Origin of the sequence: Psychrobacter sp. MES7-P7E, assembly GCF_002863645.1 — a bacterium.
GTDB lineage: Bacteria > Pseudomonadota > Gammaproteobacteria > Pseudomonadales > Moraxellaceae > Psychrobacter.
Window position 1 is genome coordinate 1 of the sequence record NZ_PJBU01000097.1, and the last position, 55,575, is coordinate 55,575.

Genomic DNA, 55,575 nt, shown 5'->3' on the forward strand with positions numbered 1-55,575 from the left:
ATTTACCAAATAGGTTAATAGATAAGTTTCATGATTTAAACTATTTTTCTACGGCGTGTCCTCATTTTAAAAATGGTGATAAAAATGAGATAAATGGCAGTCAAACAAGGAAAATAGCGCAGATAATATCGAGATATTAGTCAGCTATTTGACGCCATTTGGCAAGATTTAGCCATTTTTAACCCATTTAGATAACTATCGATTGAATTGAGGACACGCCCTAGAACCTTTTAGTCATTCACACTGGCAGGTTTGGCTTTAGCCATATTTTTAATACTGAAGCGTTCATTCATCTTTTGATAAAAACGAGCTAGGTTTTCGCCTTGCTCATTAGGATTAATCTTCAATACTTTACCAAAATCCAAGCTTAGATATAGCACGATATCCGCAAAACTTAATTGTTCACCTACTAGGTATTCACGGCTTTCTAGTATCGTCTCAAAATATGCCATGGCTTTAACAGCACGAGCAATTGATGGTGCGACGAACTCTGGCACTTGCTCAACACGTTGTGCTTTAGATGGATGACTGTGCTGAAACGCGAGCATCAAGTTATACATCACCTCAAACTCTGCAACACGGCGCATAGAGCAAACTTGCGCACGCTGTACCACATCATTACCCATGATTGAACGCTCACCGTAAACGCGATCCAGATACTCACAAACTGCCTGAGAATCATTCAGTACTGTACCATCATCTAAGGTCAAAACAGGTACGGTCTGCATTGGATTCATTTGCGTAAAGGATTCTGACATTTGCTCATTTGCCGCAAAATCAATATCGATCACATCGACATCATCCATGTCATCAACATCGATACCTTTTGAAGCCAATAAGATAAGCGCTTTACGTGGATTGGGCGCTGTACGGGTAATATATAGTTTTTTCATAGTAAACTCCTTGTAAGTTGGACTCAAAGCGACTTAGCGCTGATAGGCTTTATTATGGTTATTGCACTATAGCGTATGGTTCAGAATATCAACACGCTATATAACAGTTATAGCCTACTCTGCTCATCATAGCAAAACCTTATTGAGCTCGCTGTTCTGATGAGAGTTTGAATAACAAAAAGCCCCATAACATTCCGTTATAGGGCTTTTAATTTTTGAGCAATTCTTAATCAGTTATCAATACCACATGCATTTAACTTATTTGTTAGGCGCAGGCGTGGTACGTAAATAAGGCTTAATTTCGGTATGACCTTTAGGATAATTAGCAGCGATATCTTCGTTTTTCACGCTTGGAGGAATGATAACGTCGTCGCCATCTTTCCAATCAACAGGCGTTGCTACGTTATATTCATCAGACAATTGCATCGCATCAATCACACGGATAATCTCATCAAAGTTACGGCCACAACTGGCTGGATAAGTCAGTGTTAAGCGTACTTTTTTCTTAGGATCAATAATAAACACACTTCTGACCGTCGCTGTATTGTCAGCATTTGGATGAATCATGTCATAAAGATCTGCAACCTTGCGCTCAGGGTCTGCAATGATAGGGAAATTGACAGCAGTACCTTGGGTTTCTTCAATGTCACTTACCCAACCTTTATGATCTTCTAAACCATCAACCGATAGCGCAATTGGTTTAACATTGCGCTTCTGGAACTCACCGCCTAGTGCTGCGGTACGACCAAGCTCAGTGGTACATACTGGGGTAAAGTCTGATGGATGTGAGAAAAAAACCACCCAATGATCGCCTGCCCACTCGTGGAAATTAATATCGCCTTCTGTGGTCGCAGCGTCAAAGTTTGGTGCGGTATCACCTAAACGTAAATGTGCCATGCTTGATTCCTTAGCTATGTGAATGAACGCTTATATCGACACGTCGGCCTCGCGTTCTATTATTGTCATCGACGTGCTCAGCTATCAAATATAACATAAAGCACATCCGTAAAAACTGACTTTATCTTAACAAACTGGTTATGAATGTCTTGTGACGGATTGTAATGCGGTTATTCCATTTACCTCTAAGCTGATGGACAAATCTTTTAATGAATTTTATGGACAAGTAGCTTTGATAAATAATTAAACCACCATACCTGCATCCCATAAGCAAAATTCGCACCATAATCATACTTAACTTTATAACTGCGCACAAAAAAGCCCATTCCTAGCGTACTAGAAATAGGCTAACTTGCAAACTACTATTGTTCAGTATTATTTCAAAATATCTATTTGGATAAGGATACTTTTAAATACTAAGCCAGCATAAATTAAGCTGGCTTATAGCTATCACGTAAGCTAACGATTTGGTTAAATACTGGCTTATCCGTGCTGTGATCTTCGCTATCAGAGATGAAGTAACCTTCACGCTCGAACTGGAAACGCGTGCCAGCATCTGCATTGACCAAAGATGGTTCAACCACTGCATTTAGCTCAGTGAGCGAGTTCGGGTTTAACGCTTGATGAACATCAGCGACGCCACTTGGGTCCTCAGCACTGAATAGCTGCTCGTACATGCGTACTGTCGCTGGCACACCTTGACTGGCTGATACCCAATGAATCACGCCTTTGACCTTACGCCCTTCAGGGTTATTGCCCAAAGTAGCAGGGTCAATCGTCGCTTTTAGTTCAACGACATTGCCACTTTCATCAGTGATATGCTCAGTGACGGCTAGCACATAAGTATTACGTAGACGAATCTCTGGCTTTTCTGGAGAGAGACGCTTGTAGCCTGCTGGCGGTTCAATCTCGTAATCACCTTGATCGATGTATAGCGTCTCGGTAAATGGAATCTCACGCTCACCCATATCGACGTTAGGATGGTTCGGCTGAGTCAACCAAAGCGTCTGAGTCGCATCGTCAAAACGTGCATTAACGCTATCGGCTTTTTGCGACTCCCAGCTGCTGACCGCTTCGCTAAAGTTAGTGATGGTCACTTTTAATGGCTTTAGTACCGCCATACCGCGACCAGTAGTCGTCTCTAACGATTGACGAACGCTAAACTCTAGCAAACGGAAATCAACCACACTATCCGCTTTGGTCACACCCACACGCTCACAAAAATCACGCAAGCCTTCTGGCGTATAACCACGGCGACGCATACCAGCGACGGTCGGCATACGAGGATCGTCCCAACCGCTTACGATACCTTCATCTACTAGTTGCTTTAGCTTACGCTTACTGGTCAATGTATGATCAACGTTTAAGCGGCTAAACTCGTACTGATGCGGCGGTACGTCAAAGCCGATTTTTTCGATGACCCAATCATAGAATGGACGATGATCTTCAAACTCAAGCGTACATAACGAATGGGTAATCCCTTCTAACGCATCGGAGAGTGGATGAGCAAAGTCATACATCGGATAGATGCACCATTTATCACCAGTCTGATGATGCTCTTGATGCATCACGCGATAGATAACAGGATCACGTAGGTTCATATTTGGGCTGGCCATATCAATCTTCGCACGCAAAATAGCCTTCCCTTCAGCGTATTTACCGTCTTTCATATCATTGAACAGCGCTAGGTTTTCTTCAACACTGGCATCACGATATGGTGAAGGCGTTCCCGCTTCATTGAATGAACCACGGTTTTCTTTGATTTGTTCAGGGGTTTGCAAATCAACATAAGCGTCGCCTTGCTCAATCAACTGAATTGCCCATGCATGTAGCTGATCGAAATAACCTGAGGCATGATGCGCCTCGCCTGCCCACTCAAAACCTAACCACTGCACATCGTTTTTAATATTGTCGATGTAATCTTGCTTTTCAGCAGTTGGGTTGGTGTCATCAAAACGCAGGTTGCACACACCGCCGAACTCTTTGGCCACACCAAAGTTTAAGCAGATAGATTTTACGTGGCCTAAATGCAAGTAGCCATTTGGCTCAGGCGGAAAGCGCGTTACAATTTGCTGGTATTTTTGCGCATTGACATCGTCACGAATGATATTACGAATAAAATCGTTTTTTGCTTCTACTTTTTGTGCATTGTTGCTTGAGTGTTCACTCATCGGGCATTGCTCCTAACGCAAATTGTCAGTTCATGGTGCGTGCCATCACGCATCACAAAACGTTTAAACTAAAGTGTCAAAATAAAGCGAGGATATGAAAACTTAAATAGTGCGACCGCATTATCAAAGTTTGTCAAAAATGGGTAAAGTTGCGTTATTCTATCAGGTTTCGCAAACGCATTAACAGCCTGATACATGACACGGGATAAAAAAGCCGTTAGACTACCCGTAACTTTTTAACCACCACTCACAATAGTGCTATTTAAGGCGCTGCAATCAAAAAGGAATATCCCATGGTAGACATGCCACCAGTAGTAGAACTTGAAACTAATATGGGTGCGATCGTTATCGAACTCAACGAAGAAAAAGCACCAAAAACCGTAGAAAACTTTTTAAACTACGTAAAATCTGGTCAGTATGACGGTACAATTTTCCATCGCATCATTGATGGTTTCATGATTCAAGGCGGTGGAATGGACGCTGAGATGAATGAAAAACCAACCAATGCGCCTATCGAAAACGAAGCGGACAACGGCCTGAAAAATGACAAAGGTACTATCGCAATGGCGCGTACCCAAGATCCGCATTCAGCGACTAGCCAGTTCTTCATCAACGTAAAAGACAACGACTTCCTAAACCACTCTGGCAAAAACATGCAAGGTTGGGGTTACACCGTATTTGGTAAAGTAACAAGCGGTATGGACGTTATCGAAAAAATGCGCAGCGTACCAACGGGTCGTTTCGGCATGCATGCTGATGTGCCAAAAGAGCCAGTTGTTATCAACTCAGCAACCATCATTACTCAGTAATAGTCATTCAATAGCAGCTAGTCAGTAATAGTTACTTAGCGATAGCTGTGAATGAGCGAGCATTTTTTAATAGAGTTTATTAAATCATGCTCGTTATACGATAAGTCACGAGGACCAAGATAAATGCAAAGTTTTGATCACTTAATCACGACCCGCCCTCATCAAGTGCGGCAAGTATTGATTAGCGATTTGCATTTATCGCCTCAGGAGCCTGCCTTAGTGCAGGCTTTTTTGGCGCTATTAGATGACTGTCTCGCCCTGCCTGCGCTCAAACGCCTTTTTATATTGGGTGATTGGTTTGAGGTGTGGCTAGGTGATGATACGTATTTATCGTTGTCAGAAGACGAGAAGATAGCGCAATGGTTGACTCCACTTATCACCAAACTCAAGCAGTTACGTATCAATGGCTGTGAGATATTGGTCATGCATGGCAATCGTGACTTCTTGTTGGGTCAGCCGTTTTGTAATTTGTTCGGTGGTGAGCTTATCAACGAGCCATATACTTTGCCTGTTGGTCAGCAGAATTACCGCTTAGAACACGGTGACGCACTCTGTACTGATGATAAAAAATATCAGTTCTTTCGCAAAATTATGCGTAACCGTTTAACTCAGTGGTATCTGCTCAATAAGTCATTAGAAAAACGCTTGGCAATTGCAGACAACATGCGTAAAAGAAGCCAACAGAATAATGCGAACAAAGCTGCGCATATCATGGACGTGAATGATAAAGCCGTACGTCAAGCCATTACTACTAGCGATGCATTGTTGCACGGACATACTCATCGACCAGACATTCATCAGGCGACGGCTGATAAAAAGCGCTACGTGCTTGGCGACTGGCGATTTTTAGATAAAGACACCCGCCAGCCGAAAGTTAGCGCCGTGATTGGCGCAGTGACAGATGACCAGCATTCAAATGACGGTTTTAGTAGTAACGATTTAAGCAATAATGATGCTGGGTTTGAATTGTTTGAGTTTACAATGCTTGTTTGACTTGATCGTTGAACCTATCTAAAAAACAAAAGGGTCTGTTAAAATATCAACAGACCCTTTTTATTTTTTACTACAATTCTTTTACTACACTTTTAAATAGCTTATCGCTTGCCAGTTTTTTAAGGTATTAGCTTAAAGAAATGCTGACGGTAATGCTTTAGCTCACGGATAGAGTCACGAATATCGTCTAGGGCTAAATGACTGCCACCTTTTTCGAAGTTCTTTAAGATATCAGGACGCCAACGGAAACACAGCTCTTTGATCGACGACACATCAAGATTGCGATAATGGAAGAAACGCTCAAGCTCTGGCATTTGGCGCGCCATAAATCGACGATCTTGGCAGATAGAATTACCGCACATTGGCGACTTGCCACTATCAACCCATTTATTCAAAAACTTGATGGTCTCAGCTTCGGCTTCTGCCAATGTCACCGTACTACGACGCACACGATCGACCAATCCTGACTGACCATGCTGCTTAGTATTCCAGTCATCCATCTTATTCAAGACTTGATCTGATACCTTGATAGCAAACACAGGTCCTTCAGCAAGTACATTCAAATCTTCGTCAGTAACGACAGTAGCAATCTCGATAATCTCATCGTTTAAGGTATCAAGTCCGGTCATTTCTAAATCAATCCACACCAGCCCTTTTTTGCCTTGATTTTTGATTTTAATCTTGTTGGGATGGTCACCGGTAGTCATACAATATCCTATGGTCATTAAATTTTGGGACAGTTTTAAACATAATTTAAAAAACGTATTGCGGTTGAATACTCATATTCAGGCAGGTTTGTCATGCACTGATTGATTCAAAAAATCTAGCAATCAGCCAAAATATTACAAAACCACTGTCTGCCGCAGACGCTTTAGGCTGTATGTTAGCAAATTTTCACGCTACACTTAGCAATATTTTTATAATAGGTCAAAAACCCATGGCATTAATCCGGCAACGCAAACTGACTAAACAACAGATTCGTCGCATCGACAAGCAGCAACTGTCCAATCAAGATAGTATTGATGACAGTTTGATGGATGGCGTGGTCATGGCGCATTACGGTAAGCAACTAGAAGTACAAGTCACTAGCCTGCCAGCTGTCATACCTGAGCAGCCAGAGATTGCACCTGATGATCCTGAGCCGTTTTGGCAAACGCTTGAATTGAATGATATTTGGCGCTGTCATGTGCGTACCAATCTACCGATGCTAGCTGCTGGCGATCAAGTGCGCTGGAATGCCGACTCTAATACTGGCTTTGGTCGTATCGAAGCGGTCAAACCGCGTACATCGCTGGTTTCTCGTCCTGACCGCTATCATAAGCTCAAACCTGTTGCCGCCAACGTCGATATTTTGGCGATTGTTTTTGCGCCACTGCCTGCCGCCGCACCAACGTTGATCGATCGCTATCTCGTGGTATGCCATCATGCAGGTGTCAAACCACTATTGGTACTCAACAAAGCCGATTTATTGGCAGCAGAAAACGGTGTGGATACCAATGAGTTATTGGCACAATATGCCGCGCTCGGTTATGAAAGTGTTCTGACTTCGGTCGATTGCCCTGAAAACATCGCTGAGAGCGATGAGCAAGAAGGCCTTGATGAACTAAAACGCTATATAGATAAAAAGCTGGTCATCTTCGCGGGTCAATCTGGTGTCGGCAAAAGCAGCTTAATCAATGCCCTTCTGCCTGACTCTGGACAGAGCGTCAATATCATTTCGCAAAACTCTAAGCTCGGTCAGCACACCACGACGACCAGTCGACTGCTGCCATTCAACCCCGAAGACCTCACTCAAGGCGGTATCGTTGATACACCAGGGATTCGTGAATATGGTATTTGGCATCTTACTCCTGACGATATTATTTCAGGCTTCGTTGAGCTAGCACCATTGGCCGGCGGTTGCCAATTCCGTGACTGTCGCCATACTCACAACAGCAAAGGCTGCGCACTATGGCAAGCCGTAGCTGATGGTGAAGTATTGCAGCGCCGTGTTGAAAACCTCGTCACGCTACGAGAAGAGGCAGATACTAAGCCTTATTAATATTTGGCTTGTTAGTGTCCGTCTTAATTAAACACGGTCTTGTGAGTAGATATTTTTATTAGGCTAAGAAGATCCATAGATAAGTACAATAACCGCCCAATTATTGCCCATGTCATCGCCCGTTTACTATAGATGGCCTTATCGGTATAATAGCGCCTTGTTCAATATCATTGGGCTGTCTTCTCAGCTTAATAGAACACTTATTTTTTTGGAGGTATGGTTTGGATCGTGCGCTGGAATTTGTGGGCAACCACCCGTTTTTATTTGGTATATTAGCCGTACTTGCTATACTGTTTTTTACGATTGAAAACAAACGTAGCGGTAGAAAAATATCGCCTAACACGCTTGGCATGATGGTCAATTCTCAGAACGCGCAACTTATCGATATTCGCGCTAAGAAGAAGTTTGAATCAGGATATATTCAAGGCAGCCGCAACATACCGTTCACTGACCTCAAAGACCGCTTAGAAGAGATTCGCGCGATTGAGCAGCCGGTGATTATCATCTGCGACATGGGCGTCCAAGCAGGCGCTGCGATTCAGATGATTGGTAAAGATAGTGTCTATCGCTTAGAGGGCGGTATTGGCGGCTGGCAAGGCGCTGGCATGCCATTGGTTGGTGTAAAAGACGCCAAAGCAAAGGCTAAAGGTAAAACAAAACCAAGTCTAAGCAAGTAATAGACCTGTATAGGCGCTTAAGTGAAGCGTTTATACACATCGCTTAGCTGATGTTTATGCGACCTGATTAACGTTATCAGCGCTACCAACGCTATAAAGAAGACACCTTTTTATTGGGTGTCTTTTTTTGTGGTTTATTTTTTATATTCTATTTACCACGTTTTATAGCACTAAAATACGTTTTGAGCCAAAACGGCTTGAATTTGTCATGCCCATCCCCACTTTAGTAATGAGCATCACCGAATGCATTTTTACTTTACTCGTTGATAACAGACTATACCAACGCTTAGACTATGATAATTTATCATGCTCTTTATAATACGTTTGTTATCTCATAAATTTATAAATAAGGATTTATCATGACTGTATCTGTGAAAGTTTACACTACCCCTATCTGCCCATACTGCTCAAACGCCAAACAACTACTAAAAACCAAAGGCGTTGATTATGAAGAAATCGGCATGCATGATATGAGCAGCGAAGAGCGCCAAGCGTTAATGAAAAAAACCAATAATTACCGCACTGTGCCGCAAATCTTCGTTGGTGAAACCTTTGTCGGTGGTTTTGATGAGCTCAACCAAATGAACCAGCAAGGCAAACTTGACGAGCTATTGGCAGGTTAATCTGCTACCTTTCTTTACTGTCTGTCTTTACTTATGTAAAGATAGGCAGTGGCAGGTTTTAATAGAGCAGTAAGAAGTAATGATAAAAAATATCGAGACAATACCAAAAAATAGTCTCGATTTATATTACAATGAACTTTTATTAAAATGACGATTTGCCCAATCATTTGATTTAATTTTAGAGGATTTACCATGGCTGAAGAACAAGCACAACCACAATTGGCACTAGAACGCATCTACGTAAAAGACATGTCACTTGAAGTCCCAGGCGCTAGCGTATTCACCAAAGAGTGGAACCCAGAGCTTGATATTAACTTGTCTAGCAACGCTGAAAAACTAGATGACGATCATTATCAAATCATCCTAACTGTGAGCGTTACTGCCAAAAATGCGGAAGAAGCAGCATTTATCGCTGAAGTGCATCAAGCAGGTATCTTCTTACTAAAAGACATTCCAGAAGATCAAATCGGTCAAATCTTGGGTGCATACTGCCCTAACGTGTTGTTCCCATATGCTCGTGAAGTCATCAGTGACATCGTGACGCGTGGTAGCTTCCCGCAATTGCTACTAGCACCTGTAAACTTTGATCAAGCATATGCACAGAGCCAGCAGCAAGCACAAGTTGATGCTCAAGGTAACGCATAAGCATTAATTAAAATATATGAGCTTTATCAGTCACATGTTTTGATAAAAAGGCCGTTTACTTATAATGAGTAAGCGGTTTTTTTGTGGGTATGTTTTATGAGGCATAAAATCATCAGCCATAAAAAAACCCTGTTATTAAACAGGGTCTTCAACAACTACATCGACTGCTAAATCAATTAGCTAACATCGATAATTAGCCTTTTAGTGCAGATAGGATTTGCTGCTTAACGTCATCGATACCTTGCGTACCATCAAACTTGTCATAGTTAGGCGCATCATCGCCTTCTTTAGCTTTGTCTTGGTAAAAACCAACCAATGCTGATGTTTGCTCATGATAAGTAGATAGACGGTCACGAATAGTCGCTTCTTGGTCATCTTCACGCTGGATGAGCGCTTCACCAGTGACGTCATCGATGCCTTCAACCTTTGGTGGATTGTGATCGACATGATAAACACGACCTGAACCTGGATGCTGACGACGGCCAGACAAACGGCTCACGATTTCGTCATCAGGTACGCTGATTTCGATAACATGGTCGATAGCAACATCAGCGTCTGCAAGTGCTTGCGCTTGAGGAATAGTGCGCGGGAAACCATCTAGGATACAACCATTCACGCAATCAGGCTTAGCGATACGCTCTTTCACTAGGTTGATAATGAGGTCATCAGAAACCAAACCACCAGCATTCATGATATCTTTGGCTTTTTTGCCAAGCTCGCTACCTTCTTTAATTGCTGCACGTAGCATGTCGCCAGTTGAGATCTGTGGAATATCATATTCTTTAGAAATAAACTGGGCTTGGGTACCTTTACCGGCGCCTGGTGGTCCTAGTAAAATAATACGCATCATTACACGACTCTCCTTAATAGATAGGATTTTGGGATTAATAAAACTCTGGGATTAGTTGTTTGCAAAGCTACCTTACCTTGTGGCCCTGCAAAGCTCAAGTATTTTCATTATTGATGTGACAAGTTGGCATGACTTATCTGTTCATACATGGTCAATTCAAGATAAAAAGCAGCAGTATTGACTGCGTTTGGAGTGCCCATTTATATATCTGGGTTACCTTTATATCTCTTTTAATCAAGTCAATCATAACACTGCTGCTCGCGTCCATACTGAGCAACAGCGTCTATATAATAAATACCATTAGCGTCCAGTATTTATATTACTACTATGGCTATGGAACTTGCTGATTTATTTCCACGTTGACCTGATTTTGTTCTGCGCTGATAACCACTGGATTACCCGAGAGGTCGCCTGACTCTGCGGTAGCATTGCCACTATGACTGATACGAGCGATGACCGCTAGCTGTACTTTATCAGAACGAGCCGACCCTAGGGTACGCTCTGGCATCATAGCATCAAGATCACTTAGGCTAATAACCGCTTCGCCTTGTTTGATATTGCTAATCGGTAGACGCTTAGCCGCAAATGGTGGACCACCTTTCACGTCACGTATCGCTACAAACAGCGTATCGTCAGCTTTTACCAATGGTAACAGACTAGCATTTATTTTGACTGTCACTTCGACGCCTTCAGAGGCTTGCTGTTGCTGCATCACCACATTAGCGCTAAGCTCATCTAGACTTGATAGCGCTTGCGTATGATCACCTGGTTTGGCCGCGATACTGTCACGCAGACGTTTAATCCAGCCTTGCGCTTGATCGAAGTTACTAGCACGGGCTTCACCCATCGCCATAAGCATTTGTGCGCCCTCATGCTCTGGGTTTTTGGCCAGTATGTTTTCTAACACTCGGCGGCTATTGGCATCTAACTGACCCTTATTAGCAAAGAAACTAATCTGCGCATAAGTGGTCGCAATCTCTTCGTTATCAGGTGATAGACGATAAGCGCGCGACAAAGCCTCTAATGCCGAATCAGTCGCCTCTAATGACAAGAACAGCTCCGATAGGCGCATCCAGCGATTGTAGTCGCTAGCATGACGATAGACGTTAGTCTGCATGGCACTAATCAGCTGATTACCATCTTCAATTGCCCAAGCCGGTGGCTGATCGATTCTACCTGTTAATAGATCGTCTGCCACTTGACCGACTTTGTCCTCAGCAGCCCATAGCTCAAATACAGGTGTGCGATCACCGACCATCAGATATGCCATGGCCGTTAATACAGGCACCCAAACCATAATAATCAATCGGCTTTTGATACCTGGCGTAACCATCGGTGACACTTCACGCTGAGCATCCAAAAGCTGACGTTCAAGCTCAAGCTTCTGGTTTTGATAGTGATGGTCATCAATGATACCACTGTCTTTGTCTGTTTTCAGCTCTGCTAGTCGCTCACGAAACACAGCAACGTTGATATCCAGCAGTTGATTGTCCACAGGCATGCTATGCGAACGCGGTGCTCTTAACCACGGCTTAATGGTGATAACACCCAATAAAAGAGCGACAAGTAAACTTAGCGCAATAAATAAGCCAACAGTAGAAAATATGGTCATTTTTTGCCCCCAAGGCTTGTAGTGTCGTCTTTGTCATCGTTATTGGCTCGTGACAATAAGCGATCAAGTTCTGCTTTTTCAGCGGCAGACAACGCTTTGACATGGTTGTCTACTGCTACACCACTCTCGCCGCTGGCGACAAGCTGACGGCGTTTACTTTGCCAAAACCAACCGGCCAATAAAACGATCAATAATAATGGTGGGAAAAACCATAAAATCCATGTTGAAGGACGTACTGGCGGCTTATAACTTATAAAATCACCATAACGCTCTTGCATATAGGCTCGAATTTCGCCATCACTACGACCATCTTTTATCAAGTCATAGGTTTTTTGCTTTAAGTCTTGGGCAATGGGTGCATCAGACCCTGCCAAGTTTTGGTTTTGACATTTCGGGCAGCGCAGCTCTTCGATAAGACCGCGGTACTGGGCTTCTTGTTGCACAGAATCAAAATCGTAGACATCAATGGCAGCAAAGCTTGCCATGCTGAATAGACAAGCGATAAACAAGCTTACTAACTTTATGGTCGCGTTTCTTATTTGGTAGGCTATCATTTGCACGCCTCCGCAATTTGGCTCGGATCTGGACTGACACCATTATTACTAGCGTCATTGAGTACCATTAAGCAAGGCGTAATACGACTTTGCCAATTGCTCTCATTGATCTCACCGATGATATGCTGACGAATAATCCCATCACCATCGACGATGAAAGTCTCAGGTGCACCAGTCAGACCCAAATCTAGAGCAAACTGCCCTGACAAGTCTTGAATAGACATAGAGAACGGGTCGCCACCGCGATTCAGATACCCTAACGCATCACCAATATCATCTTTGTAGTTTACGCCCACTAAGTTAACACCGCGCTCTTCTAGCTTCATTAGAAAAGGATGCTCAATGATACAAGTTGGACACCAAGAGCCCCAGATATTCATGAGGAATGGCTTATCTGGCAAGTTGTCATTGGTCATGATACGACTCGTATCTGATAATAACGGCAACTCAAAGGCAGGTACTGGACGCTCAAGCGCTGTATTGGTCACGATATCAGTCGGTTTGCCCAAACGCATATAGAGCATAGCGACCAAACCAATAAAGATAACCAGCGGAATCAAAAACCCAATTTTAAGTTTTTTCTTAGTTTTTACTTTATTGCTGCTTGGTGTTTTGATCTCGTTGACAGATTCTTGCTGAGCTTTTTTATCAGATTCATTGTTTGAGGTAGTCATATTAACGCTCCCCTATCTTTGTAGCTGACGTATCCAAATCCGCAACCGTCGCAAAGCCTGATTTTTTGGCCGCGATTTGCGCAGGTGTTTTGGTTTTTTTAATACGGTAACGATTGTCTAGCATACTGAGCAATGCACCGAACGCCATGATAAGCGCACCCAACCATATCCAGCGGATAAGCGGTTTGACATAGATACGGAAAGCCCATTCATTGCTATCTTCAGCAATTGGCTCACCAAGTGCTACGTACACATCGCGCATCAGATTGGCATCAATCGCAGCCTCCGTCATCGGCATCATACTGATGATATAGTTACGCTTTTCAGGATATAACGTGGTCACTTCTTGACCGTCTTTACTGACTGTTACTTCTGCTTGCGTAGCGTCAAAGTTACTGCCTTTTACTTCACTAAAGCCTTTCACCGTAAAGTCATAGCCTTGCACATTGACATTATCGTTAGGCCCTAGTGCCACATCGCGCTCAATACTCAACGTACTGGTAAATGCCACGCCGATAACTGCAATGATAACGCCAATATGAGCGGTCTGTTGACCCCAATAACTTAGACGCAACTGACGTAAGCCGTTTAAGCGACTTGGTGCATTTTTGGTCTTGTCTTTGAAATCGACAACCATCCATAACAACACCCAAAAGCTCACAGCCAATGTGACACCGATATTTAACATCGCTGATGGACTGGTGAAATAGGTGATAATAGCGGCTAATACCAAACTGCTCACCGCGATAACCATACCAGCACCCAATAACGGGCGGCTGTCTTGTTTCCAGCGGATATTAGAGCCCATACCCATCGCCACCAGTAGTAGCCATGTCAACGGCACAAATAGAGCGTTAAAGTATGGAGGGCCAACAGATACCTGACCTAAATTAAAGGCATCAGCAATAATAGGATAGAGCGTCCCAAGTAGTACCACTAAGGTTGAAATTAGAATAATAACGTTGTTAATTACCAAAAATGATTCACGTGAGATAAGTCGATACTGACTCTCGACCGTCAAACGCCAACCACGTACCGCAAACATCAGCAGACCACCACCGACGATGATACCGAGGATGACTAAAATCACTAGACCACGCGTTGGATCAGCGGCAAATGAATGCACTGAGGTGATGACACCTGAACGTACTAAGAACGTACCAAGCAAGCTAAGCGCAAAAGCAAAGATTGCGAGCATGATTGTCCATGCTTTAAATACACCGCGTTTTTCGGTGACAGCAAGTGAGTGCAGTAGCGCCGTTCCTGCCAACCATGGCATCAATGAGGCGTTCTCTACTGGATCCCAGAACCACCAACCGCCCCAGCCAAGCTCATAATAAGCCCACCATGAGCCAAGCGCGATACCAACTGTTAAGAAACCCCAAGCAGCCAATGCCCATGGACGCGACCAACGTGTCCATACCGCATCCAAGCGCCCTTCCCACAATGCTGCCATACAAAACGCAAATGGCACAACCATGCCCACATAGCCCATATAAAGCATCGGTGGATGAATAATCAGACCAAAATCTTGCAATACAGGGTTTAGATCTGCGCCATCAACAGGTAGATTAGGTAATGTGCGATCAAATGGTGATGAGGTAAAGATAAGCATCGCTAACATCATCATCTGCACGCCTGCCAATATCACCAGCACTCGCGCACGCATAGACAACGGTAATCCACGACTGAAGTAAGAGACCAGCGCACACCAAGTGGCCATGATGGTCATCCAAAGCAGTAGCGAGCCTTCATGCCCGCCCCATGTCGCCGACAGCTTATAGTACCAAGGCAGCAATGTATTGGAATGCTGAGTGACGTAGACGAGACTAAAGTCGTTGTAATAAAAGCCTGCCATCAGCGCAGCAAATGAGGTGATCATTGCCGCAAATTGTGCCCATGCCAGACTTGGCGCCAAACGCTGCCAAGCGACGTGGTCACGCATGACGCCAATGGTTGGTAGTACCACCTGCAAAATCGCCAATATAAAAGCGGCCAGCAAGGCAAAATAACCCAATTCTGTGATTAACATACGGTCTAACCTTGTTTACCTTGGATACAATTAAGGGTTCACCGATGGCATTGCTAGCCACTGGCAAACGCTAATAGTCCTTTATGCGGTCATAGTTTACGGTTAAAAACTGAGGTTTCAATTGCTGTAGAAGCACATAAAACCCGCTACTATCATTGTGACGTATCAATATGAATGATTGATACAAAATGCTTATCTGTTGTTAATTTTACATTTTTTTTAGTTATTCAAAGCTTATTCAACACTGCCGTTCATGACTAATTAAAAATACTTATTGATGCATTATTGCATCGAGGGGAAAAATACTAACACTAAATGCAACCAACCTGCTAGAAAACCAGTCAAACCGCCCAAAACAATCAACGTCATCTCATCCTCACGGAAAGCGGGACGCAATAGGTTCTGAAACTCATTTGGCGTTAGCGCACGTATTCTATCGCGGAATAGACCAAATATCTTACTGGCTCGGCTTTCATTTAGCTCAGGATCTCGCAGTGGTACCATCGTTGCGACAATAGATTTGTCGATAATGGTATTTTTGAGTTGTCCATAATCACGGCGTCCCAATCCCACACGTAATGTCGTACTAATCACTGGTGACTCTAGCACCGTATATAGATGTGACTTCATCAAATCACGTGTTTGCGCTGAGCGATCACCATACATCATCTCATTCATGATATTTTCTAGAGTGACCAAATCTTTTACCACAATCTCAGCAAAAACCTCAGAAACTTCCTCTTGGCGCTTCATGAAGCCGCCTTGTAAGCGATACTTTGCGATATGCGGTATGACGGGTTTGATAAATGGAAAGCGGCTCTGCACCGAAAACAGCTTCAAATAAGGGATGAAGTGCGGCTCTACTGGATTAAACACCATCCAAATGGCAATCCAATTGGTGAGAAAACCCCAAATCGCAGCAAAGAACGGTACGGTCCAATGCTGCGGCACCACCAAAAATATAAACATCTGGATAATACCAAATACCAGACCAATCAAAGCACTGATGTGCCAGATAAAATCGATCTCTTTTTGCCCAACCTTTAGAAACATATTCACCATCAGGCGACGATCGTTTTCCATGGTATTGACAATCATTTTGCGCATATCGACCAAGTCTTCGACATGATAAGTCAAATCTGTCACAAGCGACTGCATAATACTGGGTAGCTCTTTATGGGCTTGCGCATAGACACGGCGCTTTAGGGCGTAAGGTAGATTGCCCCACAATGCTGGCGAGTGATCCAGCATAATCTCATCAATCAATGGCTCAAGATTTTTGTCTACCGTATCAGTAACAAATATCGCCATTTGCTCAGGCTCCATCGCCTTAAAAAACTCATCAAGCGAACCGAGTTTTGAGAGCGTCTGGTCAACGATAACCCCAGATATCTTGCCCGCTTTGCGCGGAACAATACCTTGCCAACCGATACCTGGCAGCCCAAAAAATGGGAAGTTAGGAATACGAATACCCCAAAACTTGACCGGATAAAACAGCATCTTGAGCGCCATCCACACATGTACCCAAGTGACGAATGCCGTCACTGGTGGGATGGTCAGCATGGCAAAAAACTCTGGGTGTTCAGCTATCGTCTGCCATAATGAATTTACGTCCATGACTTATTTAGTCCCTGACAGGTTGATTGTCGTTGCTAATACTGTCGCTACTGATAACGAGACTTTAGCAAAATGAGAACGTTTCAAAAGACGCTCCGCCCATAATAACTACTATAAAATAAATCGCCTGATTTTAGCATACTTGCCATTTATTAGCACATATAGACCAGCGGCAAGTTGTGACTAAAGATGACATGGTTCGTATCGTCTATTAACCAATAAAAAACTAAATATAATCCAGGGCTTGGTCAGTAGATAATCAATACAAAATATATGACTGAGTACTGCGTCTGCTCATTTGTTCTGTTATAATTTGTAGTGCAATAACAAAGACTACCTGCGTATAAATGACTGCATGACGATTTCACACCATACCCTTCTATGTGATTGAAACCATTTGCATTATCTTTTAGACTCACCGCACTTTGGTTAACCAACCTGCCCTCTTATTTTTCTTTTATTGACTCACTGACCGTTTGGGCTCTGATCTTCTATGAATAAACCGATAACTCCCAATACCGAACAGGTCAACAGTACCTTTACCAATCGTATTATCATCTTTGGGATTATAATATTGATTGGTTTGGGCGGTTTGATAACACGTTATGGGTATTTGCAAGTCTACGCTCATGATCAGTACACAACGCAAGCCGATAACAACCGTATCAAACTGATATCTGCGCCGCCTAGTCGTGGGTATATCTATGATCGTAACGGGGTAATACTGGCAGACAATCAGCCTGTATTTACAGCGATGCTCAGCCCTGATGAGGTCGAAGACCCTGAGCGCACGTTGCATCTGCTTGCGCCGATTTTTGATTTAACCGATACAGATATCACTGATATCTTGGCGCGTCTAAGTAAAAATAAAAATGACCCTGTGACGATTAAGATCGATTTAACAGAAGCACAGTTGGCTCAGTTTAGTGAGCGTAAGCCATTCTTCCGTGGAGTTTCTATCCAAAGCAAGCTTACGCGCTCTTATCCTTATGATGAGCTGTTTGCCCATGTCATCGGCTATGTTGGGCGTATCAATGACAAAGAGTCAAAGCGTATCGATAAAGACCGTTACGCTGGTACTGACTTGATTGGTAAGATTGGTATCGAAGACTACTACGAAGATATTTTGCTTGGGCAACCGGGTTATCAATCGGTAGAAACAGACGCACATGGCAATATCTTACGCCAATTGGATACCAAGCCGCCGATAGCGGGTAACGATATTACGTTGAGCTTGGATTATGGTTTGCAAACCATCGCCCAGCAGCAACTTGATGGACGCCGCGGTGCAATCGTTGCGATAGACCCAAAAAACGGTGATGTATTGGCATTTGTTAGTAATCCAAGCTATGACCCTAACCCTTTTATATCAGGTATTTCTTTTAAAGATTACGACGATCTGCGTGAAGATTTAGATCAGCCCTTGTATAACCGTGCGCTACAAGGTACCTACCCACCTGGCTCTACTATCAAGCCATTTGAAGGTTTAGGCGGTATTCATTATGGTCTACGCGATTGGAACAGTACTATCTATGACCCTGGTTATTTTAGCTTACCTGGTGATACGCATCGATTCCGCGACTGGAAACGTGGCGGTCATGGCACGGTAGATCTAAAAAAATCCATCGCGATGTCGGTCGATACTTATTATTATAAGTTGGCCTATGAGATGGGTATTCAGCGTCTGCATGACTGGATGGTGCGTTTTGGTTTTGGTGAAGATACTGGTATTGATTTGCCTAACGAAAAATCAGGCATCATGCCATCACCAAAATGGAAAAAAGACACTTACGATAAAGACTGGCTACCGGGCGAAACCATCTCTGTCAGTATTGGACAAGGGTATTTCTTGGCGACGCCGCTACAGATTGCCAACGCTACAGCCATGACAGCCAGTAAAGGTCAGCATATCACCCCGCACTTATTAAAGAGCAGTGACGGCGCCGCAGACGTCAAAATCATCACTAAGCCAGATGGCAAAATCGACTATAACGGTAAGCCGTCCGACTGGTTGCGTATGCATGATGCGATGGAAAGCGTGGTAGAAAACGGTACAGGACGCGGTATCTATACCCCGCGCTATCGTATCGCTGGTAAAACAGGTACTGCACAGGTGAAGTCTATCGCGCAGGGCAAGCGCTATGACAAGTCAGCAATCGATAAGCGCCACTGGGATCACGCTTGGTTTAATGGTTTTGCGCCAGTAGAAGACCCGCAGATTGCCCTTGCAGTATTGGTTGAAAATGGCGGCGGTGGTAGTGCTGTTGCAGCACCTATTGGCCGTGCTCTGTTTGACTACTGGGTATTACAACGTAAGACAGATCCTGTGCTGCCACCTTCTGCTGATGAGCTAAAAGTCATTAAACGCCAAAAGGCTTTTGAAAAAGCCATGCGTGATGCCATTCGTGATAAAGAAGCAAAAGCATTGGAAGAGAAAGAAGCCGCGGAAGCTGAAGCGGCAGCAGCGACGTCTGAGTAACTAGACGTTTAAGTACTTAATAGTATAAAAAGCAAAACCTAGCAAAGAATTGGTAAGCGAGACACAATAATGAAAAAAGCCTCAAATGGACGCGCACCAAAGAACAACCGTAAGGCGAAAAGTGCGGCAGTGGGTGATGTGCGCATCATTGGTGGTCAGTTTAAACGCCGTATTGTAAGTTTCATCGATGCAGATGGCCTGCGCCCGACCCCAGATCGCTTGCGGGAGACTTTATTTAACTGGCTACTCGCTGACATTCATGATGCCCATGTACTCGATAGCTGTGCTGGCAGTGGCGTACTGGGGTTTGAAGCGCTATCTCGCGGTGCGGCCCACACAACATTTATCGAAATCAATCCAGCACAAAGCAACATGCTACGTCAGAGTGCTGAGCAATTACGTCTTGAAGCTGCTGCTTATCAAATCTTCACTGGCACTGCTGAGCAAGTATTACGTCAAGAGCATCTGACTGCACGCCCCTTTGACATCGTATTTATCGATCCACCTTATGCTCAGGATTTATGGCAGCCTATTTTGACTGCGCTTATTACCAATACCTTAATAAATACTAAAACACTAATTTATTTAGAAGCTGATAAAGATTTGGCAGCACAGCTTAAGCAATTGGAAGCGTCACTAAATGAGAATTTAGACCCTCAATCGAGCGTTACTCAGCAACTAATCGCTTTTGAATGCTTGAAACAAACCAAAGTCGGACAAGTTGTTGCTGGACTTTATCGTCTATCATCGTCATAATTGTCGGGTTAATGAAAGCCGTTAACATATTTTACAAATGTTTAGAACCGCTAAAAACTGGCCGACGCTGCAGTTTAATGTATATAAGGCGAAAATAAACCCCAATGCAGCTTGCAAGCGTAGGCGCTACTGCTTATAATGTGCAGTCTGTTTTTTGAGAGCCCCGTTCCCAGCTAAACTCTCAACGAATTCTAATTTTAAGGTTTTATCATGAAAACACTTAGTGCAAAACCAGCTGAAGTGACCCATGACTGGTATGTCGTAGATGCTGACGGCAAAACCCTTGGTCGCTTAGCCACTCAAATCGCAACTCGCTTACGTGGCAAGCACAAGCCTTCTTTTACTCCGCACGTTGATACTGGTGACTTTATTGTTGTCATCAATGCTGACAAAATCACGGTAACGGGTAAAAAAGCACAAGACAAAAAGTACTATCGTCACAGTGGCTACCCAGGTGGTATTAAAGAAACCAACTTCAATAAGTTGCTTGCACATAAGCCTGAAGATGTTCTACACAAAGCAGTTAAGGGTATGCTTCCAAAGGGCCCTCTTGGCTATGCGATGATCAAGAAGCTGAAACTTTATGCGGGTACTGATCATCCACATACTGCACAGCAACCTAAAGAACTAGACATCTAAGGATATACTTATGGAACGCAATTACGGAACTGGTCGCCGCAAGACGTCTACTGCTCGTGTATTTTTATCAAAAGGTACTGGTAGTATCGTTGTTAACGGTAAGCCACTTGACGAATACTTCAGCCGTGAAACTTCACGCATGGTTGTACGTCAGCCATTAGAACTACTAGACTCTGCTAACGCATATGACTTATATGTAACTGTTGCAGGCGGTGGTATTAGTGGTCAAGCTGGCGCAATCCGCCACGGCATCACACGTGCATTAATCGAAGCTGACGAAACTTTGAAGCCTGCCCTAAAAGCAGCTGGTTTTGTTACTCGTGATTCACGTCAAGTTGAACGTAAGAAACTGGGTCTACGCAAAGCACGTAAACGTCCACAGTTCTCAAAACGTTAATCAAAACTCTCTCTTATCTTTTTGCTGCTGTTGTCTTTTTCTCAGAGCTTCAGTAGCAAAGTTAAATAAGAGTCTGGTTTTGCAAAACCTTATAAGCTGGTCACAGCTTATAAGGTTTTTTTATGCCTACTGATAGCACTTTAATTGTCTTAATCAAACCAGCTTTGTCTTACAGCGATAATTAACATGAGTGCCTTGTTTCGACACTACAAAGTAGAGCGTCTGTAGAAATTCTAACTTGCAAAGCATTAAACGCTACCCCATCATATCAGTAACTTTTTATTATTAGCCATGATGCCTCAAACCGTGCCGCAGAAGGATATTATGAAAGCGCCAGAACAATTCGACCCTAGCAAGCCATCTGCCAATAGCAGCGTGCCGCCTAGCATGAAACAATCGGCTAAGTCGCCTGCTATACCTGCTGGCACACCGACGATTACTCAAAATCATAAGCGTACAGCGCAAGCAGATAACAAGCCATTTCAGTGGCAGTTTTTATTACCAAAGAATTGGGGCATTTGGTTATTATTCTTAATAATGCTACCGATGATATATCTGCCGTTACGTTGGCAGTTTTGGCTAGGTCGTAAGCTTGGTATATTGATTTATAAAGCTGCTGGCTCACGTAGACGCGATACGCTAATCAATCTTAAGTTGGCTTTTCCAGAGAAGCCTGAAGCTGAACGTGAATTAATGGCCAAGCAAGTATTTGTCAATCAAGGCATTGGTGTGTTTGAAACATTATGCGCTTGGTTCCGACCCAATATATTTACTAGAACTGTATCCATCTCAGGGTTACAGCATATTGTTAATGCGCAAAATGAGCAGCGGCCAGTTATCCTGCTCGGTGCGCATTATACGATGCTAGATTTGGGCGGCCTATTATGTGCACAGTTTTTCCCTGTAGATTGTATGTATCGTACGCAAAACAATCCTTTATTAGACTGGTTTATTTATAATGGTCGTACCAATATATTTGGTAAGCAAATCTCTAGTCGTGATATGCGTAGCTTGGTTACCTCTATTAAAGCGGGACACGTCATTTGGTACTCTCCTGACCAAGACTATGGCCTCAAGCAAGGTGTCATGGCGCCATTCTTCGGTGTGCCAGCTGCGACGATTACTGCATCGCGTCGCATGGCAAAACTGGGTAGCAAAGCACAGCCACCAGCTGTCATGGCACTGCATACTTATCGGCAGACGCCTGACAATTTGCCGCGTGGTAAACGCCCACACTATCATTTAACGATTACACCAGAACTAGACAATTATCCAAGTAATGATGAAGTCACTGATGCTACTCGGGTCAATGAAGTCTTAGAAGGGCTCATTCGTATTGATCCCACTCAGTGGATGTGGTTCCATCGCCGCTTCAAACATGGGCCAAACGGTCGTACCGATATTTATAAGTAAGCCTTTATTCCCAAAAATATTGGTGAAGTTTGCTATACTTTGCGGCTAATATTTTGCATTTTAGCTATGCACTGATAATAATTTGATAAACAAAATGACGGATTTTCCATGAGCAATAACAGTACTCCTGACAATCAAACTTCTGAGACTTCAACCGAAGCCAAGCGCATTCTGACTGGTATCAAACCGACTGGTATTCCGCACTTAGGTAACTATGTTGGCGCGATTCGTCCAGCGATTGAGTCTATTCAAAATAGTGATCATGAAGCGTTTTTCTTTTTGGCAGACTACCATGGCATCATCGGCTGCTATGACCCTGCTATCATTCATGAATCGACGAGAGCCATTGCCGCTACGTGGATTGCTTGTGGTCTAGACCCTGAGCGTGTGACGTTCTACCGTCAGTCAGACGTGCCTGAAATTCCAGAACTTGCTTGGATCTTGAACTGCTCATGTGCCAAAGGTTTGATGAACCGTGCCCATGCCTACAAAGCAGCCGTTGATATCAATACAGAAAAAGCCGATGTCGATCCTGATCAAGGTGTCACCATGGGGCTGTTTGGTTACCCAGTGTTAATGGCGGCTGATATCTTGATGTTTAATGCGACCCACGTGCCTGTTGGTCGTGACCAAGTACAGCATATCGAGATGGCGCGTGATATCGCAGGTACTTTTAATCATCGTTATAAGTCGCTTTTCACGTTACCGTCAGCAGTCGTTGATAACGATATACCGCTGCTTACTGGGCTTGATGGCCGCAAAATGAGTAAGAGCTATAGCAATACGATTCCCCTATTCGGTGAGCCAAATCCACAAGTTAGTCCTGAAAAACAAATGCATAAAGCTATCATGAAAATTGTGACTAACTCACAGCTACCTGATGAGCCAAAAGATCCTGATGATTCAGCTATCTTTGAGATTTATAAAGCATTTGCGACCGCTGAAGAGATTGCTGATATGCGTGCGCGTTATGCCGCTGGTATTGGCTGGGGTGACGCTAAGCAAGCTCTGTTTGATAAGATTAATGACGAAATCGCGCCATTCCGTGCACGTTACGAAGAGCTGATGGCCAATCCAAAAGAGCTAGAAGAAATCTTGCAGATGGGTGCGGATAAAGCCCGTCGCCATAGTCGTAAGCAACTAGACAAAGCTCGCCGTGCTATCGGTATTCGTCCACTTGCTAAGCTTAAATAATCGTTGCTGGAATAGTCGTTTCACTGGCGCAATTTATTATCAAAGCGGGTGCTAAACGTGCAAAATGAACTAAACATCAGACAGGCGGCTTTGTCTAAAGCCGCCTTATCTGCTATGGCTGATTCAACCTCCGAGCCTATGGACAATCAGAGCGAGCTTGATGAGTCAATCAACCATGATATGTCGCTACGTATTTATCAAACGCCTGTGCAGCATTTGCCAGAAGATCTATATGTACCGCCGCAAGCCTTTGCTATTTGGTTAGAGCAATTTGCTGGTCCATTGGATTTTCTGTTGTATTTGGTCAAAAAAAACAACGTCGATTTGACCCAAATGCCCATTTTGCCTATCACTGAGCAGTACTTAGCTTATATCGGTGAATTGGATACCGATCACTTTGAATTAGCGGGTGATTATCTGCTAATGGCATCAACGCTCATCGCTATCAAAACCGAACTGCTATTGCCCGCCCCTGACACCCCAACCGACGAGCGTGATCCAAAAACAGAGTTGATCGAACGCCTCGAAGAGTACGCGCAAATCAAAGTGGTCAGTCAGCGCCTAGACAATCTAGTACGCTTAGAACGTGATGTGTTTTTGGCAATGGTTAGTATGCCTGGTCAAGACGTTATGAATGCGGAGCTACCAAACTACTCACCTAACTTGCTGATTGATAGTTTATTTAAAATGCAGCTACAGCCCGACTATCAAATGCATACGATCAAAGTTGATGCAGTACCACTTGCCGATCGTATTGCCAGTATTAGCAGGCAGTTAAGTACAGATGGGGCGCGCTCCTTTTATGAGCTACTAGATAAAGCACAAGGTAAAATAGGCGTGGTCGTGAGTTTCGTCGCCGTACTTGAGCTTATAAAGCGACAGTTGGTTGGTGTTGTCCATACTGAGGTAGATAGCGATATCGTCAACTCTGCTCTCAATGACGAACCGTCTGATATGGATAGTGAGCCTACCGCACTTACGTTACAGTGGCTTGCCTAGCAGGCTCTAAGACTGTCTCCTAGCCCATTCTCTATCAAAATCACAATATTGAAATAAGAGCATACTTTAGATGGTAGATATTGAAGACCCAAAGCAACATGACGAAACCCAAGAATCAACAGCTATGACTACATCACCATCAGCTGAAGCGCAGCATGATTCTTTGGAAGAGATGAGTAAACGTATTGAGGTGCTGCTGCATGCTTCAGAGGCACCGCTGACCGCTCACTCGTTAAAAAAACATTTGTCATTATCTACTAAAGAATTAAAGCAAACCTTGGAAGTACTCCAACAACGCTTAGATACAGGTGTGCTTAGGCTACATGAGACCGCCAGCGGTTATCGTTTACAGATATCTGATGATTATAGCAGTCTAATCCAGCGTACTTTTCCGCAGCGTCAAGAACGTCTGAGCCAAGCCTTACTTGAAACCCTGAGTGTTATTGCTTATAAACAACCTGTGACACGCAGTGATATCGAGCATGTGCGTGGAGTGACATTATCGAGCAATATACTGCGCCAGTTGTTTGATAAAGGCTGGATTGTGGAGAAAGGCTTTAAAGATACTTTAGGCCGTCCTGCATTGCTTCATACTACTGCGCAGTTTTTAGATGCCTTTGGATTAAGCCATTTAGATGAACTACCACCTATGCCAGATATGGAAACCATACGATCCATGTCTTAAGTTTTCTGCTGAACAAACTATAGTTACTCACACAAAAAAGGACAGACCGCATAGGATCTATCCTTTTTATTACGTTGCTGATTTTGAACTGATATCAAAACCTAGCAATATATCGGTTAATTACTGATTGATAACGTCAACACCCTTTGGTGGTGTAAATTTAAACTGACTGCTACCAATACTTGGGTTCATCTTGATACCGCTAAATTTAATAGAGGTTGTTTGTCCCAGGGTGTCATTCAATACCATCATGACAGGTTTGCCACCACTAAAGCTTATTGAAAGACTTTTGAAACTTGCACTGTCTGACTTAGGATAGAGTACATAGTAGTTCTTGTTGTCATATGGCTGAGTGATCTTGAAGTTTTGATCAATCTTGCTTGGATCACCTGACAGTAGCAAGGCTGGTGTATTACCTACTTGACTGTCAACATTCTGCTTAGTCGCTTGCTCTAAATCCTTGTCATAAACCCACATAGAATTACCATTAGCAACGATCAACTGCTCTGATGGTGACTTGGTTTCCCAACGGAAGTTATTTGGACGTTGGACACTCATGGAGCCTTTAAACGTACCACTACTCGCGCCTTTGGTCGTTTGGCTAAAATTAGCCGTCATACTCTTGGTATTGGTCAGCAATTTGTTCAAACGTTTGGCAGCTGTTAGATTATCAGCAGGAGCTGCGGTAGCCGTTTGAGTCAATGCCATCATTGGCGCTGCGATACCTAGCGATGTCATTAATACACCTGCTAAAGCCCCACTCATCATTTTTTGTTTGGTTGATTTTTTCGTAGATAAGTTCATCATAAATCCTCTCTAAAAAAGCATAATCGCTTTAAAGTTGTCGCTAAAAATAAAATGTTCTATTGAAATTTTTGTTTTCTATAAATACTGATTTTACCAAGCTAAAGCTGGTAACCACCAGCAATGGCAACAGTGTGCCAGTTTTTTTATTACGCGCCTAGTCATGATTTGCAATCTTTACTACGGCTGCCATACACGCTTGTAACCAATACAGTTACACGGTAAAAGTTTGCATTTATAATTATTAGCTACAGTAATTATGCTAATAGTGGCTTTAAAAATATCGCTTAGAATTATTATTAATTTATATCACCCCACAAACGTAAAAAGCCCCTACTACCATAAGGCAGTAAGGGCTTTTTTAATTATCTGATCATTCTATCCAAAGAATAAAACGATCTAAATAGATAATTATGCGTTTTCAACCGTAACATAACGACGGTTAAATTTACCTTTGGTCGCAAACTTTACAACACCGTCATTCAGTGCAAATAAAGTATGGTCACGACCCATGCCAACGCCTTCGCCTGCGTGGAATTCTGTACCACGTTGACGAACGATGATGTTACCAGCTGTGATAGCTTGGCCACCAAAGATTTTTACGCCTAGCATTTTTGGGTTTGAATCACGACCGTTACGGCTCGAACCGGCAGCTTTTTTATGTGCCATGAGAAAATCTCCTTGTTAATTTGACTTACCGCTGATGCGATAACTCTTAAGCATTTAGTGCGCTATTTAGCAATAATTGCTAAATGGATAATTAGGCATTAATCGCTTTGATTTTTAACAAGGTGTACCATTGGCGGTGACCTTGTTCTTTGTGATAATGCTTACGACGGTTGTGCTTGATGATACGGATTTTTTCGCCGCGACCATGCTCAACAACTTCAACTTCTACGCTAGCACCGTCAACAACAGGCTGACCGATTTTGACGTTATCGCCGTCAACAACCATCAACACGTCTTCAAATTTGATTGTTTCGCCTTTTTCTGCTTTTAGTAGTTCAACTTTAAGCAATTCATCGACGACTACACGGTGCTGTTTACCACCAGTTTTGATTACTGCGTACATTGTATGACTCCGTTTAACCCGTGTGCCGTGGCTGATGTTATACCAACGCTTTTACGACGAACACGACAGGGAAAAATTAAAGGCAAGATTTTACGGCTTTTTGCTCATAAAAGCAAGCCGCGCCTCTCGTTTTTGCAAGGTAGTTACACTAATGACCATCTCTCATTTGGCTATAACGGCTGCTCATCAAGGAAAGTCGATAAACGACAATGCGAATATAAACATGAGAAATAGTAATGATAAGTGATAGATTAAGCCCAACAGCGGCCATTATAACTTATGCAATCAGTTACTTACAGCCCTTTATGAATCATTTATGTGACCAATAAGCTTAAAATGAGCTAGAAGATATATCTGTAAAACACAAGACATTTCTTATCGTTTTTATTCTATTCAATAGGCATAGTAAGCCCTATATATCATACGCCTGACCTACTTGTGCTATATACTTTAACCAACAATTTAAGCAGATAGCTATGCTATCATAAGCGAAATAATACCTTACCTATAGATAGATAAAGTCAAGGTTATACCAACTCTCTTTACTCTTATTAATATGACTATTTATTATGACTAGTACCTCTTTAAATAATACCGTGCCTGCCTCTCAATCGATGCCTAGCTATGCTGATATTCAAAGTATTGTAGCCAATGACTTTGAGGTAATGGACAAGCAAGTGTTTGGCAGTTTGAACTCAAAAGTACAACTCGTCATGAGCGTCTCGCAACACGTGATCAATGCTGGCGGCAAACGTATGCGTCCGCTGATTACGTTGCTCTGCGCACGTATGTTTGATGACAACCCATCAGAAAAGGCCATGCATCTAGCTGCTATCACGGAAATGCTACATACCGCTACCCTAGTCCATGACGATGTCATCGATGAGTCAGGGCAACGCCGTGGAAAGCCGACGGCAAATGCGACGTGGGACAATGCTACTGCCGTATTGGTCGGTGACTATTTGATTGCTCGTGCGTTCAACCTATTGGTTGGTTTTCAAAGCCTGCCACTGTTGCAAGTATTCTCCGATGGGACTTGTGATATTGCTGAAGGCGAAGTATTACAGCTACAGCATCAGCATAACCCTGCTGCGACAGAGGAAGATTACTTACGCATTATCGATGGCAAAACTTCACGCCTGTTCATGATGGCGACCCAAGGTGCTGCTATCTTGCAAGATAAGACAGAATATATGACGGCATTGGGCGATTTCGGACAGCATTTTGGTAATGCGTTTCAAATTATCGATGATGTGCTTGATTATAGTGGCGATAGCGACGTAATGGGCAAAAACCTAGGCGATGACCTTGCTGAAGGCAAGCCTACCCTACCGACTATCAAAGCACTCGAACTACTCAAAGACAGCGACACTGAAGGCTATGAGCAGTTGCGTATCGCCGTTCAGACAGGTAAGACACCAAACGCTGAGCAGCTGATTGAATTGGTACGTAGTTCTGGCTCATTAGCTTATTGTAAGCAGCGCGCTCTAGAAGAAACTAAACTGGCACAAGATGCACTGAGTACGCTACCAGACAACCGTTATCGTACAGGCTTATATCAATTGACTGAACTCGCTAGCGCCCGATTAGTATAATTAAAGCTGAGTCGTCTGTGTTATTAACTAATTAAGACGACTCTTTTTTTGACAGAATTTTTTAGCATGGCTTTTTAGCAAACTCCTTCAGCAATTGATGAATAAGAAGCTCATAAATTAAGAAGTACCTTCTTAAAAACTAGCATGTCAGCCAAATCGTTACCTTTCTTTAAGTTTCATACATTCTTGCAGTACTATAATCGTATAAGGCTTTTTGGACAGTCGGTCAAAGTTTGATGACGTTTGTTAGAGAGATACTGATAGTTATTTTTTATGACTGTAATTAGGGGTTGCTAAAATTGTCATTTTGTTGACAAAGTCGATTTTCTATCGTTTAAAAACCTTAGTTACTATAGGGTTTTAGATTTATAACAAAAGTTTACAATATATTTTGATACTAGGTTGTGCATGGTTCTATTAGCTGTTAATAGAGACGACGCTTACTATGACGGTAATCTATTAATTCGTAAACTGTAATATCACCGCTTTTCGATCCAGCTCGTATTGCAAACTACTTGACTGTGGGGTTACCCCAATAGTTTATAATGACTCATTAAATTTATTAATCCATTCTGTGGTTTGCTTAAACAATTAATGCTAAATAATCCTTTCGATACTTAATCCATATCGATGTCAGATTTCCTATTAGTTATATTTCACTAACAGAATAATCTGAAACTGGAATAAATAATGCTAGCTTAGGCTATTTATTCTCTTTATTCAGCATTAGCAAGTTATTTAGTATTAGCAAGACCCTTATATTCAGTACGCCAAACTTATTGATCGATTTTTATACTGTCACTATTTATATATATTGCCGAGGACATTGATGAAGCACTCTTATCTTGCGCTTGTAATAGCATCTGTACTATCTGGAGCTGTACTGGTTGGCTGTGACAAAAACGAGGACGCCGCTGGTGAGCAAGCCGCACAGCAGCAAATGCCGCCTGCGGTTGTCAACGTTCAAACAGTCACTCTCGATACCGTCCCTCAAGTACAAACTTTTTCTGGACGTACTGCAGCTTATCAAACTGCTGACGTCCGCCCACAGGTCAACGGTGTGATTGACGAAGTACTATTCCGTGAAGGAAGTAACGTCAAAAAAGGTCAGCCACTATATCGCATCAACACCGATAACTATGCCTCATCTGTTACGAGTGGCCAAGCCGCCGTACAGCAGTCACAAGCCAATTATCAAACTGCTGTGGCAAACAATGCCAATGCAAAAGCTGAATTGGTCAGTCGTCAAGCGTCATTAGCACAAGCGCAAAACGACTTACAACGTCTGCAAGGTCTGGTCAGTATTGATGCCATCTCGAAGCAGCAGTACGATCAAGCACAAACAGCCGTACGTACTGCACAAGCGGCGGTACAAAGTGCCGCCGCCGCTGTCGGTCAAACTCAAGCAGGTATTGAGAGTGCAAAAGCAGGCATTCAGACCGCAAAAGCAGGTTTAGAAGCCAGTACGTTAGATCTTAACCGTACTATCGTACGCGCACCTCTTACTGGTCGTACTGATCGCTCTAGCGTTACTGCTGGTACTCTGGTCAGTGCTGGTCAAGCAGATCCATTAGTGACTATTTCACGCTTAGACCCTATCTACGTCGATATCAGCCAGTCTTCTTCTGAGTTGCTTAAGCTTCGTCAGCAGATCGCAGATGGTACTGCTCAGCCAGGTATGAACTCAGTTGAATTGGTACTAGAAGATGGTTCTGTCTATCCAGTACGCGGTAAGCTTGCACTGTCTGAGGCCAAAGTTGATGAGTCAACAGGCGCTGTCACCTTGCGTGCTATTTTTCCAAACAGCAACAATATCTTGCTGCCCGGTATGTATGTCACTGCACGCCTGACACAGAGCGTGATTACCAATGCAGCCTTAGTGCCACAGAGCGCAGTCACACGTACGCCTAAGAGTGAGACACAAGTTTATATCGTTGATGAAAACAACAAAATCCAAGTACGTCCGGTCACCATTAATGGTACTTACGATGGACAATGGGTGGTCACTGATGGCTTAAAAGCAGGTGACAAAGTGGTTGTGATTGGCGGTGCTAAGGTCAAACCTGACCAAGAAGTGGTCGCCAAACCATTAGAAAGTGCAAATCCAGCACCAGCTGCACAAAGTGCGCCTAATACCAAAACGCCGCAGCAAGCCGCAAAAACGATGGATAAAAAGCCAGCTGGCGATGAGACTTCTACCAAAAAACCAACAGAAGCCGCTGCCAACTAATTCCATTCAAGACAGGAAGACTTAGGGATATACTATGTCACGTTTTTTTATTAATCGCCCTATTTTTGCATGGGTGCTGGCTGTTTTGGTCATGCTCATCGGGGTAATATCCGTTATCAATCTACCGATTGAACAATATCCACGCATCGCACCACCAACGATTTCGGTCAGTGCAAGCTATCCTGGTGCTAATGCACAAACCGTCGAAAACTCAGTCGTACAGATCATTGAGCAACGTATGAAAGGCCTCGATGGTCTGATGTATATGTCGTCATCGAGCTCGTCAAATGGTAGTGCTTCAGTGACGCTTACCTTTGAAAACGGCACAGATCCTGACACAGCTCAAGTACAAGTACAGAACAAACTGCAAGCAGCGATGAGCTCCTTGCCTGAGTCTGTTCAGCGTCAAGGTGTCAACGTCAATAAATCGTCTAGCAGCTTTTTGATGGTGCAAGCATTTATTTCTGAAGATGGCACCATGGATCGGGCAGATATTGCCGATTATATTAACTCTAATGTCGTCGATTCGATCAGTCGTGTAGAGGGTGTGGGTGAAGTTCAAGTCTTTGGCTCTACCTATGCGATGCGTGTTTGGTTAGACCCATCACGCCTACGTAGCTACAACATGATACCTTCAGATGTCGTCAATGCGATACGAGCACAGAATGCTCAGGTATCTGCTGGTCAATTGGGTCAAGCACCTGCCGACACAGACAAACAAGTTATCAACGCCACTGTTACTGTACAAAGCTATCTTCAAACGCCTGAAGAATTTAAAAACATTCTACTAAAAACAGATACCTCAGGCGCACAAGTGCGCTTAGGCGATGTGGCAGATGTCGAGATTGGCAGTGAAAACTATAGCGTTGTCTCTCTCTACAATGGTCAAGAAGCAGCCGGTTTAGGTATTTCACTCGCTGGTGGCGCAAACGCCCTTGAGACTCGTGAAGCCGTCGGCGCACGTATGGCTGAGCTGGAAAAAAACTTCCCAATTGGTCTAGCCTCAGTCGTTCCGTATGACACCACACCATTTGTACGCTTGTCTATCGAACAAGTCGTTATGACCCTCATTGAAGCGATTGTGTTGGTATTTATCGTTATGTTCATTTTCTTACAGAACTGGCGTGCCACCATTATCCCGACCCTTGCCGTACCTGTCGTACTCTTGGGTACCTTTGCAGTGTTGTATATTGCAGGCTTTAGTATCAACGTCTTGACCATGTTTGCCATGGTATTGTCCATCGGTCTGTTGGTCGATGATGCGATCGTCGTCGTAGAGAACGTCGAGCGAATACTAGAAGAAGATCCTCACATCTCTATCAAAGATGCAACTATCCAGTCGATGGGTGAAATCAGTAAAATCGTTATTGGTATTGCGCTTATCTTGTCTGCAGTATTCGTACCGATGGCCTTCTTTGGTGGCTCAACAGGTGTGATTTATCGTCAGTTCTCTATTACGCTGATTACCAGCATGGTGCTCTCTGCCATGGTCGCGCTTGTGTTCACCCCTGCCCTATGTGTAACCTTGCTAAAACGTGGCAAAAGTCATGAAAAAGGCAGTACCGAAAAGCAAAAAGGCTTCTTTGGTTGGTTCAACCGCGGCTTCTTCAAACTTAGCCGTTCGTACGAAAACTTTGTCGGCAAAAGTATTCGTTTTAAATGGTTATACATGATTGGCTACGCAGCCATTATCGGTATCATGGCGGTCGTATTCTTACGTATTCCAGGCTCGTTTTTACCAGAAGAAGATCAAGGCATTATGTTTACCTTGGTTCAGCTTCCGGCTGGCTCTACGTTAGATGAGACGCAAGACGTATTGGATAAAGTTAGAAACTATTACGATACCCAAGAAACTGATAATATCGCTTCGGTCTTTACCATTGCAGGCTTTAGTTTTGCAGGTCAAGGTCAGAATATGGGTCTAGCGTTTGTGCGCTTATCAGACTGGGAGGAACGCTCGGGCGATGAAAATACCGCTCAGGCTGTCGCTGGTCGAGCGATGGGGTACTTCTTTACTCAGCTAAACGAAGCACAAGTATTTGCCATCGTACCACCAGCAATTACCGAGCTTGGTAATGCCAGTGGTTTTGACTTAATGATTCAGGACAGTGGCAACCTCGGACATGATGGGCTACTTGAAGCTCGAAATATGCTCTTAGGTATGGCTGCACAGAACGACCAAGTAGCTGGTGTACGTCCTAACGGTCAAGAAGATTCGCCACAACTTAAAGTAAACATCAATCAAGAACAAGCGGCGGCTTATGGCCTGTCACTAAGCAATATCAATAGTGTCATTTCAACAGCGTGGGGCTCAAGCTACGTTAACGACTTTATCGATCGTGGCCGTATCAAACGCGTCTATGTACAAGGTGAAGCCAGCAGCCGTACCAACCCTGATGATATTGGTAAATGGTATGTAAGAAATGACATGAACGATATGATTTCGTTCGATGCATTCTCTAGTAGTGAGTGGCAGTCAGGCTCACCGCGTCTTACTCGTTACAACAGCCTACCGTCCATGAACATCCAAGGTAGCGCCGCACCAGGACTAAGTACTGGTGAAGCAATGAGCTCGATGGAAGCGATGATAGACAAGTTACCTGAAGGTATCAGTTATGAGTGGACAGGCATGTCATTGGAAGAGCAAAAATCAGGTGCCCAAGCGCCGATGCTTTATGCGCTTTCAATCCTAGTTGTATTCTTATGTTTGGCAGCGTTGTATGAGAGCTGGTCTATTCCTGTCTCTGTGCTACTAGTGATTCCACTTGGGGTATTGGGTGCAGTGATATTTACCTGGCTACGTGGTTTTGCCAATGATATCTACTTGCAAGTTGGTCTACTGACTGTCGTTGGTCTATCCGCCAAAAACGCCATTTTGATTATCGAGTTTGCAAAAGAACACCAAGAGGAAGGTTACAGTCTCAGAGAGGCCGTCATGACCGCAGCACGCCAACGTTTGCGTCCGATTGTCATGACCTCACTTGCCTTTGGTTTGGGTGTTGTGCCATTATTCTTGGCGAATGGGCCAGGTTCAGGCAGTCAAAACGCTATTGGTACTAGTGTTGTTGGTGGGGTAATCACAGCAACCCTCTTAGGTATCTTCTTTATCCCAATGTTCTATATCTGGGTGCGTAGTGCGTTCCCGCATAAATATGAGAACAATACACCCAATGATAAAGATGGTGGCAATGGTACGCCTAACTCGCATAACCCAACACCTTCTGAGAGTTATCAGCCTGCAAGTCTTGGAGACAATACACAATGAGTGCTCAAAAAACATCTATCATCAACTCATCATCGGTAGCTATTACAGCTATCGATGCGCAGCCAGCACTATCTCGTTTGCGCAAAAACAGTGGCCGCCTGTTAGGGCTGACTGCATTGGCAATCAGCATGGCCGCTTGTAACACCATTCCAAAAGCGGATATGCGTCCTGTGCTAGCAGAGCCGAATATCCCTATGCAGGAATCTTACGGTGCATTTGATAAAGAGACTGTCAGTAGTGCTGACCAAGCAAGCATTGCCAGTCAGCGCTGGCAGAATTTTTATAGCGATGAGCGTCTAAAAGGTCTGATTGCTCTCGGTCTTGCAAACAATAAAGACTTTGAGAGTGCGCGCCTAGCGATTGAAAAAGCACGTGCACAGTATCAGATTACCGATATTAACGACTTACCAGCTATCAACGGCAGTGCTGGTTATACTCGCTCAGCACAGAATCGTACTGATCGAAACGCTAGTAGTAGCTACAGTGTCAACTTGGGTCTTGCCAATTACGAGCTCGACTTTTGGGGTAAAATCTCAAGCTTAAAAGATCAAGCATTGCAGAACTTTTTGGCGACTACGGCGGCCAAAGATGCGACCCAAATCAGCTTGATTAGTAATATTGCCCAAAGCTACGCCAATCTAAGCTACAGCTTAGCGCAGTTAAAACTGGCTGAAGCCACAGTCGAGAGTCGTGAGCGTTCGCTATTTATCGCGGATAAACGTTTTGAAGCAGGTATTGATGCAAAACTGCCTTCATTGCAGGCTGCTGCCTCTCTTGAAAGTGCCAAGCTTGCCGTATTACGTGCACAGACCAGCGTTCTTCAATCACGCAATGCATTGCAGTACTTGGTTGGTGGCGCGATTCCAAACGAGCTTATCCCAACACCTGCCGTCAGTAATATCACTAGCCAGCAGATATTCAATGCTGGTCTACCAAGTGAATTACTACGCTATCGCCCTGATGTACTACAGGCAGAATACAACCTAAAAGCTGCTGGTGCGAATATCGAAGTGGCCCGTGCCTCTTACTTCCCATCTATTAGCTTAACCAGTAGTGTGGGTGTCAGTAGCGGCAGCTTAAATGACTTGTTCAAAAATGGTGCCGTTGGCTGGTCGTTTGGACCTAGCGTGAGCGTCCCTATCTTTGATGCAGGCCGTTTAGATGCCAACTATGATGTGGCTCAAATCGAACGTGAGCAAACGCTTGCTAGTTATGAGAGCTCTATTCAAACGGCATTCCGCGAAGTGTCAGATGTACTTGCCACGCGTGCAACGCTCGGTGAGCAGTTAGAGGCGCAGTATCGTCTGCAGGATAATTTTGAGCAGACCTATCAGATAGCAGATGCGCGCTTCAAAGCAGGTCTGGACAATTACTTAGACGTACTTGATGCGCAGCGTTCACTGTTCTCTACTCAGCAAGGTATCCTAGATTTAGAGCTACAGAAAATCGTTAGCCAGATCGAGCTGTACCAAGCGCTTGGTGGCGGTGCGAACCTTGATGTACCGACCGTCATACCTGTACCACAGCACACCAACTTGGCGCAGATTGTCACTGGAACTGCTACTAGTGCAAAAACCAAAGCGACAAATGCCATCAAAGCAGCTGGTTCAGCGCGTGTGACTACGCCGCAAGAAGCTGTCGCCATCAAGCAGTCGCAAGCGGTAGAAACGACTACTTTTGAACCGACTGCTATCGTCGATGTGAATGATGATGGTAAAAAGGATGCCGCTGTCGGCGTGGTCACTGAAGAGACTCGCTTCAATAACAATAGTGTTGAGCAAGTTCCTGTGACCCAGATTGTTGAGCCTTAAATAACCCAACCTTAATCTGATGACGCAGCTCTATCATCACATTGACAGTCGATACGTACTATCAGCCCTACCGACTTAACGTGGTGGGGCTTTTTGCTTTTATTGACGTCTTTTGGTTATAGTAGGCTCACTTTATGTAAGCTCTCTTTATTTACAGCCACTTATAAAGCACAAATTTTGATAAACTAATTCTATAAAATACCGCTTATAGCGATATTATTTTAACCATGTAACATGATAACTATTAAAACAATCATAAGGAATTATTATGAGTTATACCTTTAACCGTCAATACCCTGCTACTCGCTTACGTCGCCTGCGCTATAACGACAATGTACGTTCAATGATTCGTGAAGTGGAGCTGCATCCTAAGCACTTTATTGCCCCTGTCTTTGTATTAGAAGGCGAAAACCAGCGCGAAACCATCGCTAGTATGCCGGGCGTTGAACGCTTATCGATTGATTTGCTAATCAACTATGCCAAAGAACTGTTAGCAGAAGGTGTCACAACCATCGATCTTTTCCCTGTGATCGATAACGCTTTGAAAACACCAGACGGTAGCGCCGCTTATGACGAAAACGCCCTGACTGCACGTACGATAAAAGCGGTCAAAGACGCTGTGCCAGAAATGGTCGTCATGACTGATGTAGCGCTAGACCCTTATACTTCACATGGTCAAGATGGTCTGCTTGATGATAGCGGTTACGTCATCAATGATGCAACTATCGAAGTATTGGTCAAGCAAGCGCTGGTACATGCGCGTGCAGGCGCAGATATCATCTCTCCTAGTGACATGATGGATGGCCGTATCAAGGCCATGCGTGATGCGTTTGAAGCAGAAGGTTTTGTGAATACGGCTATCATGGCTTATTCAGCCAAATATGCTTCTGCTTACTACGGCCCATTCCGTGATGCCGTTGGTAGTACCGGCAATCTAAAAGGTGGCCATAAGAAACAGTATCAGATGGATTTTGGCAATCGTGCTGAGGCGCTACATGAAGTGGCTATGGATATCAACGAAGGCGCAGATATGGTCATGATTAAACCTGGTCAGCCGTATCTTGATTTGATTCGTGAAGTCAAAGACACCTTTGGCGTACCAACCTTTGCGTATCAAGTATCTGGCGAATATGCCATGCATATGGCAGCCATTCAGAACGGCTGGTTAAGTGATGCAGTGATTTTAGAGTCGCTGATTGGCTTCCGCCGTGCTGGCGCTGATGGCATCTTGACCTACTTCGCTCTAGAAGCGGCTCGTCAGCTAAACAATGCCTAATAGTAATTACACTAACTTTTATAATGTAAAAGCCCCAGCTGCCTATTAGTAGCTGGGGCTTTTTTATGCGGTTACTCTATTAAAATAAAACTATAGACGTGCACGGTTATGTGGTTCATTAAAATCAAGCACTGGGCCAGCAGGGACAATACGCGTGGGATTAATATTGGCATGACTGGTGTAATAATGCTGCTTGATATGATCCATATTTACCGTCTCTGCGATACCAGGTACCTGATATAAGTCACGCAGATATTCCCAAAGGTTTGGATAGTCAACGATACGACGCAGATTGCATTTGAAATGCCCAACATAGACAGCATCGAAACGAACCAACGTCGTAAATAGTCGCCAATCGGCCTCAGTTATAGTGCTACCTGTCAGATAACGCTGATGTGCTAAGCGCGTCTCAAGTGTATCTAATGCCGCAAATAGCTCGATCAAAGCCTCTTCGTAAGCCTCTTGTGTGGTAGAGAATCCTGTCTTATACACGCCATTGTTGATAGTTGAATAGACGAAGGTATTTATATCATCAATTTCTTGTAACAACTCTGAAGGCACGAAATCACCTGCTAGCGCACCAACCTCATCAAAGGCAGAGTTAAACATGCGAATGATTTCAGATGACTCATTACTCACGATTGTGTTTGTTTTTTTATCCCACAAGATAGGTACGGTGACACGGCCTGTATAGTCTGGCTTGGCCTTGGTATACAGCTCATAAGCATAGTCTGCATTGATAACTGGATCAGCAACGACGCCTGCACCCTCTGCAAACGTCCAACCATACTCACCCATATATGGATGTACTACAGACAACGGAATGATGTTTTCTAAGCCTTTGAGCTTGCGATAGATAAGGGTACGGTGTGCCCAAGGACAGGCTAGCGACACGTATAAATGATAGCGGTCAGGTTCGGCTTTGAAGCCTTCAATACCTGTTGGCCCTGCGCTACCATCTACCGTTACCCAGTTTCTAAAACCAGCATCTTCACGCTGAAAGCGGCCGCCACTCTCTTTTGTCTCATACCACTTGTCTTGCCACTGCCCATCTACCAAGAGACCCATGTTATTCTCCAACTGTTTTTAATATTTATTTAACGCTTAGTCAGCATGATTGACTTGAAGCCATTATTATCATGATGATTACGTTGTTTAGAGAGATATCATACCAGTTATAAGGGTTTAATCATTAGCGTCATCTCGTTTATTAACAATACAAACTAAACGTATTAAATTCAATATTTAATGAATATACACAAAAGTATATCTAATATAAGCCTGAATATCAGATATTATGACAATAAAAGAGGTTTATGCTAAAAAAGACTTGCAAAGTCTGGGAAACTTGCTAAAATGCTCAACCTAAATAGGCGTATAGCTCAGTTGGTTAGAGCGCTACCTTGACATGGTAGAGGTCAGCAGTTCGAGTCTGCTTATGCCTACCAAATTTAGAAAGCTCCAGTTTAACGACTGGGGCTTTTTTTTGTCCGTAAAATATAGGCTGTAGCGGAAAATCTATATTGGTATCCAGTTAAAATCACTATTATTTAATCAACTTTAAATGATTCAAAAACGCGACGGTGACCAAATGGTGACCAAAACGTGACCGACCCTTAAAAACCATTAAAATTAAAATCTTCTTTTTGACCTCTACTTCAAATTCTAAGCTAGAACCTATTTTTTAGTGTTTTTCTCTTTATCCTCTTTTACATATTCAAAAATATCTCCTACCTCTACTTCTAAATACTCACAAAGCTTATCTATAGTATCGAAATCAATTCTAGATGATTGATCGTTGTATATCTTATGCAACGTCGTTTTGCTTACCCCTGTTGCTCGTACGGCATCCGCTACTTTAAGCCTTCTTTCAGCTAACAAAGTTGGGAGATGATTAACTATCATACTATAAACTCCAATTATAATTATAAAAAGTACTTGCATAGTTATAAATTTATGGTAAATTACAACCATGGTATCTAAAAGTACCATTATAGTTAAACTTTATATAAGGAACATATTATGTCACATACCTACCTAACTACCCAAGAGCTTTCTGAGCTCATCAAATACAACCCTCGTACTATCCGCAATGAACTCAAGGATAGTGTACTTATTGAGGGCATTCATTATATACGCCCGTTCGGTGGTCGTAAGATTTTGTACATTTGGGAAGAGATTGAAAAAGATATGCGCACTGGCATCGCCGGTAGCATCAATGCCATGGCACTACAATAAGGAGAAATAGTATGGCTAGCATCAGAAGTAGATACGGTAAGCTCGTTGTCGATTTTTATTATATGGGTATACGCTGTCGGGAGACGACAAACTTAACGGACACGCCAGCGAATCGCAAGAAGCTTGAGAAAGTGATTGAGAAAATGGAAGCAGAAATCACCCTAGGTCTCTTCAACTACGCTAAGTACTTTCCAAAAAGTGACAAAGCGGCAGAAATGGTAGCGTTGAACGATCGCAAGGAATGCATCAACACTAATACGCCTTCTTTTGAGCAGTTTGCAAAATTATGGTTTCTTGAAAAAGAAATTGAATGGCGCGATACCTATAAGCGCAAAATAAAGGAGATTATTGATATGTATTTGATTGTTAAGTTTGGGACTAAGCCCATTCATCTCATAAAAAAGACAGATGTATTAGCCTTCCGTTCATCCCTCGCCAAAGTGACTTACGGAAAAGCTAACAAACATCTGTCAGCGGCACGCATTAATTCGATTATGGTACCTTTGGGTATGATACTAAAGGAAGCGGCTAAACGCTACAAGTTTGATAATCCATATGATGATATTAAGTCTCTCAAGGAGCCTAAGACCGATATCCAGCCCTTTACGCTGGAGGAGGTTTGGAAGTTTATTAACGGTGTGAGAGCAGACTACCGTAACTATTACTTGGTACGTTTTTTTACTGGTATGCGTACCAGTGAGATTGATGGACTGATATGGGAGAACATTGATTTTGATCGTCGTGAGATTGTAATCAAGCAGGCTTTGGTTAAGGGCAAGATTGTGCCGCCTAAGACGCAAGAGTCTTATCGAGCGATTCAAATGTCACCTTGGGTTTATGATGCTCTATTAGAGCAACAAGCCATAACTTATGAGCGCTCTGACTATGTATTTTGCGCGCATACAGGTGAACCACTTGACTATAACAACGTGAATAAGCGTGTTTGGCACCCTACTCTTAAGATTTTGGGTCTGAAGAAGCGTAATGCCTATCAGAGCCGTCATACCGCAGCGACGTTATGGTTAGCTGCTGGCGAAAGTCCTGAGTGGATAGCCAGCCAAATGGGACACTCTACGACTAAGATGCTGTTCAACACTTATAGCCGCTATGTACCGAATATGACTAGGCAGGATGGTAGTGCATTTGAAGCATTGGTCAATCGCAGTCAGATTGCTCAGGTATCTACGGACAAGGAGACGTCACAATGAAAATCATTGATTACGATAAACTGCATGCGACGTTTAAACCTAGTGGTTATGTCAGTGACGATGCTAATGACATTGCTAATACTTTGATTTGTGAACTCTGTATTCAATCAGGTATTGGTTTGGCTCGGTTCTTAAATGTTGATAGTTGCTTCGATAATCATATGGCAATGCGGGTATGGGTACAGAAGCGCTTAGATGCCAATCCTGACTATGTACTTGATGAGATGCGTGGTCAGCTGAAGAGTGAGCTTTACGAGCTACTACCACACACTGGCTATGGGTACTAAGGAGGATATTATGAGCTTAAGACTTGAGCCTAATATAACGCAGAACTCACGGGATCTGAAAATCTGTAGCGATTACTGGGCATACGATAATGAATGTGGCTTCATTGAGCATGTAGAAGGGGTTTGTCAGAAGTATGACATCAGTCCTCATATTATGTTTGTTACGGTAGGCCAGTGTTTTGCTTATCTAGATGATGTACTTTGCGAGTACTGTGGTTATGTTTGCCCTTTAGAGGTGCCAGCAGACATTTCTTATATGCGTGCAAAACATAGTTGGTGTTGTGAAGTATGTGAGCACGCTGTGTGGCGTGAGCATAACAACCGATAAATTTTTTTAAACATTCAAAGCCAAACAGCTTAGGTTGTTTGGCTTTTTATTGTTTCTAATTGACTGACGACATCTGTTGTCGTAAAGACTTTTTTATACGTTGTTTTACCGACATAGTTCCGTTAAAGTAAATTTGTATTAAACTTTATAATGCTTTCAATGGACGGAACTACTATGGCAAAATCTAGCAACGCTTATACAGATAATAGTTTTGCCTCATCAGATCTAAAAACTATTCTGCACTCTAAACGTGCCAATATTTACTACCTTTCCCATTGTAGGGTAATGCAAAAAGATGGAAGGATTCTCTATCTAACTGAAGAAGATAAAGCCAATCTGTTCTATAACATTCCTATCGCTAATACCACCTCAATCCTGCTCGGTACAGGAACTTCCATCACTCAAGCGGCAATGCGACTGCTATCACAAGCAGGTGTCTTAGTTGGCTTTTGTGGTGGTGGTGGCTCGCCATTATTTATGGGTGCGGAGCGTGAAGTCTATGTCGAGTGGATGACGCCACAAAGCGAGTATCGTCCAACAGAATACATTCAAGGGTGGATGAGCTGGTGGTGGGATGATGACAAGCGTTTGATGGCAGCGAAACTTTTGCAACACGCACGATTGGCTTATCTACAAACGGTATGGAATAAAGACAGTGAGCTAAAACGTTGGGGCTTTGATAGCAGTAATGACGCAGTGCAAGCCCTGCTCACAGATAACAGTCGGCAAATCAATCAGCAAATGGAGGTCATGCACTTATTGCAATTAGAAGCGCGTTTGACTAAGCAGCTCTATAAACTGGCCGCCAAAAATACGGGCTATGATGGCTTTACAAGGGAACATGAAGGTATCGATAAGGCCAATGGTTTCCTTAATCACGGCAACTATTTGGCTTATGGTTTAGGTGCGACCACAGCATGGACATTAGGTATTCCACATGGCTTTGCGGTAATGCACGGCAAGACTCGGCGCGGTGCATTGGTATTTGATATCGCCGATATTATCAAAGATGCACTGGTACTACCCCTCGCCTTTATCTGTGCCAGCGAAAACATGAGCGAGCAAGAGTTTCGTCAAGAATGTCTGAATATGTTTACTAAGCATAAGGCACTGGATTATCAGTTCGAAGTCGTAAAGCAGATTGCTATGACCAAAAGCTGGGAGGCATAAATGATTGTCACTTTAGTCTCGCAATGTGAAAAGAAGGCTCTAGGTCGAACTAGGCGTATTTTGGACGCTTTCGCTAATCGGATTGGTGATAATGTTTGGCAAACGGCTATTACTGAGGAAGGTCTAAAAACCGTCAAGCAGCTATTACGCAGCTCAGCGACTAAGTCGACGGCGGTAAGCTGTCATCGTAATAAGACACGCCAGCTGACTGAACTGGTATGGGTAGTGGGCAATAAGCGTAAGTTTAATGAGGTTGGAATTGTTCCTGTGAACCGTACCAAAAGAAACATCTTGCACAGTGAATGGGAAAATGAGTGGAGCTATGCCAGTAGTATTCAGATTATTGCCACTATATCTGCCCTGCTTCATGATATCGGTAAATCAACCATTGGCTTTCAAAACAAGCTCCTTGTCGGTAGCAAACAAGGCGACTCTTATCGGCATGAGTGGATATCATTAAAACTGTTTGAGCTGATGATTATTGATTGCGCTACTGATGAGGCATGGCTTGAACGTTTGATGCAGTTAGATGATTGGCTGAAAAATAACGATATAGAAAGATTACTGTCTAAAGCCAATCAAGATACCGTCAACATAGAAGCAATGCCGCCCCTTGCCCAGTGGGTCGCGTGGTTAATTGTCACCCACCATCGATTGCCACCTGCGGATAAAGTATTTCATTCCTTTACCGCCATTCAACGTATGCAGCAGCCCAAAGAAACACTAGCTTATAAGCAAAATTTGCAACAGTTTTATAGCAAGTTAACGCCTTTTGACTTTTGGGTCAAAAATCCAAAATCGTTAGAGGAAATGAGTAAAGCTCAACTAAAAAGCTTTTGGCAATTTGAGCATTTAGTGATTAATAGCCGTGCATGGCAAAAAAATATCAGACGCTGGTCTAAAAAAGCACTCAATGATCCTGCATTAATGCAAATTAGTCAGCAAGCAATTGATAACAAAAAGGCTATTAGTGATCCGTTTTTACTCCATTTATCGCGTTTATGTTTAATGGTAGGTGATCATAATTATTCCAGTCTAAAAGAAAATGACTCACGTTGTATAACTGTTAATAGCCAGTTTAAAAAATTAGCTGCCAACACTGACCGAACCGCTAGCACGCCCACTGTAAAACAGTCATTAGAGGAGCATTTATTGGGCGTGGGTGCTTTTACCGCTCATTTCTGCCGCGCGCTACCTATTATTGCTAGCGAAATGCCTACCCTATGCAATCACGATCCATTGGCTAAGCCGACTGGCATAGAGCGTTTTAAATGGCAAAACCAAGCATTTAAAATGAGCTATGGTTTGCAAGAAGCGACACGTGAGCATGGATTTTTCGGGGTAAATATGGCCTCGACAGGCGCAGGTAAAACCATCGGTAATGCTCGTATTATGTATGCTTTAGCTGACCCTAAAAAAGGTGCGCGTTTTACCATTGCATTAGGACTGCGGATTTTAACTTTACAGACAGGGCTAAGCTTTCGTAAAGACTTGAAGTTACAAGGCGACCAATTAGCCATATTAGTTGGCGGCAGCGCGAATAAAAAACTGTTTGAGCTGGTATACGACAATAAGACTAATGATATTACAGATATTATCAGCGAATATAAAAAAGACGACGAGCCTGATAATGAATCAGAGACCTTTGGTAGTGAGTCTAGCGAGGATTTATTAGATGAGTTTGTTGATAGCGATATCGATTATCAGGACTATGAGACGCTGAATCTCGATACTGTCATTGCCAGTCCTAAAGCGCGCGATTTAATATTTGCGCCGATTGTGACTTGTACCGTTGACCATATTATCCAAGCAAGCGAGTGCAAACGTGGCGGTAAATACATTGCACCGATGCTGCGTCTACTGAGTAGCGATTTGATACTTGATGAGCCTGATGATTTTGACCAAGCGGACTTGCCTGCGCTTTCGCGTTTGGTGCATCTTGCCGGACTCTTTGGCACACGTGTTCTGCTGTCTTCTGCCACTCTGACGCCTGACTTAGTAACAGGATTATTCGAAGCTTACATGGAAGGACGCAAACTGTTTAACCAAAGCCAAAATAAGCCTACTCCTAAAATAGTCTGTGCCTGGTTTGATGAACAACCTAAAGCGATGCTATCCGAGCAATGCGCTGATGTTGATGCCTTTCAAAATACCCATAAACAATTTTGTGATAAGCGTGCCAGCTATTTAGCCAAGCAGCCCGTTAGACGTCAGGCAGAAATATTGCCCTTTTCAGCTTCTTACACCAAAGATAATGCGACACAGTTTTATAGCGCTTTGGCACAAACTTTGGTCGATGCTGCCATAAGCTTGCATGATAAGCATCACGAGGTGCTGCCTAATTCTAATCAGAAAAAATCTAGTGATAATACGCAAGTGAGTATCGGGTTGGTGCGCGTCGCCAATATCAATAACATTACTAATATTGCCATGCAGTTATTTAAAGCAGACGACATAGCTGTACCAGATAATACGATAATACATGTGGTGTGCTATCACGCCAAGCAGCTATTGCTACTCCGTAATGCGTTAGAGAATAAACTCGATAGAATCTTAGATCGTAGCGACTCGAAAACCAATATCTTTAATCATCCTGAGATTGAACAAGCCATTGCTAATCAGCCTGCTAAAAAACATATCTTTATGGTTCTAGCCACCCCTGTTGCCGAAGTTGGTCGCGACCATGATTATGACTGGGCGATCGTCGAACCCTCTTCTATGCGCTCTATCATTCAGTTGGCAGGACGTGTCTGGCGGCATCGTCCTGAAAAGCTCGCCAATGAACCGAACATCTTACTGCTGCAATATAATATCCGCTACTTTAAACATGCAAATAGCAAGCGACCCATTTTCACGCATCCAGGGTTTGAGACCACGCTATTTAAGCCACCAAGCTACGATTTAAATAAATTGATGACTCAAGAGCAGCTAGCACAAGTCGATTCAAGACCTAGAATTTCAAGGTCTCAAAACAAAACCATAGAAACGTTAAGCGACCTTGAACATCGCGTCATGCAGCATTTATTAAACAACCATAAACTTAATTATGTCAACGCCTATTGGGATAGCAAGGCTACTGCCAATCGTACCCATACGCATTTGCAGCAAATCAGTCCTTTCAGAGCAGGAACGCCGCAAGACGATTGGTTATTGATTCCACGAATGGTCAATGATGACGAGGATACTGACATGCCGAGCATGGGCTTTGATACTTATTATAGCGAGGACGTCTTTGAAAAAGGCTTAGCCAAATCTAGCACCCACAATAAAACCATTCAACCGCTAGCCTTTAATTTTGAGCACGAACAAATAAAGCCATGGCTGACTGTCTCCTTGAATGACGTTTTACAAGACTTGCAAAAATCCCAGCCCGATAAGAGTTTGCGCTCGTTAGCCATCACTTATTCATCAGTGTCGCTTGATAGCATTAAGTCTAGCAATAGTAGTGGCTGGATGTTTCATGAATTTTTTGGTTTTGTTCGTGGATAGGTTTTAGCCCATTAATTGTCTGCATAAAAAAGCACGGCGTTAACCGTGCTTTTGCTAGAAGCCACCTGAGCGGTGGTGAAAGATAATACCAGTTATAACATTTTCTAAGCCACCTGAGCGGTGCAATCAAATTATAACAGAGCGTCTTTTATAAACATAACTGATATCTCTAATATTTATTTAAATACCAGTTATAACATGGTTTACTTATTAATTATTACGTGCTTTAATATTGTAAATAAAAAATTTTTGTGCATTATAAAAGGAGAAAATTTTGATGGATATATCTTCAGAGCTAGCAAGCGGTGCTGTCAAAGCATTTCTTATTAGCCAATATGATAAAAAAACGGATACTGAGCAAAAACAGCTCTCTAAAGCAATTGAAAGTAGCGACCACGACAAGGTCACAGAACTAAAAGAAGCGTTAGTAAATGCCAAAGAAAAATATAGCATTGCAAACTGGATTGCTGATGCGGCTACTCGCATGGCAAAGCAACTAAACTTCGGTACGCATATCTCAAAGGGCGTTCATCCTGACGCTAAGGGCGATAATGTTAGCTTTGATACAGTAGACAATTTATCGCAAACTATCGTAGGTACGCACTCAATAGACAGCAGTTACATCGATGCTAACGGTAATGCCGCAGCCCTGCCCCTTGCCGCTTTCTTCGATTTTGAAGTAGATGAGACGACTAAAATTCGTGACCTTATTTTAGCGGATAATGTTGATTTTATTGCCTCACTTGCCAGCGATAAAATACTGGCTAATACCTATCAGCAGACTTTTAAAGAAGCATTGCAAAACTTTATTACAAACCCTGTCACCCATGAACGTAATAAACAAACGCTTTGGGTAACCAACGCCTACGAAGGCGCGGACATAGAAGAGCTTGATTATATTAATATTGTTCCGCTCTACCCCTCTGTACTCACTCACGAAGTCTATCAGCGTATCAATCATCTTAAATTTTCTGAGGACAATAAAGCTGCCCGTGATAATCGTTTTAAAAAAACCGCCGATCAACAGCCTTATATCACCTTGAATGATTTAGCGACCCTTCAGCTTGGCGGTACTAAGCCGCAAAACGTTAGCTTGTTAATGAGTAAACAAGGTGGTCGTAATTATCTTCTCCCTTCACTTCCACCCATTATCAAACAAGAACGCTCGTTTAAATTATCCAAATTTGCCAATAGTATTTTTGGCACAGCTATGGAATATAACGCGCACGAAGCTATTAAAGAGATTTTTGAGTCTATAAAAAGTGCGCGCAATCTTGTCGATGTCAGAGATGCGCGCAAACTTGCTATTGATAAGTTACTACATAAATTATTCAAAGCCGCAGAAGACATTCGTACCGATATGCCCGCGGGATGGTCAAAAGACTATGAGCTTGAGCGACACGAGAAGCTTTGGCTTGATCCGAAACGCGCTGATCTTGAGGGCGAGGAGGAATTCAAAGCTGAGCGTGAACTAACTGACGCTTGGCATCACCAAATTATTCATGATTTTTCCCGTTGGCTCAATACTTTGATGCAAGCTGAATTTAAAGCCATTGCCAGCGACTTTGGCGATGCCGAGCATTTGGACTGGGAGCGTGAGATTGAAAATATGCAAAAACGCTATGAGCGCGCAGGCAAAGGAGTGTTTTTATGAGCCGTATAGATGATGACAACGATATCGGAGTGATTGGCTATTTGCTGTTCAAAAAGGTCGTTATTAATGGGGCAAATACCATATCAAGCCCGCTTACTTATGGCTTTCCAGCTATCACTGGATTCTTGGGTAGCTTTCATGCGATGTCGCGCAAAATGGCGGATGATGAGCAACTATCTAACGTATCGTTAGGTGGCGTATTACTGGCCTGTCATGACTGTCAGCCGCAGATGTATCGCCCAAACTCTTATAATAATTACACCTTTAATCAAACGCGTAACCCTATTAAAAAAGACGGTAAAACAGCTTCTATCATCGAAGAAGGCAAATGCCATTTAGTAATGAGTTTTGTAGTTGAAGTATTGGCAGACACTCAACTGACGACTGAGCAGCAAGCGTCTGTTATCCAAAAGACTAGTCAGTGGATTCAACAACAACGTATGGCTGGCGGTAGTGTACGCGGATTGGCTCGATTTGAGCCCGTACAATATTTTGATAGTAGCGATATTAGTGCCGTCATACCGCAGCTATTACCTGCCTTTGTATTAATGGATGCTCAAGATGAATTTGCTCAAATTATTAATGACGTACAAAAAGACAATCCAGATGCGGCACCTTTAGATGCCTTAATAGACGTTTGCGCGCTACATCATATTCCAGAAGCTCAAAAAAATGGCGATACCAAATGGTTGACGACTTCGCGTAAGAGTGGTCACGGTTGGCTTGTCCCTATGCCTATAGGATATCAAGGAATTTCTGATCGTTATGATGCAGGTGTGATGCAAAACGTACGTAATCCCGAATACCCTAGCCAATATGTCGAAGCGATATATAGTCTTGGCAAATGGATCTATCCACAGCGTTTAAATCGCATCGGCGGTGAGCATGATATTGTCAATGCCTTTTGGCGTTACCACTATGACGCCGATGATTCTCTGTACTTGGTCACCCAGCAGCAAGACTTTTAATCACATTTTTAATTTTCTAAATCCTTTAACTTTTACGATACATTCAATTTAACTTTTATTCTTATGGAGAAACTCATGTCAAAATCAGCCCTAAAAACTGCATCCGTCCTCGCTTTTGAGCGTAACCTTGACGTATCAGATGCTTACCTATGGCAGACTAATAGCCAAGCAGCTGATAAAGCTGCAATGCCGTCGCCTGTCGTTATTAAAGAAAAATCAGTTCGCGGAACGATAAGCAATCGTCTAAAAAATGCTATTACTAATGACCCTGCCAAACTAGATGCCGAGACCGAAAAAGCTAATTTACAAAAGGTAGATTCTGCGTCACTAGATGAGAACAACGATACCTTAGTTGCGCGCTTTAGCCTGAAAGTACTACCTTTCACTGGTAAGCCTAACGTCTGTAATGATCAAGACTATCAACAGGCTTTAGAGCAAGTGGTTACTGATTATATCGACGCTCAAGGCGTAGATGAATTGGCAAGGCGCTATGCGATTAACGTGCTGAACGCGCGTTGGTTATGGCGCAACCGTGTGGGTACTGAAAGCATCAAAGTCACCGTTAAATGTAATGGACAAACCATTACTATTGACGATGCAAAAGCTTATGGTCTCAAAGATTTTAACAGTGATGACGCTAATATCAAACAAGTCGCAGACTGGATCAAAGCAGGTCTAGATGGTAATGAATTTATCATTTTATACGTAGAAGCACACGCCGTCATCGGCTATGGTCAAGAAGTCTATCCGTCACAAGAATTGATACTTGATACAGGTAGCAAAAAGAGTAAAGTGCTTTACCGTGTCAGTGACCGCAAAGGCTCTGAGGATAATGCAGGTATGCACTCACAAAAGGTCAGTAATGCTATTCGTACTATCGATGACTGGTATCCTAATGCCGAGTTTCCTATTGCGGTTGAGCCATATGGCGCGGTGACCACATTAGGTACAGCGTTCCGTCAGCCTAAAGCTAAGATGGACTTTTATAGCCTATTCGATAATTGGGTATTAAAAGGTGATGCGCCAAGTACCGAGCAACAACATTACGTGATGGGTGTGCTTATCCGTGGCGGCGTGTTTGGTGCCAGTGGCAAGGAGTAATTTATGAGTGATGCAACTTCAAGCCTGACCCATTACTGCGAGTTAACCATCATCCCTGACCCTGATATTGCGCCCTACTTTATCTGGAGTAAGCTATTTACCCAGCTACACATTGCGCTAGCTGAAATGAAGAATAAACATGACATCGAATCCATCGGTGTCAGCTTCCCTGATTATCATTATGATGATAAAAAGGAGAAGTCATCTAAGCTGGGAGTAAAGCTTCGCGTCTTTGCCTCTAACCAAAAAGATTTAGAAACGCTAAATCTTGATAACTGGCTATCGCGGCTTACTGACTACGTGCATATCAAAGGCATCAAAGACGTGCCTATAGATAAAATAACGGGCTACGTGAGTGTACACCGCTATCGTTTTAAACCGATAGAGGTACAAGTAGAATCTCTAGCCAAAAAAATGGAGATTAGCAATGACGAGGCAATGGCGATAGTTGTTAAACGCAAAGCTGAATTAAAGCTGCCTTTTATCAGAATGTTTAGTGAAAGCAATAAAGCCCATTATCCATTGCAAATTTTACAACAACCTAGTAAACAGGACGTAACTGGTGGTTTTAATGTATACGGTATGAATGGCATGCGCGATAACGTTACTGTGCCGCAGTGGTAGTAGATAAAGTTAAAGGGTAATGATGAATTATCCTTTAATTGGGTATAAAAACCTTTTTTTTAATCTATTTAAAAACTTGCAATAAAATCAAACAGTTATGACAATATGAAAATTGGAGGGTAAATTAGGGTATTTTGCCCTCCGCGCCTTGTTATAACTGTCTTTTTTGAGGTATAGTTCCTCTTCATCACCGCTCAGGTGACTTAGAAATTGTTAGGTTTCGTTTGTATCAAGTCACCATACTTCATCACCGCTCAGGTGACTTAGAAATTACTTATATGCAAATTATAACTATAATTGCACTTCATCACCGCTCAGGTGACTTAGAAAACCAGTACAAAAAGCCCATTCTATAGAGTGGGCTTCATCACCGCTCAGGTGACTTAGAAATTGTTCGTTGCCGATAGCGTAGCTAGTAACAACTTCATCACCGCTCAGGTGACTTAGAAATGCGTTTGCCATTCCTGCGCTTGCAATAAGAGCTTCATCACCGCTCAGGTGACTTAGAAATGCTATTGCAACGTGTATCATGGCAGGGATCACTTCATCACCGCTCAGGTGACTTAGAAAAATCGCTTGTCAGCCGAACAAAGTATGATCGGCTTCATCACCGCTCAGGTGACTTAGAAATTTTAGTGTAACTTAATGTAACTCATATTACTCTTCATCACCGCTCAGGTGACTTAGAAAAATGACGGCCGCAAAGACTTTAGGTAAAAACGCTTCATCACCGCTCAGGTGACTTAGAAACTTCTTTCAAGTCAAGCGAGTTTGACAGCGTACTTCATCACCGCTCAGGTGACTTAGAAAAGTGCAGCCATCAATTGCAGCAAACATATAGTCTTCATCACCGCTCAGGTGACTTAGAAAATCTTCAAGCGTGTCGATGATGACCAGCGCTCCTTCATCACCGCTCAGGTGACTTAGAAAAATGGCAACAGTTTAGCCACCACGACACGCTGCTTCATCACCGCTCAGGTGACTTAGAAATTATACCGGCATTGCTGATATGTTCAAACTTGCTTCATCACCGCTCAGGTGACTTAGAAACTAGAAACAACAAAAGACTTATTACCACCAGCCTTCATCACCGCTCAGGTGACTTAGAAATGCTGCCTCAGCTATCCACTGCAATGAGTTAACTTCATCACCGCTCAGGTGACTTAGAAAGACAATCATAATATTTGCCGCGTGTTTTGGATCTTCATCACCGCTCAGGTGACTTAGAAAACGTAGAAGTTGATAGTGACGAAGGTGTTTTCCTTCATCACCGCTCAGGTGACTTAGAAAAATGAAACCAATATTATTCACATTGATATGCGCTTCATCACCGCTCAGGTGACTTAGAAACAGAAAAGAGCTGGATGCACATGCTAAGCAATCTTCATCACCGCTCAGGTGACTTAGAAATTAATGGGCGGTTTTTTATTGCCTGTAGATATCTTCATCACCGCTCAGGTGACTTAGAAAGCCGCCCTGCATGGTGACGGTATAGTTTGAGCCTTCATCACCGCTCAGGTGACTTAGAAATTCTTATCGTGTCATCAACGCCGTTAAGCTCACTTCATCACCGCTCAGGTGACTTAGAAACAACTAAGTATTGGTACTGTGCTCGCATCACTCTTCATCACCGCTCAGGTGACTTAGAAAACCATTGTCAGCGATGCTTTTAGCTGCATATCCTTCATCACCGCTCAGGTGACTTAGAAAATCTATCACCGCGCCTGACGCAGATTGTAAGCCTTCATCACCGCTCAGGTGACTTAGAAAATCAAATACCGACTGATCGAGCTGCTTTAGTTCTTCATCACCGCTCAGGTGACTTAGAAATTATCAAGCGGTATAAGTGGCGTAAAGCCGTACTTCATCACCGCTCAGGTGACTTAGAAATTACTGTGTATAGTATAGAGTATTGTTGTCTTCTTCATCACCGCTCAGGTGACTTAGAAATACCGCCCGTCCAAATAAGCCCTGTCATTAATCTTCATCACCGCTCAGGTGACTTAGAAAATGAATAAATCACGAATACTGAAAGCAGTTATCTTCATCACCGCTCAGGTGACTTAGAAAAATCATTCAAAAAAGGCTATGGCGTTTGGAAGCTTCATCACCGCTCAGGTGACTTAGAAATGCTCGTTACCAACTTCATCAATAATGGTGTACTTCATCACCGCTCAGGTGACTTAGAAAAAATTATGCAACAGCAGTGAATAATTATCCTACTTCATCACCGCTCAGGTGACTTAGAAATATTGGCAATATATTTCTTCTTATAACGCTTACTTCATCACCGCTCAGGTGACTTAGAAATTGTCGAATCACCAAGTATCAAAGGCGGTCTACTTCATCACCGCTCAGGTGACTTAGAAATTGAATTAGCAACCACGTTTGTATATTTCTACCTTCATCACCGCTCAGGTGACTTAGAAATTTATCGAGCAAGTACGTTGACTCTTTAGGCACTTCATCACCGCTCAGGTGACTTAGAAATTTTGAAGTAGTTGAGCATAATGGTGGCCGTGCTTCATCACCGCTCAGGTGACTTAGAAAATTCGCCACGACTTAGCGCCTGATGTACTAACCTTCATCACCGCTCAGGTGACTTAGAAATTGTACTGCAACAACTTTGATGCACTGTAAAACTTCATCACCGCTCAGGTGACTTAGAAATTGCTGTGCTGCCGTCTTTGGACTATAGCCCGCTTCATCACCGCTCAGGTGACTTAGAAAAGATAACAGACGTAAAAGTTAAGGCGATTATGCTTCATCACCGCTCAGGTGACTTAGAAAAATGAGTGAAAACACAATGAATCAGGCTTTAACTTCATCACCGCTCAGGTGACTTAGAAATTAAATTACCCATCAAGACACCATAATAACCGCTTCATCACCGCTCAGGTGACTTAGAAATCTTAGGTCAGGGTGCTGTAAGTGGCGGTACTCTTCATCACCGCTCAGGTGACTTAGAAATCGTAGCGTTGGCGTATTGTCTAGCGTATAGACTTCATCACCGCTCAGGTGACTTAGAAATACTGTCTCGATGCTATCTACGCTGCCCTGCTCTTCATCACCGCTCAGGTGACTTAGAAAAATTTTTCAAGCGCATTGGTAAAGCCTGAAATCTTCATCACCGCTCAGGTGACTTAGAAATATGATTATTCGTGATGCTAATCCGCTAGAGACTTCATCACCGCTCAGGTGACTTAGAAATGACAAATAAACAAGGCATTTGGAGTTAACGTCTTCATCACCGCTCAGGTGACTTAGAAAATATTTTGAGATAAGCGGAAACAAGTTTATTGCTTCATCACCGCTCAGGTGACTTAGAAAGCAAGTCACTATCTTAGGTTTAGAAGTCACAGCTTCATCACCGCTCAGGTGACTTAGAAAAAATGAAATACTTGGGTCAATAGACTGGCATACTTCATCACCGCTCAGGTGACTTAGAAATAACCACCGCCCCAAGTACACAAAGAGCTATCCTTCATCACCGCTCAGGTGACTTAGAAACAGTCGGGTAGCTTTTTTATTGGTTTTAAAGACCTTCATCACCGCTCAGGTGACTTAGAAAATCAACTGTACTTTAGTTTCAATCTCAATGTACTTCATCACCGCTCAGGTGACTTAGAAATTCAGTTATAAGCCCATTATTAGTAAAGCCAGCTTCATCACCGCTCAGGTGACTTAGAAAAACTGGAATAGGTGCGAAAGTATCTAGGTCATCTTCATCACCGCTCAGGTGACTTAGAAAGCAGGCGGTGATTGGCGATAAATCAAAAAACATCTTCATCACCGCTCAGGTGACTTAGAAATATCTAAAATACTTGTAGGCAGCACTAGGACGCTTCATCACCGCTCAGGTGACTTAGAAACAGCAGAGATAAGGCCTTCAATGCTGTCAGTCACTTCATCACCGCTCAGGTGACTTAGAAAAGGGTAAAATTACAGGCAGTAAGTACGCGCACCTTCATCACCGCTCAGGTGACTTAGAAATAAAATAAGCTATTTGTCCTTGTTTCTTGTTTCTTCATCACCGCTCAGGTGACTTAGAAAATTGTATGAAACATTTTCATGCTGATTAACGTCTTCATCACCGCTCAGGTGACTTAGAAATAATAGACGCATACGCTACGCTATTAGTGCCTCTTCATCACCGCTCAGGTGACTTAGAAAGTGTATGTAATTTTTAAGCTGTTTGGCACTGGCTTCATCACCGCTCAGGTGACTTAGAAATTTTAGTGTAACTTAATGTAACTCATATTACTCTTCATCACCGCTCAGGTGACTTAGAAAAGTGGCAGCAGGAGCAGCCAAACGGCAGCCAGCTTCATCACCGCTCAGGTGACTTAGAAATTACGTGATGATAACGGAAAGATAAAAAGTGGCTTCATCACCGCTCAGGTGACTTAGAAATCAATAAACTGTACGTCAAATCCTGCTGTTATCTTCATCACCGCTCAGGTGACTTAGAAATATGATTGCTTAGTTAAAAAACTCATTAACATCTTCATCACCGCTCAGGTGACTTAGAAATCATGAGTATCAGCATTGCCTTTAGTGATTTTCTTCATCACCGCTCAGGTGACTTAGAAATTTTAGTGTAACTTAATGTAACTCATATTACTCTTCATCACCGCTCAGGTGACTTAGAAACAAAACATTAGCCGCGGTTAAAGCTATGGATCCTTCATCACCGCTCAGGTGACTTAGAAATACAACGTTATTGCCACTTTTTATCTTTCCGTCTTCATCACCGCTCAGGTGACTTAGAAATGCTATCTTTGCAGCAACTATCTTTTGAACCT

General features: G+C 43.1%; 44 protein-coding genes, 1 tRNA gene and 1 CRISPR repeat array. Of the genes, 30 read left to right on the forward strand and 15 right to left on the reverse strand.

The features are described from left to right. Nucleotides 1–230: 230 nt before the first annotated feature. The 3 genes from CXF62_RS07805 to CXF62_RS07815 all read right to left on the reverse strand — a co-directional run bounded on the left by CXF62_RS07805 (nt 231) and on the right by CXF62_RS07815 (nt 3,961). A complete protein-coding gene (locus CXF62_RS07805) occupies nt 231–893 on the reverse strand; it encodes a glutathione S-transferase family protein (protein ID WP_102093731.1) in 663 nt (220 codons plus the stop codon). 258 nt (nt 894–1,151) lie between these two features. After that, nucleotides 1,152–1,790: a peroxiredoxin gene (locus CXF62_RS07810; RefSeq protein WP_102093733.1), complete on the reverse strand. Its 639-nt coding sequence runs from the start codon at nt 1,788–1,790 to the stop codon at nt 1,152–1,154. 431 nt (nt 1,791–2,221) lie between these two features. Then, nucleotides 2,222–3,961 (reverse strand): glutamine--tRNA ligase/YqeY domain fusion protein, encoded by a 1,740-nt coding sequence (locus tag CXF62_RS07815; protein ID WP_102093734.1) that lies wholly within the window; start codon nt 3,959–3,961, stop codon nt 2,222–2,224. 293 nt (nt 3,962–4,254) lie between these two features. Here CXF62_RS07815 and CXF62_RS07820 point away from each other — a divergent pair, with 293 nt between their 5' ends. Continuing rightward, a complete protein-coding gene (locus tag CXF62_RS07820; protein ID WP_057760980.1) occupies nt 4,255–4,770 on the forward strand; it encodes a peptidylprolyl isomerase in 516 nt (171 codons plus the stop codon). Nucleotides 4,771–4,893: 123 nt separating this feature from the next. Beyond that, entirely contained in the window at nt 4,894–5,763 is an 870-nt protein-coding gene (locus tag CXF62_RS07825; protein ID WP_102093735.1) for a UDP-2,3-diacylglucosamine diphosphatase, read from the forward strand. Between the two features lie 119 nt (nt 5,764–5,882). Here the strand turns inward: CXF62_RS07825 and orn are convergent, their stop codons facing one another. Continuing rightward, complete coding sequence (gene orn, locus CXF62_RS07830) at nt 5,883–6,470, reverse strand: oligoribonuclease (RefSeq protein WP_057760984.1); 588 nt, start codon at nt 6,468–6,470, stop codon at nt 5,883–5,885. A gap of 230 nt (nt 6,471–6,700) precedes the next feature. Between orn and rsgA the strand changes: the two genes are divergently transcribed. From rsgA to secB, 4 genes are all read left to right on the forward strand, one after another. After that, nucleotides 6,701–7,804: a ribosome small subunit-dependent GTPase A gene (gene rsgA / locus CXF62_RS07835; RefSeq protein ID WP_102093737.1), complete on the forward strand. Its 1,104-nt coding sequence runs from the start codon at nt 6,701–6,703 to the stop codon at nt 7,802–7,804. A 221-nt stretch (nt 7,805–8,025) separates the two neighbouring features. Further along, on the forward strand, nt 8,026–8,481 hold the full coding sequence (locus CXF62_RS07840) for a rhodanese-like domain-containing protein (RefSeq protein ID WP_057760987.1): 456 nt from the start codon (nt 8,026–8,028) through the stop codon (nt 8,479–8,481). Nucleotides 8,482–8,840: 359 nt separating this feature from the next. Next, complete coding sequence (gene grxC / locus CXF62_RS07845; protein ID WP_021813631.1) at nt 8,841–9,104, forward strand: glutaredoxin 3; 264 nt, start codon at nt 8,841–8,843, stop codon at nt 9,102–9,104. A 192-nt stretch (nt 9,105–9,296) separates the two neighbouring features. Then, a complete protein-coding gene (secB, locus tag CXF62_RS07850) occupies nt 9,297–9,749 on the forward strand; it encodes a protein-export chaperone SecB (protein ID WP_057760989.1) in 453 nt (150 codons plus the stop codon). 193 nt (nt 9,750–9,942) lie between these two features. On the opposite strand, the gene adk is transcribed toward secB, so the two are convergent. The 6 genes from adk to CXF62_RS07880 form a co-directional block, all read right to left on the reverse strand. Beyond that, on the reverse strand, nt 9,943–10,596 hold the full coding sequence (gene adk, locus CXF62_RS07855; RefSeq protein WP_180952604.1) for an adenylate kinase: 654 nt from the start codon (nt 10,594–10,596) through the stop codon (nt 9,943–9,945). A gap of 334 nt (nt 10,597–10,930) precedes the next feature. Further along, the gene (gene ccmI, locus CXF62_RS07860; RefSeq protein WP_101206371.1) at nt 10,931–12,211 is read right to left on the reverse strand and encodes a c-type cytochrome biogenesis protein CcmI; all 1,281 of its coding nucleotides are present in this window, start codon (nt 12,209–12,211) and stop codon (nt 10,931–10,933) included. After that, a complete protein-coding gene (locus CXF62_RS07865; protein WP_371548551.1) occupies nt 12,208–12,696 on the reverse strand; it encodes a cytochrome c-type biogenesis protein in 489 nt (162 codons plus the stop codon). Before CXF62_RS07865 ends, ccmI begins: the two co-directional genes overlap by 4 nt. A gap of 65 nt (nt 12,697–12,761) precedes the next feature. Next, nucleotides 12,762–13,439, reverse strand: coding sequence for a DsbE family thiol:disulfide interchange protein (locus CXF62_RS07870; protein ID WP_102093741.1), 678 nt, complete (start codon nt 13,437–13,439; stop codon nt 12,762–12,764). 1 nt (nt 13,440) lies between these two features. Further along, nucleotides 13,441–15,471: a heme lyase CcmF/NrfE family subunit gene (locus CXF62_RS07875; RefSeq protein ID WP_102091007.1), complete on the reverse strand. Its 2,031-nt coding sequence runs from the start codon at nt 15,469–15,471 to the stop codon at nt 13,441–13,443. 282 nt (nt 15,472–15,753) lie between these two features. Beyond that, nucleotides 15,754–17,088 (reverse strand): DUF445 domain-containing protein, encoded by a 1,335-nt coding sequence (locus tag CXF62_RS07880; RefSeq protein WP_102093742.1) that lies wholly within the window; start codon nt 17,086–17,088, stop codon nt 15,754–15,756. Nucleotides 17,089–17,581: 493 nt separating this feature from the next. Between CXF62_RS07880 and mrdA the strand changes: the two genes are divergently transcribed. The 8 genes from mrdA (at nt 17,582) to scpB (ending at nt 25,650) form a co-directional block, all read left to right on the forward strand. Next, the gene (gene mrdA, locus CXF62_RS07885) at nt 17,582–19,567 is read left to right on the forward strand and encodes a penicillin-binding protein 2 (RefSeq protein ID WP_102093744.1); all 1,986 of its coding nucleotides are present in this window, start codon (nt 17,582–17,584) and stop codon (nt 19,565–19,567) included. A gap of 69 nt (nt 19,568–19,636) precedes the next feature. After that, the gene (gene rsmD, locus CXF62_RS07890) at nt 19,637–20,323 is read left to right on the forward strand and encodes a 16S rRNA (guanine(966)-N(2))-methyltransferase RsmD (protein WP_102093745.1); all 687 of its coding nucleotides are present in this window, start codon (nt 19,637–19,639) and stop codon (nt 20,321–20,323) included. A 210-nt stretch (nt 20,324–20,533) separates the two neighbouring features. After that, a complete protein-coding gene (gene rplM / locus CXF62_RS07895) occupies nt 20,534–20,962 on the forward strand; it encodes a 50S ribosomal protein L13 (protein WP_057761004.1) in 429 nt (142 codons plus the stop codon). A 10-nt stretch (nt 20,963–20,972) separates the two neighbouring features. Then, nucleotides 20,973–21,359, forward strand: a complete 387-nt coding sequence (gene rpsI / locus CXF62_RS07900; protein ID WP_021813618.1) for a 30S ribosomal protein S9 — start codon at nt 20,973–20,975, stop codon at nt 21,357–21,359. 324 nt (nt 21,360–21,683) lie between these two features. Next, a complete protein-coding gene (locus CXF62_RS07905) occupies nt 21,684–22,772 on the forward strand; it encodes an LpxL/LpxP family acyltransferase (protein WP_102093747.1) in 1,089 nt (362 codons plus the stop codon). Nucleotides 22,773–22,880: 108 nt separating this feature from the next. Next, a complete protein-coding gene (locus tag CXF62_RS07910) occupies nt 22,881–23,966 on the forward strand; it encodes a tryptophan--tRNA ligase (protein WP_102093748.1) in 1,086 nt (361 codons plus the stop codon). A gap of 138 nt (nt 23,967–24,104) precedes the next feature. Then, nucleotides 24,105–24,965, forward strand: coding sequence for a segregation and condensation protein A (locus CXF62_RS07915; protein WP_102093770.1), 861 nt, complete (start codon nt 24,105–24,107; stop codon nt 24,963–24,965). A 124-nt stretch (nt 24,966–25,089) separates the two neighbouring features. Beyond that, nucleotides 25,090–25,650, forward strand: coding sequence for an SMC-Scp complex subunit ScpB (scpB, locus tag CXF62_RS07920; protein ID WP_102093772.1), 561 nt, complete (start codon nt 25,090–25,092; stop codon nt 25,648–25,650). A 120-nt stretch (nt 25,651–25,770) separates the two neighbouring features. Here the strand turns inward: scpB and lolA are convergent, their stop codons facing one another. The 3 genes from lolA to rplU form a co-directional block, all read right to left on the reverse strand. Further along, on the reverse strand, nt 25,771–26,457 hold the full coding sequence (gene lolA, locus CXF62_RS07925; RefSeq protein ID WP_057761010.1) for an outer membrane lipoprotein periplasmic chaperone LolA: 687 nt from the start codon (nt 26,455–26,457) through the stop codon (nt 25,771–25,773). A gap of 408 nt (nt 26,458–26,865) precedes the next feature. Then, nucleotides 26,866–27,123 carry a 50S ribosomal protein L27 gene (rpmA, locus tag CXF62_RS07930; protein WP_021813611.1) on the reverse strand — a complete coding sequence of 86 codons (258 nt, stop codon included), beginning with the start codon at nt 27,121–27,123 and terminating at the stop codon, nt 26,866–26,868. 91 nt (nt 27,124–27,214) lie between these two features. Next, nucleotides 27,215–27,526 carry a 50S ribosomal protein L21 gene (rplU, locus tag CXF62_RS07935; RefSeq protein ID WP_057761012.1) on the reverse strand — a complete coding sequence of 104 codons (312 nt, stop codon included), beginning with the start codon at nt 27,524–27,526 and terminating at the stop codon, nt 27,215–27,217. 569 nt (nt 27,527–28,095) lie between these two features. Here rplU and CXF62_RS07940 point away from each other — a divergent pair. The 5 genes from CXF62_RS07940 to hemB all read left to right on the forward strand — a co-directional run bounded on the left by CXF62_RS07940 (nt 28,096) and on the right by hemB (nt 37,703). Continuing rightward, nucleotides 28,096–29,121, forward strand: a complete 1,026-nt coding sequence (locus tag CXF62_RS07940) for a polyprenyl synthetase family protein (RefSeq protein ID WP_102093750.1) — start codon at nt 28,096–28,098, stop codon at nt 29,119–29,121. 829 nt (nt 29,122–29,950) lie between these two features. Beyond that, nucleotides 29,951–31,351 carry an efflux RND transporter periplasmic adaptor subunit gene (locus tag CXF62_RS07945; RefSeq protein WP_102093752.1) on the forward strand — a complete coding sequence of 467 codons (1,401 nt, stop codon included), beginning with the start codon at nt 29,951–29,953 and terminating at the stop codon, nt 31,349–31,351. Between the two features lie 34 nt (nt 31,352–31,385). Next, nucleotides 31,386–34,616, forward strand: coding sequence for an efflux RND transporter permease subunit (locus tag CXF62_RS07950; protein ID WP_102093753.1), 3,231 nt, complete (start codon nt 31,386–31,388; stop codon nt 34,614–34,616). Continuing rightward, nucleotides 34,613–36,427, forward strand: a complete 1,815-nt coding sequence (locus tag CXF62_RS07955) for an efflux transporter outer membrane subunit (RefSeq protein WP_102093755.1) — start codon at nt 34,613–34,615, stop codon at nt 36,425–36,427. Before CXF62_RS07950 ends, CXF62_RS07955 begins: the two co-directional genes overlap by 4 nt. A gap of 268 nt (nt 36,428–36,695) precedes the next feature. Further along, nucleotides 36,696–37,703, forward strand: coding sequence for a porphobilinogen synthase (hemB, locus tag CXF62_RS07960; protein ID WP_102093756.1), 1,008 nt, complete (start codon nt 36,696–36,698; stop codon nt 37,701–37,703). A 90-nt stretch (nt 37,704–37,793) separates the two neighbouring features. On the opposite strand, the gene CXF62_RS07965 is transcribed toward hemB, so the two are convergent. Continuing rightward, nucleotides 37,794–38,771: a glutathione S-transferase family protein gene (locus tag CXF62_RS07965; RefSeq protein ID WP_102093758.1), complete on the reverse strand. Its 978-nt coding sequence runs from the start codon at nt 38,769–38,771 to the stop codon at nt 37,794–37,796. Between the two features lie 303 nt (nt 38,772–39,074). On the opposite strand from CXF62_RS07965, the gene CXF62_RS07970 reads away from it, so the two are divergent. Beyond that, nucleotides 39,075–39,151 (forward strand) — tRNA-Val (locus tag CXF62_RS07970). A gap of 229 nt (nt 39,152–39,380) precedes the next feature. Here the strand turns inward: CXF62_RS07970 and CXF62_RS07975 are convergent. Beyond that, nucleotides 39,381–39,608 (reverse strand): helix-turn-helix domain-containing protein, encoded by a 228-nt coding sequence (locus CXF62_RS07975; RefSeq protein WP_102093774.1) that lies wholly within the window; start codon nt 39,606–39,608, stop codon nt 39,381–39,383. Between the two features lie 117 nt (nt 39,609–39,725). Here CXF62_RS07975 and CXF62_RS07980 point away from each other — a divergent pair, with 117 nt between their 5' ends. The 10 genes from CXF62_RS07980 to cas6f all read left to right on the forward strand — a co-directional run bounded on the left by CXF62_RS07980 (nt 39,726) and on the right by cas6f (nt 50,770). After that, nucleotides 39,726–39,941, forward strand: coding sequence for a hypothetical protein (locus CXF62_RS07980; RefSeq protein WP_045447035.1), 216 nt, complete (start codon nt 39,726–39,728; stop codon nt 39,939–39,941). An 11-nt stretch (nt 39,942–39,952) separates the two neighbouring features. Continuing rightward, nucleotides 39,953–41,149, forward strand: a complete 1,197-nt coding sequence (locus tag CXF62_RS07985; protein ID WP_102093760.1) for a site-specific integrase — start codon at nt 39,953–39,955, stop codon at nt 41,147–41,149. Continuing rightward, complete coding sequence (locus tag CXF62_RS07990; protein WP_102093761.1) at nt 41,146–41,436, forward strand: hypothetical protein; 291 nt, start codon at nt 41,146–41,148, stop codon at nt 41,434–41,436. The genes CXF62_RS07985 and CXF62_RS07990 overlap by 4 nt, the downstream gene beginning before the upstream one ends. 10 nt (nt 41,437–41,446) lie before the next feature. After that, nucleotides 41,447–41,764 (forward strand): hypothetical protein, encoded by a 318-nt coding sequence (locus tag CXF62_RS07995; RefSeq protein WP_101211223.1) that lies wholly within the window; start codon nt 41,447–41,449, stop codon nt 41,762–41,764. A gap of 174 nt (nt 41,765–41,938) precedes the next feature. Next, nucleotides 41,939–42,934: a type I-F CRISPR-associated endonuclease Cas1f gene (gene cas1f, locus CXF62_RS08000; RefSeq protein ID WP_102093763.1), complete on the forward strand. Its 996-nt coding sequence runs from the start codon at nt 41,939–41,941 to the stop codon at nt 42,932–42,934. Next, nucleotides 42,935–46,423, forward strand: a complete 3,489-nt coding sequence (cas3f, locus tag CXF62_RS08005; protein ID WP_102093764.1) for a type I-F CRISPR-associated helicase Cas3f — start codon at nt 42,935–42,937, stop codon at nt 46,421–46,423. A gap of 277 nt (nt 46,424–46,700) precedes the next feature. After that, nucleotides 46,701–48,077 (forward strand): type I-F CRISPR-associated protein Csy1, encoded by a 1,377-nt coding sequence (gene csy1, locus CXF62_RS08010; RefSeq protein WP_102093766.1) that lies wholly within the window; start codon nt 46,701–46,703, stop codon nt 48,075–48,077. Then, nucleotides 48,074–49,045 carry a type I-F CRISPR-associated protein Csy2 gene (gene csy2, locus CXF62_RS08015; RefSeq protein ID WP_102093767.1) on the forward strand — a complete coding sequence of 324 codons (972 nt, stop codon included), beginning with the start codon at nt 48,074–48,076 and terminating at the stop codon, nt 49,043–49,045. The genes csy1 and csy2 overlap by 4 nt, the downstream gene beginning before the upstream one ends. A 75-nt stretch (nt 49,046–49,120) precedes the next feature. Continuing rightward, nucleotides 49,121–50,146: a type I-F CRISPR-associated protein Csy3 gene (gene csy3 / locus CXF62_RS08020; protein ID WP_102093769.1), complete on the forward strand. Its 1,026-nt coding sequence runs from the start codon at nt 49,121–49,123 to the stop codon at nt 50,144–50,146. Nucleotides 50,147–50,149: 3 nt separating this feature from the next. Next, nucleotides 50,150–50,770, forward strand: coding sequence for a type I-F CRISPR-associated endoribonuclease Cas6/Csy4 (cas6f, locus tag CXF62_RS08025; protein ID WP_227673239.1), 621 nt, complete (start codon nt 50,150–50,152; stop codon nt 50,768–50,770). A gap of 182 nt (nt 50,771–50,952) precedes the next feature. Beyond that, a CRISPR array of direct repeats spans nt 50,953–55,543; the repeat unit is 28 nt; unit sequence CTTCATCACCGCTCAGGTGACTTAGAAA. Nucleotides 55,544–55,575 lie beyond the last annotated feature (32 nt).

Bases quoted from the DNA above. Each gene is read 5' to 3' on its own strand.
- CXF62_RS07950 (WP_102093753.1), top strand. From the start codon at position 31,386: ATGTCACGTTTTTTTATTAATCGCCCTATTTTTGCATGGGTGCTGGCT.
- lolA (WP_057761010.1), bottom strand. From the start codon at position 26,457: ATGATGAACTTATCTACGAAAAAATCAACCAAACAAAAAATGATGAGT.
- CXF62_RS07805 (WP_102093731.1), bottom strand. From the start codon at position 893: ATGAAAAAACTATATATTACCCGTACAGCGCCCAATCCACGTAAAGCG.
- orn (WP_057760984.1), bottom strand. From the start codon at position 6,470: ATGACTACCGGTGACCATCCCAACAAGATTAAAATCAAAAATCAAGGC.
- CXF62_RS07820 (WP_057760980.1), top strand. From the start codon at position 4,255: ATGGTAGACATGCCACCAGTAGTAGAACTTGAAACTAATATGGGTGCG.
- CXF62_RS07965 (WP_102093758.1), bottom strand. From the start codon at position 38,771: ATGGGTCTCTTGGTAGATGGGCAGTGGCAAGACAAGTGGTATGAGACA.
- CXF62_RS07990 (WP_102093761.1), top strand. From the start codon at position 41,146: ATGAAAATCATTGATTACGATAAACTGCATGCGACGTTTAAACCTAGT.
- csy1 (WP_102093766.1), top strand. From the start codon at position 46,701: ATGGATATATCTTCAGAGCTAGCAAGCGGTGCTGTCAAAGCATTTCTT.
- CXF62_RS07940 (WP_102093750.1), top strand. From the start codon at position 28,096: ATGACTAGTACCTCTTTAAATAATACCGTGCCTGCCTCTCAATCGATG.
- CXF62_RS07955 (WP_102093755.1), top strand. From the start codon at position 34,613: ATGAGTGCTCAAAAAACATCTATCATCAACTCATCATCGGTAGCTATT.
- csy2 (WP_102093767.1), top strand. From the start codon at position 48,074: ATGAGCCGTATAGATGATGACAACGATATCGGAGTGATTGGCTATTTG.
- CXF62_RS07910 (WP_102093748.1), top strand. From the start codon at position 22,881: ATGAGCAATAACAGTACTCCTGACAATCAAACTTCTGAGACTTCAACC.
- rsgA (WP_102093737.1), top strand. From the start codon at position 6,701: ATGGCATTAATCCGGCAACGCAAACTGACTAAACAACAGATTCGTCGC.
- rsmD (WP_102093745.1), top strand. From the start codon at position 19,637: ATGAAAAAAGCCTCAAATGGACGCGCACCAAAGAACAACCGTAAGGCG.
- grxC (WP_021813631.1), top strand. From the start codon at position 8,841: ATGACTGTATCTGTGAAAGTTTACACTACCCCTATCTGCCCATACTGC.
- CXF62_RS07945 (WP_102093752.1), top strand. From the start codon at position 29,951: ATGAAGCACTCTTATCTTGCGCTTGTAATAGCATCTGTACTATCTGGA.
- secB (WP_057760989.1), top strand. From the start codon at position 9,297: ATGGCTGAAGAACAAGCACAACCACAATTGGCACTAGAACGCATCTAC.
- CXF62_RS07980 (WP_045447035.1), top strand. From the start codon at position 39,726: ATGTCACATACCTACCTAACTACCCAAGAGCTTTCTGAGCTCATCAAA.
- CXF62_RS07985 (WP_102093760.1), top strand. From the start codon at position 39,953: ATGGCTAGCATCAGAAGTAGATACGGTAAGCTCGTTGTCGATTTTTAT.
- CXF62_RS07815 (WP_102093734.1), bottom strand. From the start codon at position 3,961: ATGAGTGAACACTCAAGCAACAATGCACAAAAAGTAGAAGCAAAAAAC.
- rpsI (WP_021813618.1), top strand. From the start codon at position 20,973: ATGGAACGCAATTACGGAACTGGTCGCCGCAAGACGTCTACTGCTCGT.
- CXF62_RS07870 (WP_102093741.1), bottom strand. From the start codon at position 13,439: ATGACTACCTCAAACAATGAATCTGATAAAAAAGCTCAGCAAGAATCT.
- csy3 (WP_102093769.1), top strand. From the start codon at position 49,121: ATGTCAAAATCAGCCCTAAAAACTGCATCCGTCCTCGCTTTTGAGCGT.
- cas3f (WP_102093764.1), top strand. From the start codon at position 42,935: ATGATTGTCACTTTAGTCTCGCAATGTGAAAAGAAGGCTCTAGGTCGA.
- ccmI (WP_101206371.1), bottom strand. From the start codon at position 12,211: ATGACCATATTTTCTACTGTTGGCTTATTTATTGCGCTAAGTTTACTT.
- rpmA (WP_021813611.1), bottom strand. From the start codon at position 27,123: ATGGCACATAAAAAAGCTGCCGGTTCGAGCCGTAACGGTCGTGATTCA.
- adk (WP_180952604.1), bottom strand. From the start codon at position 10,596: ATGCGTATTATTTTACTAGGACCACCAGGCGCCGGTAAAGGTACCCAA.
- cas1f (WP_102093763.1), top strand. From the start codon at position 41,939: ATGGCAAAATCTAGCAACGCTTATACAGATAATAGTTTTGCCTCATCA.
- CXF62_RS07975 (WP_102093774.1), bottom strand. From the start codon at position 39,608: ATGATAGTTAATCATCTCCCAACTTTGTTAGCTGAAAGAAGGCTTAAA.
- hemB (WP_102093756.1), top strand. From the start codon at position 36,696: ATGAGTTATACCTTTAACCGTCAATACCCTGCTACTCGCTTACGTCGC.
- CXF62_RS07915 (WP_102093770.1), top strand. From the start codon at position 24,105: ATGGACAATCAGAGCGAGCTTGATGAGTCAATCAACCATGATATGTCG.
- rplM (WP_057761004.1), top strand. From the start codon at position 20,534: ATGAAAACACTTAGTGCAAAACCAGCTGAAGTGACCCATGACTGGTAT.
- rplU (WP_057761012.1), bottom strand. From the start codon at position 27,526: ATGTACGCAGTAATCAAAACTGGTGGTAAACAGCACCGTGTAGTCGTC.
- CXF62_RS07825 (WP_102093735.1), top strand. From the start codon at position 4,894: ATGCAAAGTTTTGATCACTTAATCACGACCCGCCCTCATCAAGTGCGG.
- cas6f (WP_227673239.1), top strand. From the start codon at position 50,150: ATGAGTGATGCAACTTCAAGCCTGACCCATTACTGCGAGTTAACCATC.
- mrdA (WP_102093744.1), top strand. From the start codon at position 17,582: ATGAATAAACCGATAACTCCCAATACCGAACAGGTCAACAGTACCTTT.
- CXF62_RS07905 (WP_102093747.1), top strand. From the start codon at position 21,684: ATGAAAGCGCCAGAACAATTCGACCCTAGCAAGCCATCTGCCAATAGC.
- CXF62_RS07995 (WP_101211223.1), top strand. From the start codon at position 41,447: ATGAGCTTAAGACTTGAGCCTAATATAACGCAGAACTCACGGGATCTG.
- CXF62_RS07810 (WP_102093733.1), bottom strand. From the start codon at position 1,790: ATGGCACATTTACGTTTAGGTGATACCGCACCAAACTTTGACGCTGCG.
- CXF62_RS07865 (WP_371548551.1), bottom strand. From the start codon at position 12,696: ATGGCAAGCTTTGCTGCCATTGATGTCTACGATTTTGATTCTGTGCAA.
- CXF62_RS07880 (WP_102093742.1), bottom strand. From the start codon at position 17,088: ATGGACGTAAATTCATTATGGCAGACGATAGCTGAACACCCAGAGTTT.
- CXF62_RS07875 (WP_102091007.1), bottom strand. From the start codon at position 15,471: ATGTTAATCACAGAATTGGGTTATTTTGCCTTGCTGGCCGCTTTTATA.
- scpB (WP_102093772.1), top strand. From the start codon at position 25,090: ATGACTACATCACCATCAGCTGAAGCGCAGCATGATTCTTTGGAAGAG.